This is a genomic window from Marinobacterium iners DSM 11526, from assembly GCF_900107855.1.
GTDB lineage: Bacteria > Pseudomonadota > Gammaproteobacteria > Pseudomonadales > Balneatricaceae > Marinobacterium > Marinobacterium iners.
Window position 1 is genome coordinate 572,532 of the sequence record NZ_FNRJ01000001.1, and the last position, 47,108, is coordinate 619,639.

At 56.2% G+C, this 47,108-nt stretch carries 48 protein-coding genes, 1 rRNA gene, 1 other RNA gene and 2 pseudogenes (1 of these 52 only partly in view); 9 read left to right on the top strand and 43 right to left on the bottom strand.

The window, feature by feature from the left end:
* A protein-coding gene (gene mepK, locus BLV48_RS02755; protein ID WP_091822674.1) for a peptidoglycan L,D-endopeptidase MepK crosses the window boundary here: on the bottom strand, positions 1-70 show its beginning. Its footprint begins 527 nt before the window's first position; only the first 70 of its 597 coding nucleotides appear in the window; the start codon lies at positions 68-70; its stop codon lies off the left edge, out of view.
* An 80-nt stretch (positions 71-150) separates the two neighbouring features.
* Positions 151-1,830, bottom strand: a complete 1,680-nt coding sequence (locus tag BLV48_RS02760; RefSeq protein WP_091822676.1) for a L,D-transpeptidase family protein — start codon at positions 1,828-1,830, stop codon at positions 151-153.
* Positions 1,831-1,968: 138 nt separating this feature from the next.
* Here BLV48_RS02760 and BLV48_RS02765 point away from each other — a divergent pair, with 138 nt between their 5' ends.
* On the top strand, positions 1,969-4,053 hold the full coding sequence (locus tag BLV48_RS02765) for a hypothetical protein (RefSeq protein ID WP_091822679.1): 2,085 nt from the start codon (positions 1,969-1,971) through the stop codon (positions 4,051-4,053).
* A 74-nt stretch (positions 4,054-4,127) separates the two neighbouring features.
* Here BLV48_RS02765 and parE read toward each other — a convergent pair whose 3' ends face one another.
* The 19 genes from parE to ffh all read right to left on the bottom strand — a co-directional run bounded on the left by parE (position 4,128) and on the right by ffh (position 21,986).
* Entirely contained in the window at positions 4,128-6,023 is a 1,896-nt protein-coding gene (parE, locus tag BLV48_RS02770; protein WP_091822682.1) for a DNA topoisomerase IV subunit B, read from the bottom strand.
* Between the two features lie 13 nt (positions 6,024-6,036).
* On the bottom strand, positions 6,037-6,660 hold the full coding sequence (locus BLV48_RS02775) for a YqiA/YcfP family alpha/beta fold hydrolase (protein WP_091822685.1): 624 nt from the start codon (positions 6,658-6,660) through the stop codon (positions 6,037-6,039).
* Positions 6,657-7,433 (bottom strand): metallophosphoesterase, encoded by a 777-nt coding sequence (locus tag BLV48_RS02780; RefSeq protein ID WP_175527551.1) that lies wholly within the window; start codon positions 7,431-7,433, stop codon positions 6,657-6,659. The genes BLV48_RS02775 and BLV48_RS02780 overlap by 4 nt, the downstream gene beginning before the upstream one ends.
* Positions 7,430-7,870, bottom strand: coding sequence for a DUF1249 domain-containing protein (locus BLV48_RS02785; protein WP_091822689.1), 441 nt, complete (start codon positions 7,868-7,870; stop codon positions 7,430-7,432). The genes BLV48_RS02780 and BLV48_RS02785 overlap by 4 nt, the downstream gene beginning before the upstream one ends.
* Positions 7,860-8,492, bottom strand: coding sequence for an NUDIX domain-containing protein (locus tag BLV48_RS02790; protein ID WP_091822692.1), 633 nt, complete (start codon positions 8,490-8,492; stop codon positions 7,860-7,862). Before BLV48_RS02790 ends, BLV48_RS02785 begins: the two co-directional genes overlap by 11 nt.
* 76 nt (positions 8,493-8,568) lie before the next feature.
* Complete coding sequence (locus tag BLV48_RS02795) at positions 8,569-9,441, bottom strand: EAL domain-containing protein (RefSeq protein WP_091822695.1); 873 nt, start codon at positions 9,439-9,441, stop codon at positions 8,569-8,571.
* Between the two features lie 89 nt (positions 9,442-9,530).
* Complete coding sequence (gene nfo, locus BLV48_RS02800; RefSeq protein ID WP_091822698.1) at positions 9,531-10,382, bottom strand: deoxyribonuclease IV; 852 nt, start codon at positions 10,380-10,382, stop codon at positions 9,531-9,533.
* Positions 10,383-10,391: 9 nt separating this feature from the next.
* Entirely contained in the window at positions 10,392-10,571 is a 180-nt protein-coding gene (locus BLV48_RS02805) for a hypothetical protein (RefSeq protein WP_091822701.1), read from the bottom strand.
* A gap of 27 nt (positions 10,572-10,598) precedes the next feature.
* Entirely contained in the window at positions 10,599-12,326 is a 1,728-nt protein-coding gene (gene recJ, locus BLV48_RS02810; RefSeq protein ID WP_091822704.1) for a single-stranded-DNA-specific exonuclease RecJ, read from the bottom strand.
* Between the two features lie 106 nt (positions 12,327-12,432).
* The gene (gene thrC / locus BLV48_RS02815) at positions 12,433-13,827 is read right to left on the bottom strand and encodes a threonine synthase (protein WP_091822707.1); all 1,395 of its coding nucleotides are present in this window, start codon (positions 13,825-13,827) and stop codon (positions 12,433-12,435) included.
* 10 nt (positions 13,828-13,837) lie between these two features.
* Positions 13,838-15,139, bottom strand: coding sequence for a homoserine dehydrogenase (locus BLV48_RS02820; RefSeq protein ID WP_091822709.1), 1,302 nt, complete (start codon positions 15,137-15,139; stop codon positions 13,838-13,840).
* 131 nt (positions 15,140-15,270) lie between these two features.
* Positions 15,271-16,005, bottom strand: coding sequence for a DsbC family protein (locus tag BLV48_RS02825; RefSeq protein ID WP_091822712.1), 735 nt, complete (start codon positions 16,003-16,005; stop codon positions 15,271-15,273).
* A gap of 59 nt (positions 16,006-16,064) precedes the next feature.
* Positions 16,065-16,994: a site-specific tyrosine recombinase XerD gene (gene xerD, locus BLV48_RS02830; RefSeq protein ID WP_091822715.1), complete on the bottom strand. Its 930-nt coding sequence runs from the start codon at positions 16,992-16,994 to the stop codon at positions 16,065-16,067.
* Positions 16,991-18,361, bottom strand: coding sequence for a hypothetical protein (locus BLV48_RS02835; RefSeq protein WP_091822718.1), 1,371 nt, complete (start codon positions 18,359-18,361; stop codon positions 16,991-16,993). Before BLV48_RS02835 ends, xerD begins: the two co-directional genes overlap by 4 nt.
* 138 nt (positions 18,362-18,499) lie before the next feature.
* On the bottom strand, positions 18,500-18,856 hold the full coding sequence (gene rplS / locus BLV48_RS02840; RefSeq protein WP_091822721.1) for a 50S ribosomal protein L19: 357 nt from the start codon (positions 18,854-18,856) through the stop codon (positions 18,500-18,502).
* A gap of 9 nt (positions 18,857-18,865) precedes the next feature.
* Complete coding sequence (trmD, locus tag BLV48_RS02845) at positions 18,866-19,624, bottom strand: tRNA (guanosine(37)-N1)-methyltransferase TrmD (RefSeq protein WP_091822724.1); 759 nt, start codon at positions 19,622-19,624, stop codon at positions 18,866-18,868.
* A 3-nt stretch (positions 19,625-19,627) separates the two neighbouring features.
* Entirely contained in the window at positions 19,628-20,167 is a 540-nt protein-coding gene (gene rimM / locus BLV48_RS02850; RefSeq protein WP_091822727.1) for a ribosome maturation factor RimM, read from the bottom strand.
* 15 nt (positions 20,168-20,182) lie between these two features.
* Positions 20,183-20,434 carry a 30S ribosomal protein S16 gene (rpsP, locus tag BLV48_RS02855; protein ID WP_091822730.1) on the bottom strand — a complete coding sequence of 84 codons (252 nt, stop codon included), beginning with the start codon at positions 20,432-20,434 and terminating at the stop codon, positions 20,183-20,185.
* Positions 20,435-20,603: 169 nt separating this feature from the next.
* Positions 20,604-21,986, bottom strand: coding sequence for a signal recognition particle protein (gene ffh / locus BLV48_RS02860; protein ID WP_091822733.1), 1,383 nt, complete (start codon positions 21,984-21,986; stop codon positions 20,604-20,606).
* Positions 21,987-22,141: 155 nt separating this feature from the next.
* Between ffh and BLV48_RS02865 the strand changes: the two genes are divergently transcribed.
* Positions 22,142-22,939, top strand: a complete 798-nt coding sequence (locus BLV48_RS02865) for a cytochrome C assembly family protein (RefSeq protein ID WP_091822736.1) — start codon at positions 22,142-22,144, stop codon at positions 22,937-22,939.
* A gap of 73 nt (positions 22,940-23,012) precedes the next feature.
* A complete protein-coding gene (locus tag BLV48_RS02870) occupies positions 23,013-24,287 on the top strand; it encodes an HlyC/CorC family transporter (protein WP_091822739.1) in 1,275 nt (424 codons plus the stop codon).
* A gap of 12 nt (positions 24,288-24,299) precedes the next feature.
* Here the strand turns inward: BLV48_RS02870 and BLV48_RS02875 are convergent, their stop codons facing one another.
* Both BLV48_RS02875 and BLV48_RS02880 read right to left on the bottom strand, forming a co-directional pair.
* A complete protein-coding gene (locus BLV48_RS02875) occupies positions 24,300-24,491 on the bottom strand; it encodes a DUF1289 domain-containing protein (RefSeq protein WP_091822743.1) in 192 nt (63 codons plus the stop codon).
* Complete coding sequence (locus BLV48_RS02880) at positions 24,484-25,092, bottom strand: NUDIX hydrolase (RefSeq protein ID WP_091822746.1); 609 nt, start codon at positions 25,090-25,092, stop codon at positions 24,484-24,486. Before BLV48_RS02880 ends, BLV48_RS02875 begins: the two co-directional genes overlap by 8 nt.
* A 124-nt stretch (positions 25,093-25,216) precedes the next feature.
* Between BLV48_RS02880 and BLV48_RS02885 the strand changes: the two genes are divergently transcribed.
* Entirely contained in the window at positions 25,217-25,774 is a 558-nt protein-coding gene (locus BLV48_RS02885) for an NUDIX hydrolase (protein ID WP_091822914.1), read from the top strand.
* Here BLV48_RS02885 and BLV48_RS02890 read toward each other — a convergent pair whose 3' ends face one another.
* The 12 genes from BLV48_RS02890 to grpE form a co-directional block, all read right to left on the bottom strand.
* Positions 25,775-27,595, bottom strand: a complete 1,821-nt coding sequence (locus BLV48_RS02890; RefSeq protein WP_091822748.1) for a V-type ATP synthase subunit A — start codon at positions 27,593-27,595, stop codon at positions 25,775-25,777. It lies immediately after the preceding gene.
* Positions 27,595-28,299 (bottom strand): hypothetical protein, encoded by a 705-nt coding sequence (locus BLV48_RS02895; RefSeq protein WP_091822751.1) that lies wholly within the window; start codon positions 28,297-28,299, stop codon positions 27,595-27,597. The genes BLV48_RS02890 and BLV48_RS02895 overlap by 1 nt, the downstream gene beginning before the upstream one ends.
* Positions 28,299-28,982, bottom strand: coding sequence for an ATPase (locus tag BLV48_RS02900; RefSeq protein WP_091822753.1), 684 nt, complete (start codon positions 28,980-28,982; stop codon positions 28,299-28,301). The genes BLV48_RS02895 and BLV48_RS02900 overlap by 1 nt, the downstream gene beginning before the upstream one ends.
* An 11-nt stretch (positions 28,983-28,993) precedes the next feature.
* Entirely contained in the window at positions 28,994-29,440 is a 447-nt protein-coding gene (locus BLV48_RS02905) for an ATP synthase subunit C (RefSeq protein ID WP_091822756.1), read from the bottom strand.
* Entirely contained in the window at positions 29,428-31,221 is a 1,794-nt protein-coding gene (locus tag BLV48_RS02910) for a V-type ATP synthase subunit I (RefSeq protein ID WP_091822759.1), read from the bottom strand. Before BLV48_RS02910 ends, BLV48_RS02905 begins: the two co-directional genes overlap by 13 nt.
* On the bottom strand, positions 31,218-31,823 hold the full coding sequence (locus BLV48_RS02915) for a V-type ATP synthase subunit D (protein ID WP_091822762.1): 606 nt from the start codon (positions 31,821-31,823) through the stop codon (positions 31,218-31,220). The genes BLV48_RS02910 and BLV48_RS02915 overlap by 4 nt, the downstream gene beginning before the upstream one ends.
* A gap of 7 nt (positions 31,824-31,830) precedes the next feature.
* Entirely contained in the window at positions 31,831-33,189 is a 1,359-nt protein-coding gene (locus tag BLV48_RS02920) for a V-type ATP synthase subunit B (protein ID WP_175527552.1), read from the bottom strand.
* 29 nt (positions 33,190-33,218) lie between these two features.
* On the bottom strand, positions 33,219-33,530 hold the full coding sequence (locus BLV48_RS02925; RefSeq protein ID WP_091822765.1) for a YqfO family protein: 312 nt from the start codon (positions 33,528-33,530) through the stop codon (positions 33,219-33,221).
* Positions 33,531-33,696: 166 nt separating this feature from the next.
* Positions 33,697-34,506 carry a 4-hydroxy-tetrahydrodipicolinate reductase gene (gene dapB, locus BLV48_RS02930; RefSeq protein WP_217632931.1) on the bottom strand — a complete coding sequence of 270 codons (810 nt, stop codon included), beginning with the start codon at positions 34,504-34,506 and terminating at the stop codon, positions 33,697-33,699.
* A 46-nt stretch (positions 34,507-34,552) separates the two neighbouring features.
* Positions 34,553-35,692: a molecular chaperone DnaJ gene (gene dnaJ, locus BLV48_RS02935; protein ID WP_091822928.1), complete on the bottom strand. Its 1,140-nt coding sequence runs from the start codon at positions 35,690-35,692 to the stop codon at positions 34,553-34,555.
* Positions 35,693-35,794: 102 nt separating this feature from the next.
* Entirely contained in the window at positions 35,795-37,714 is a 1,920-nt protein-coding gene (gene dnaK, locus BLV48_RS02940; RefSeq protein ID WP_091822768.1) for a molecular chaperone DnaK, read from the bottom strand.
* 101 nt (positions 37,715-37,815) lie between these two features.
* Positions 37,816-38,406 (bottom strand): nucleotide exchange factor GrpE, encoded by a 591-nt coding sequence (gene grpE, locus BLV48_RS02945; RefSeq protein WP_091822770.1) that lies wholly within the window; start codon positions 38,404-38,406, stop codon positions 37,816-37,818.
* 164 nt (positions 38,407-38,570) lie between these two features.
* Here grpE and recN point away from each other — a divergent pair, with 164 nt between their 5' ends.
* A complete protein-coding gene (recN, locus tag BLV48_RS02950; protein ID WP_091822773.1) occupies positions 38,571-40,238 on the top strand; it encodes a DNA repair protein RecN in 1,668 nt (555 codons plus the stop codon).
* A gap of 20 nt (positions 40,239-40,258) precedes the next feature.
* Here the strand turns inward: recN and fur are convergent, their stop codons facing one another.
* Positions 40,259-40,693: a ferric iron uptake transcriptional regulator gene (gene fur / locus BLV48_RS02955; RefSeq protein ID WP_091822776.1), complete on the bottom strand. Its 435-nt coding sequence runs from the start codon at positions 40,691-40,693 to the stop codon at positions 40,259-40,261.
* 88 nt (positions 40,694-40,781) lie between these two features.
* Here fur and BLV48_RS02960 point away from each other — a divergent pair, with 88 nt between their 5' ends.
* Positions 40,782-41,123, top strand: coding sequence for an outer membrane protein assembly factor BamE (locus tag BLV48_RS02960; RefSeq protein ID WP_091822779.1), 342 nt, complete (start codon positions 40,782-40,784; stop codon positions 41,121-41,123).
* Positions 41,124-41,144: 21 nt separating this feature from the next.
* Here BLV48_RS02960 and BLV48_RS02965 read toward each other — a convergent pair whose 3' ends face one another.
* From BLV48_RS02965 to BLV48_RS02975, 3 genes are read right to left on the bottom strand one after another with little or no spacing between them, the layout of a single operon-like run.
* Positions 41,145-41,468, bottom strand: a complete 324-nt coding sequence (locus BLV48_RS02965; protein ID WP_091822782.1) for an RnfH family protein — start codon at positions 41,466-41,468, stop codon at positions 41,145-41,147.
* On the bottom strand, positions 41,468-41,908 hold the full coding sequence (locus BLV48_RS02970) for a type II toxin-antitoxin system RatA family toxin (protein ID WP_091822785.1): 441 nt from the start codon (positions 41,906-41,908) through the stop codon (positions 41,468-41,470). Before BLV48_RS02970 ends, BLV48_RS02965 begins: the two co-directional genes overlap by 1 nt.
* Before the next feature lie 24 nt (positions 41,909-41,932).
* Positions 41,933-43,297, bottom strand: coding sequence for a sodium-dependent transporter (locus tag BLV48_RS02975; RefSeq protein WP_091822788.1), 1,365 nt, complete (start codon positions 43,295-43,297; stop codon positions 41,933-41,935).
* Positions 43,298-43,458: 161 nt separating this feature from the next.
* On the opposite strand from BLV48_RS02975, the gene smpB reads away from it, so the two are divergent.
* From smpB to BLV48_RS18720, 3 genes are all read left to right on the top strand, one after another.
* Positions 43,459-43,938 carry an SsrA-binding protein SmpB gene (smpB, locus tag BLV48_RS02980; protein WP_091822791.1) on the top strand — a complete coding sequence of 160 codons (480 nt, stop codon included), beginning with the start codon at positions 43,459-43,461 and terminating at the stop codon, positions 43,936-43,938.
* Positions 43,939-43,993: 55 nt separating this feature from the next.
* Positions 43,994-44,351: a transfer-messenger RNA gene (gene ssrA, locus BLV48_RS02985) on the top strand.
* Positions 44,352-44,506: 155 nt separating this feature from the next.
* Complete coding sequence (locus tag BLV48_RS18720; RefSeq protein ID WP_139253872.1) at positions 44,507-44,809, top strand: hypothetical protein; 303 nt, start codon at positions 44,507-44,509, stop codon at positions 44,807-44,809.
* A gap of 9 nt (positions 44,810-44,818) precedes the next feature.
* Here the strand turns inward: BLV48_RS18720 and BLV48_RS02990 are convergent, their stop codons facing one another.
* The 4 genes and pseudogenes from BLV48_RS02990 to rrf form a co-directional block, all read right to left on the bottom strand.
* Complete coding sequence (locus BLV48_RS02990) at positions 44,819-45,634, bottom strand: phage integrase (protein ID WP_422730683.1); 816 nt, start codon at positions 45,632-45,634, stop codon at positions 44,819-44,821.
* Positions 45,635-46,091: 457 nt separating this feature from the next.
* A pseudogene (locus tag BLV48_RS02995) lies at positions 46,092-46,267 on the bottom strand (IS3 family transposase); the annotation flags it as partial.
* 62 nt (positions 46,268-46,329) lie between these two features.
* Positions 46,330-46,765 (bottom strand): annotated as a pseudogene (locus BLV48_RS19310) (transposase family protein); the annotation flags it as partial.
* 77 nt (positions 46,766-46,842) lie between these two features.
* Positions 46,843-46,958, bottom strand: a 5S ribosomal RNA gene (gene rrf, locus BLV48_RS03005).
* Between the last annotated feature and the right edge of the window lie 150 nt (positions 46,959-47,108).

Here is a 47,108-nt window from a genome sequence, read left to right on the forward strand (position 1 = left end):
GACGGCGACGTTGACGACATTCCGGCGCCGTTTCGGCACCCGATCTGATCTGGCGTGGGGTGAACAGCATGCAGAACCTCGGAAAAAATTGACAACTGTATGATTAATAAACAAATCTGGTTGAATTTTACCCAATAGTCCTGCCATTGGCTACTGTTTAAGCACAGTTTGTGCCAGTGCACCCTGTTCAGTCTTCGGATCAAGCACCTCCGGCAGAGGCCCCAATGCCTGCTGCAACTGCCAGTCCAGCCCATACACATCGGGGTGATAGTGTCCCTGCTGTTGCTCATCCATCCAGACGGTCAGATAAACCAGATATACCGGCAGTGGCCGCTCAAGCCTGAGCGTGTGGGTACGGGAGGTGTTCAGCGCCTGCTCCAGAGAGCGTTCACCCAGCAGCCGCTGGGCAAGGTCTTCAATTTCGTCCACTCGAATACAGCCTGAGCTGAACGCCCGCTCGGTGGACTCGAACAGCGTCTGCTGCGGGGTATCGTGCAGGTAAATACTGTAGGGGTTTGACATGCCGAAGCGTATACGCCCCAAGCTGTTCAAGGGGCCGGGGCGCTGCCGCAACAGATACGGGAAATTTCGGCGCGACAGGCTCTCCCAGTCTATCCCTTCAGGGTCAACCGGCTGCCAGCTGCCATCTACCTTTTGCAGTACCTCAATCTGTTGGCGAGCAAAATAGTCGGGATCCTTTCGCTGCTTGGGCAACAGATCCTCAACAGCCAGGCGGAAGGGCACCGTCCAGGGTGGGTGCATGATGAGGTGGTCCACGTCCGACTCGAACGACAGGGTAGGACGGTGCGGACGACCACTGATGATTCGGTATTGCTGTACCGCCCTGTCCTGCTCAACCAGTGTCATTGAGTAGGTCCCGGTTCTGACCAGCAGGTAACGTTCGCCCAGCTCCCTTGGCAGCCAGCGCCAGCGCTGCAGGTTGACCCGTACCTGTTGCAGCTGCTGCTCCGGCGAGCGCTGTAGCGCTGCGCGGGTCGCAGGTCCCAGAATACCGTCGGGTTCCAGTCCCTGCTGCTGCTGGAACGCCCTTACCGCATCCACAACCAGTGGGGTATAAACCTCCTGCGGTTCAAACGAACTCTCTGCCGAATTCAACAACTCCTTGCGAATCAACAGCTCACGCACTCCCACAACCACAGAGTGGCTCGCCCCCGTGCGCAGCAGGCCATTCATGCTCAAGTCCGGCGCCACCCATGTCTCGCGATCAGTCCGCTGTAACAGCTGTGTATAGTGTTCAACCAGGCGTTGATATTCGGCTGACCGGGGCAGTAGTGCCTGCAGGGTTGTCTCCACCTCTTCTGCCGTGGATGCCTGCAGCAACAGGTCGACCGCATCAAGCGTACGTGGCTGGAAACGCCACAACCGATCATGCTCCTCGGCAGAAGGGGTTACGCCGGCCAAATCCCGCGCCAGACGCATGAAACTGTCACTCAACAGAAGGTCATTCAATACCGGTTCGGGGCTCATGGCTGATCCGGTCGAAAACGGCTGCTGCAGCCGCGAATACTGATAATTTGACGGATCAAGCCCATGTTGCAGTGATGCTCGAATCCAGTGCTCCAGCTCTTGCTGCATCACCGTTTTCGCTTCGCCACGCATGTTGCTCCACAGCAGTTGCCCGCCGGAGCGTTCATACAAAGACTGCAGCACCGGCCAATCAAGTCTGTCGGTTGCCGGCAGCTCACCCGCAGCCCCCGCCTGCAGCAGCTGCTGCAAATGTGCTTCAACCGACTCTGCGGCCTGTAACGGCATTGCGATCACACACAACAGCATTAGTGCAGACAGATGTGGACTCACAGCTCGCAGCATCTCAACCTCATCCGGTATTTGCCTTTCATCACTATAGCCTGTTTTCGGTTAGTGATATGCTAATACACCTTTACATACCCCGGCACCCGAGGGTTCTGGCGGTTATTTTCACGCAAGCCGTAATTGAAGGAGTCAAAGATGCAGAAATGGATAGGGGCTGGTGTACTGGTCGTGGTTGCAGGCGGTGGACTGGCCTGGCAGCAGGGCTGGCTGGGCGCCGGAGGAAGCCCGACCGAGATGGCGGCACACGTACCGGCTGATACCGTTATGTACCTTGGCGGTAGTGCCGATCCGGGACTGGTGCAGCTAATGCGCGATACCCCGCTGATGCCGGTCTCACAGAGTGAGCTGAGCGAACTGATTCAGGAGCTGCACAACGCGGGGGAAGACAGTCCCGCCGCCCGCTTTGCGCGCCACCTGCTGGCCGATCTGCTTACCCACTCCACCACCTACGGTACACTGGTGGACCACTACGGCTTTGACTTGGCCAGTCCACAGGCGATCTACATGGACGGCCTGGTACCAGTGATCCGCATAGGGGTAACGGACGAAGCTACCTTCTGGGCACCGTTGGATGAAGCCTCGGCCGCCAGTGGGCTTTCGTCCACTGACACACAACTGGGTGACACTACCGTACGCACTTGGCGGCTCAATCCCGAAGATGATCGCAGCGTGGATCTGGCTATTCGTGTCAAAGACGGCGTTGCCACGATCAGTTTTTTCATCTACAGCGACGACCTGGCCGCCAAACGCCTGCGCATGGCTCTGGATCTGCCTGAGCAATCACTGGCTGACAGCGGCGAACTCCAGGAAATTCAAAAAACATATGGTCTTGACGAGAGCATGACCGCCTTCATCCACCTGGAACGACTGGCCCGTGGCATTCTGGAACCTGGCAGCAACTCGCTGGCACACCAGCTGCATCCGGTCATTCAAGCCTCATCCGGCAAGTCGATCGAGCAGCAGCTGGAAGCAAGCTGTCGCAACGAGCTGGTGGCGCTTATTGCACAGATGCCACGCCTGGTGGCGGGCAATACGGGTCCAACATCCGGCAGCGAATTGAACAGTCGTTCGGTACTGGAATTGAAAAACGGTGCCGTTGTGGAGAACCTGAGCAAGCTCAGAGGCCATATCCCGGCACATAGCCGTGAGGTCGACAACCAGATTCTCGGACTGGGCCTCGGTCTCAACATTGATAACCTGGTCCCTGCCACGACTGCTCTATGGAATCAGTTTACCCAAGCCGACTTCAGCTGCCCTCAGCTTGTCAGCGCTCAACAGCAGATGGCGAATGTCAGCCCAGCAATGATGGGACTGTTTGCCGGCATGGCACAAGGCACATCTGGAGCCGGTTTCTCGCTATATGATCTGCAACTGAGCCCGACCCAACCGATTCCTGAGCAATATGACTTCCTGCTCAGTATCGCCACGGCCAACCCTCAGCCGTTATTGTCCCTGCTCAGCAGCACGCCATTTGGTCGTATGATCAGCATTCCACAGGATGGCAGCCTGAAAGAGCTGGATTTGTCGTTTGTTGCCCCTGGCATGAGCGTCAATGCTGGTATTCAGGGCAACCACATTGTCGTGTTCAAGGGTGAAAAGGCTCAGCAGGCCGTGGATAAGATCGGGGCAGAGTCATTGGACGCCAACGGGCTCAACAGCCTCAGCATCAATTATCCTCGTCTGGCAGATCTGGTGGATCAGATTCCAGCCCCCATCGCTGCACAAATGGATACCGGTACAGAAACCGGCTGTGTTTCTCAGGTGCAACTGTCCGAGCTGCTGCGTGCTCAAGCCGGCAGTATTGGTTACCACTCCGATATCAACGCTCAGGGCTGGGTGACCGATATGGATATGCGCCTGGCAACCGGAAACCGTGACGCCATCGACCCCGTCGGCAACTTTGTAGTGGTCGACAAAACCTTCGAATGTGAAGTGGGTGAAGAGGCTGGTTACGAAGAGATTCGCAAAGATGGTACAGGCCGCTATGTCTATGCCGACACCGACTGCGAGCTCTACCAGAGCAATTACAACTGGAGCATTGAAGGCCGTACAATGAAGATCAACACCATTGATGCACAGAGCCGTGAAAGCTGTGCCCAAGAGTGGGCGCCGGCCGAAGCGACCAACTCACAATGCCTGCTGATTTCGACTGACAATGGCTTCCGTTGCCTGTTCGACGGCGAGCAGGGCAAAACGTTGCTGCACTACATCCCGGAATAACCAGACTTGTGCACCATGCAAAACGCCGGGCAATTGCCCGGCGTTTCTGTTTTGGCTGTCTATTTAGCTCGGGCTTACACCACCTCCGCCAAATTGCCCTTCTGCTCCAACCAACGCTTGCGATCGGGTGAGCGCTTTTTCGCCAGCAGCATGTCCATGATCTCCATGGTGTCGTCACCACTGTCCAGTGTCAGCTGTACCAGTCGGCGCGTATCCGGCGACATGGTGGTCTCACGCAACTGCAGCGGGTTCATCTCGCCCAGCCCCTTGAAGCGCTGTACGCCGATTTTGGCGTTCTTGCGCTCGGCACGGATCCGCTCCACGATACCATCCTTCTCGGCATCATCCAGCGCATAATAGACCTCCTTGCCGAAGTCGATGCGGTACAGTGGTGGCATGGCAACGTAGATATGGCCAGCGGACACCAGCGGACGAAAATGACGCACGAACAGTGCACACAGCAGCGTGGCGATGTGCAGCCCATCGGAATCGGCGTCCGCCAAGATACAGATCTTGTTGTAACGCAGGCCATCCAGCTTGTCAGAGCCGGGGTCGACCCCGATCGCTACCGAAATGTCATGGATCTCCTGTGAGCCCAGCACTTCGGCCGGATCCACTTCCCAGGAATTCAGAATCTTGCCGCGCAACGGCATGATCGCCTGAAACTCACGGCTGCGAGCTTGTTTGGCGGAACCGCCCGCGGAATCACCTTCCACCAGAAACAGCTCGGACTGGCTGGCATCAGCACCGGAACAGTCCGCCAGCTTGCCGGGCAGCGCCGGGCCCTGGGTCACTTTCTTACGCACCACCTTGCGTCCGGCACGCAGCCGGCGCTGTGCGCTGGCAATGACCAATTCAGCCAGTTTCTCACCCTCTTCAACATGACGGTTGAGCCACAGAGAAAAGGCATCCTTGATTGCACCTGAAATGAAGGCCGCAATCTGGCGTGAAGACAGACGTTCCTTGGTCTGACCGGCAAACTGAGGGTCGCGCATCTTGGCCGACAGGATATAGCAGCAGCGGTCCCAGATATCATCCGGGCTCAGCTTAACGCCACGTGGCAGCAGATTGCGGAATTCGCAGAATTCGCGCATCGCTTCCAGCAGGCCGGTACGCATGCCATTGACGTGAGTGCCTCCCTGCGCGGTGGGGATCAGGTTGACATAGCTTTCAGCGGTGACTTCGCCACCATCGGCCAGCCACTGCACCGCCCATTCAACCGCATCCTCTTCCCCCTGCAGACTGCCGCTGAACGGCTCGGTGGGCAGGGTTTCATACACCTGAGTGGTGCCGCGCAGATAGGCGATCAGCCCATCTTCGTAATACCACTCTTCCTGCTCCTTCTTTCCGCCACTGTGGTCGGTAAAGGTCACCTTCAGGCCAGGGCAGAGTACCGCCTTGGCACGCAGGTTATGCTTGAGCCGGGTGACACTGAATTTGGGCGAGTCGAAATACTTGGGATCAGGCAAGAAGCGCAGGCTGGTGCCGGTATTGCGCTTGCCGCAGCTGCCGATCACTTCCAGCTCGGATACCTTGTCGCCATCGGCAAAACCGATGCGGTACACCTGACCGTCGCGCTTGATCTCCACATTGAGCAGCTTGGACAGAGCGTTCACCACCGACACACCAACCCCGTGCAGACCGCCGGAGTAGTTGTAGTTATCGTTGTTGAACTTGCCGCCGGCGTGCAGTTTGCACAAAATCAACTCTACCCCGCTGACGCCCTCTTCCGGATGGATATCCACCGGCATGCCGCGACCGTCGTCAGCCACACTGAGAGAGCCGTCTTCATGCAGGATGACATCGATCTGTTTGGCATGTCCGGCCAGGGCTTCATCGACCGAGTTGTCGATCACTTCCTGTGCCAGATGGTTGGGGCGGTCTGTTTCTGTGTACATACCCGGCCGGCGGCGTACCGGATCCAGGCCACTGAGCACTTCTATCGCATCGGCGTTATATTGCTTCGACATCGGGTGTTCCTGTTCAGGGGGCCGCAATCGGCAGCGCAACAGGCACGGGCAGTTCAACTCTGCCCTCGGCAAATGCCTGTACGGCCGGAATCAGCGCCTCAAAATGTTCAAATCCATGACTGCCGCCCGGCTGCACAAACTGCGCACAAGCGGCATATTTATCCACAGCTTCGCGGTAATCCAGTGTTTCATCACCACTTTGTACCAGCAACAGGTAGCGCGACGGGTCCTGCAACTGCGGGCAATCCAACACCAGCAGCTGCTCCAGATGACGCTCTGTCAGTTGATACTGTTCGCGGGTATAGAGGTTCGTGTTTTGTCCCAGCCACTCTTCCAGCAGCCGATACGGATAGACTGCAGGGTTGACCAGCACCGCTCGCAGCGCCGGATTGTGCTCCACCAGCCAGGTACTGTAATAACCGCCCAGTGAGCTGCCGATCAGCGTGACCGGCCCATTGGCCGCTGCAATCTCGGCTTCCAGCTGCTCAATCGCCTCGGCCGGCCAGTGCGACAGGGCTGGCACTCTCAGCTGAGCTGCGTGTCCCTGCCGCTCAAATGCTGCCTGCAGGCAGCGGGCCTTCCAGGACTGGGGCGAGCTGTTGAAGCCATGCACGTATATAAAAACCGGCGCGTTCATGAGGTTAACTCGTGTGGCAGCTGCAACGAATGGGCATCCACTTGACCGTCAGGATGGAGCCTGTACCAGCGCGCGCCCGGAGTGGCACGCGACGGATCTGTTTCCAGCTCGAACTGTTCACAGCCGGCACGAAACTGTACCACGGTCGAAGGCGCCGACCAGAGTGGACGTCCGGCAAAGCTCAGCAGCTGCAGTTGATGCAGGTGGCCACAGATCACACCACGTACATGAGGAGCGGCATCAACCAGATCAGCCAGCGCCGTCGAATTTCCTAGACGGATCGCATCCTGCCACACACTGCCGGTGGGGGTCGGATTGTGATGCAGTACCAGCAGTGTGGGTCGTTGCGGTGCCTGTGCCAACTGCCGTTGCAGCCAGTCCAGCTCGGACCGGCTCAGACTACCGCTGCCGCGGCCATCAGGTTCCGAGGTGCTGTCGAGCAACAGCAGGGTCCAGTTTCCGCTGTGGATAACTTTATGTCCCAGTTTTCCCGTGTGGTCAGCCAGCTGCATCGCGGCTGTTACATCGTGATTGCCGGGGATCCAGTGCACACAGAGGCTCAGTGGCGCCACAATTTGCAGCAGACGCTCATAGGCATCCGGTCCGCCATGGTGTACCAGATCACCGGTCAGCAGCAGATGGTCGAAGGGGGCAAACTCGGACTGCAGCCACTGTACCAGCCGGATCAGGCACTGATCTGCATCACGACCACGAAACAGCTCACCGGCCATCGGCGGCAGATGACAGTCACTCAGCTGCAACAGCCGAGTCATTCGGCAAACACCTCTTCCAGTAACTGGCCGTGAGCCAGACAGTGGCTGAGCCATTCGTGCAGATAGGTATTGAGCTGTGCCTTTTCATCCGGTTGGTGCATCTGCCGGTTGGGGTAGGGATATACCCCGGACAGCTGCCTCCGACGCATGCAGATCACTTCCGCAATGCGGGCATCGTGGTAGAGCCTCACCACCAGACGCGGGGCATCAAGCCATTCGGATACATTTTCGTACTGATGCGACACCAGTACGGTAGTGGTATAGGTAAAGCGCTCTTCCACCTGCAGCCGTACCAGCGCACGGTGTCCATCATGCACCAGCTGAAACTCGCGTTTGTCGCAGTAATCCAGGTCCGGCAACAGCTTGAGCAAGCGCATGTAGTTGCCCTCGCCCACGGCCTGCTGACGTTTCAGGTTGGGGACATACTTACGCTTCATGACCCACTCCCGACCCTTTCAAACGGTCATGGTTGAGCTGCAGCCACTGCAGCGCAATAATTGCGGCCGCATTGTTGACCACCCGCTGCTGCACCAGCGCAAAGGCTTCAATGGCCGGAATCACATGCACCTTGATGTCTTCACCCTCTTCATCAAGACCGAATACGCCGCCCGATTCGGGAGCATCCACCAATGCGCAGAAAAGCTCGATCCACTCATCGCAGCCACCGGGACTGGGCAGATAACCTGTGATCGGGATCAACTCACCCAGTTCGATGCCAGATTCTTCGATACTTTCACGCCGGGCCACATCTTCCGGCGACTCTCCCGGCTCAACGATGCCGGCCACCAGTTCCAGCAGCCAGGGGGCATCCGTTTTGGTCAGTGCACCGGCACGGAACTGTTCCACCAGAACAACTGCATCACGGGCCGGGTCGTACAGCAGTACACAGACCGCATCACCACGGTCCAGCAGCTCTCGCTGAATACGTACCCGTCCACCCTCAAAACGAGGGTGACTGAGCGTCAACCGATGCAGGCGAAAGAATCCCTGATACAGCGGCTCATCCTGCTCCAGACGGACATCGGTCAGATTGAATGCGGGTTGCCAGACAGGGGCCATTACTCCACCTCAGCTCGCGTTGTTGGGATACGCGACTATACCACCGGCAGACAGCAGACCCCAGCCCTGCCGGGATTCAACCGCGAAGGCGCAGCTTCGGTTGACGCATGCGCTGGAAAAGTTGCAGCGCGGCCTGTCCCGAACGCACATGCAGCGGACGTCGGATCTGATCCGGTCGCAGCAGCGGCTGTGGGCATGTAGAAGGCATGCCCAACAGGAACCCTTGACCCAGGCCTATCCCCATCTGCTGCAGAGCGCGCATCTCTTCATAGCGCTCAATGCCTTCCGCCAGTATTTGGCAGCGCAGATTGCGCCCGATCCGGCCAATTGACTGCACGAACTCACGCTTGACCGGGTCACGATCCAGGTCACTGATGAAATGTTTGTCGATTTTGACGAACTCTGGCTGCAACTCGGACCAGAGGCGCAGACCGGAGTAGCCGGCTCCAAGATCATCAATCGCAATCTGAAAGCCCATGCTGCGGTAGTGTTCCACCGCCGCCCGCGTCAACCCCTGATGGTCGAACGGATGCTGCTCGGACAGCTCGATTACGATCGATTCCAGCGGAATATCCAGCTGATGCAACAAGTCGGCAGTAAAACCATGCTGGTGGTCCGGTGAGCTAAGCAGGGACGCGGTTACGTTCAAAAACAAAAGCCCACCCGGCTTCAATTCAGCAAAGCGGGCCAGCGAGCACTTGCGACAGAGCAGCTCCAGCTGCAGTTGATGGTCATGACGGATAGCGGCCTGAAACAGGCGTGAAGGTGCATACAGTGTGCTGCCGCGGGGGCCACGAATAAGTGCTTCATGACCAATCGCCGTCCCACTGCGCAGGTCCATGATCTGCTGGAATACGGGCTCCAGCAATTCCAGACGCAGAATTTGCTCAAGCTCGGCCCGTTCTGCCGCCAGCAGCGTGGCGGATGGTAAGGGTGGCGGTGTGGACATTGGGCTCCCCGGTCGATCGTAATGATAGCCGGGCAAGCCTATTGCATCTTGATGACACTTGAATGACAGTCTGGATCGCTGCTTCAGACTCAGGACTGGGCAGCAGCCAGTGCTCTCAGCTGCTGAATTTCATCCTCCCAGATTTCCGGCTCGATGGTTTCCAGTACCAGCGGTATACCCTCGAAACGACTGTCACGCATGATGTATTCAAACGGCGCCCAGCCGATCTCCCCCTGCCCCAGACTGTGGTGGCGGTCGATGCGGCTCTCCAGCGTCCCCTTGGAATCGTTCAAGTGCATGCCGCGCAGGTATTCAAAACCGACGATACGTTCGAACTCGGCAAAGGTCTGCTCGCAGGCTTCTGGGGTTCTCAGGTCATACCCGGCAGCGAAGGTGTGACAGGTATCGAGGCAAACACCCACACGGAACTTGTCCTCAACCTGGTCAATGATCGCCGCCAGCTGCTCGAAGCGAAAGCCCAGGTTGGAGCCCTGCCCGGCGGTGTTCTCGATAACCGCTACAACATTCTCGGTCTTGGCCAGCGCCAGGTTGATCGACTCAGCAATGGTCGCCAGACAAGTTGTCTCATCGACTTTTCTGAGATGACTGCCGGGATGGAAGTTCAGCAGTCTCAGCCCCAGCTGCTCACAGCGCTGCATTTCGTCCAGAAAGGCTGCACGGGATTTTTCCAGAGGCTCGGCTTCCGGGTGGCCGAGATTGATCAGATAGCTGTCGTGGGGCAGGATCTGGTCGGCACTGAACCCCAGCCGCTCACAGTTGGCTTTGAACACCTTGATGCTTTTGCTTGTCAGCGGTTTTGCATCCCAGCGGCGCTGGTTCTTGGTGAACAGGGCAAAGGCGTTGGCACCGATTTTGGCCGCATTCAGCGGCGCATTTTCCACCCCGCCGGCTGCGCTGACATGGGCTCCGATGTAGTACATGCTGTCCCCTTACAGTTTGCAGGCGCCGCCAAGGCAGTCGTCAAAGTCCATCGACGCCAGTTCTTCCTTTTCGGCATGCTGCGTCTTGATGCGGCTGAGCAGATCGGCTTCGACGGCATCCTGACTGGCACCGGCGCGGTTGAATACATTCAGCAGGGCAGTCAGTTCTTCCAGAGTCAGTTCGTGCATGGGAGTATCTCCAGTGTGTAAATGGCATTAACAGGGCTGCAGCTGATCCACCATCAGCTGCAGGGTACGCTGACCACGAAACTCGTTCACGTCCAGCCGATATACCAGACGCAGTTTCTGTACCGACTCATTGGGCCAGCGCAGGGTGTCTACATTGAAGGCGATCGCATCCAGTGCCTGAACACCACCTTCGGGCATCACCACCAGTTTGAGGTGACGCTGACCGACGATACGCTGCTGCAGCAGATGGAAGCGGCCCTCAAACAGCGGCTCGGGGAAATGGTGCCCCCAGGGGCCGGCGTTGCGCAGAGCCTCGGCCAGCTCCATGCTGAAGGCGCTTTCCGGCAACTCGCCATCGGTCAGAATGCGCTGGGTCAGATCCTCGGCGTCCAGCTGACGCCTGACCTCGGCATCAAAGGCGTCGCGGAAGGCATCCAGCTGATCTTCCGCTATGGTGAGCCCTGCGGCCATGGCGTGGCCACCGAATTTCTTCAATAGCCCCGGATGCTTGGCTGCCACGGCATCGAGCCCGTCACGGATGTGGAAGCCGTTGATGGAACGGGCCGAGCCCTTGACCTCGCCGGCATCACCGGGGGCAAAGGCGATCACCGGGCGATGAACCCGTTCCTTGATGCGGGAGGCCAGAATGCCGATTACGCCCTGATGCCAGCTCTGATCATACAGGCACAGACCAAAGGGCAGCGCCTGATCATTCAGGCTCAGCTGACCCAGCAACTCCAGTGCTTGCTGCTGCATCTCCTGTTCGATGCCACGCCGCTCACGGTTGAGATCATCCAGCGACCGGGCCATTTCCAGTGCCCGCTCGTAATCATCCTCCAGCAGACACTCGATACCGATCGACATGTCTTCCAGCCGCCCCGCCGCGTTCAGTCGCGGGGCGATGGCAAAGCCCAGATCACCGGCCACCAGTCGTTCACGGTTGCGCCCGGACACTTCGATCAGCGCCAAAAGCCCGGGGCGTGCCTGTCCGGCACGGATACGCTGCAACCCCTGCCAGACCAGCGCCCGGTTGTTGCGCTCCAGCGGTACCACATCCGCTACGGTGCCCAGTGCCACCAGATCCAGCAGGCTGGCCAAATTGGGCGCCTGTGCCTTGAACCATCCGCGTTCATGCAGGGCACGACGCAGCGCGATCAGCACATAGAAAATCACCCCCACTCCACAGGTGGACTTGGCAATGAATTCACAGCCGGGCTGATTGGGATTGACGATGGCACTGGCCTCAGGCAGCTCATTACCCGCCAGATGGTGGTCGGTTACGATCACATCGATGCCAAGGGCGTTGGCCCGAGCCACACCCTCAATGCTCGAAATGCCGTTATCCACCGTAATCAGCAGGCCTGGCTTGTGCACTGCCGCCACATCGACAATTTCGGGGCTCAGGCCGTAGCCATATTCAAACCTGTTGGGCACCAGATAATCGACTTCAGCAGCGCCCAGCATGCGTAACCCCAGCATTGCCACCGCAGTGCTGGTAGCCCCGTCGCAGTCGAAGTCACCCACAATCACGATTGACTGGCGCTGCTCCAGCGCCTGCACCAATCGTTCCACTGCCGCGGCCATACCTTTCATGCGGTTGTCCGGCAGCAGTTCCTGCAAGCGACGGCCCAGCTGTTCAGGATCCTCAATGCCACGCGCGGCATACACGCGCGCCAGCACCGGATGCAGAGCCTTCAGGCCCGGGTGGCTAGGGTCAACCTGCAGGGGACGCTGTTGAATCACCGGTTCAGTCATAGTGCCATATCAACCTCTGTGACATGCGGGAAGTGCACAAACAAAAAGGCCCGCCGTCAATGCAGCGGGCCCCGTGCCTGGCCCGAGCGGACCAGGTATGGCAGGCTCAGCCGCGGTGGGCGTTATCAGCAATATACTGCTGAACCACGGACAGATCGTTAGCCAGCACTTCAAAGCGCTCGTCACGCTCGAACAGATCGGCCATATGGGCCGGCAGCTGAGGCGATTCCAGACCCGCTTTGACGACCGGTTCCGGGAACTTAACCGGATGTGCAGTCGCCAAGGTGATCATCGGCACCGACTTGTCACGCCAGCATTCGCGAGCAGCCTTGACGCCAATCGCGGTATGCGGATCGAGCAGGTAGCCAGTTTCGGCATGCACATCGCGGATCACGTCACAGGTAGTGGCGTCATCAATGGCGTGGCTGTCGAACAGTGCACGCACCTTCTCCCAACGCGCCGGATCCAGCTGCACGGATTCCTTCTTGAAACGTGCCATCAGATCGGCAATTTCGGCACCGTCACGGCCATAGACATCAAACAGCAGGCGCTCGAAGTTGGAGCTGACCATAATATCCATGGAGGGTGACAGGGTGTGCACCAGTTCGCCTTTGGACATGTCATTACCGCTGATCACGCGGTGCAGGATGTCGTTGCGGTTGGTGGCGACCACCAGCTGCTCGATTGGCAGTCCCATCTGCTTGGCCAGATAACCGGCAAAGATATCACCGAAGTTGCCGGTGGGCACCGAGAAGGAGACCGGACGGTGCGGGCCGCCAACAGCCAGTGAAGCCGAGAAATAGTAGACGATCTGGGCCATGATGCGGGCCCAGTTGATCGAGTTAACAGCACCCAACTTGAGGCCATTGAGGAAGCCCTGATCGGCAAAGCTATCCTTCACCATCTCCTGACAGTCATCAAAGTTGCCTTCCAGCGCGATGTTGAACACGTTGTCGGCCTTGATGGTGGTCATTTGACGGCGCTGCACTTCCGATACACGGTTATATGGATGCAGGATAAAGATATCCAGATGTTTCGAGTGACGGCAGCCTTCGATGGCGGCAGAACCGGTATCACCGGAGGTGGCGCCCATGATGACCAGACGCTCGCCGCGCTCGGCCAGCACATGGTCCATCAAGCGGCCCAGCAGCTGCAGGGCGAAGTCCTTGAATGCCAGAGTCGGACCATGAAACAGCTCCAGCACCCACTCATTGGTGCCCAGCTCTTTCAGTGGTGCCACGGCACTGTGGTTGAAACCGGCATAGGTCTCGTCGATCATCCGCTTCAGATCGGCACCCGTGATGCAGTCATCCACAAACGGCTTGATCACCTTGAAGGCCAGTTCGGCATAGGACAAACCGGCCCAGGAGGCGATCTCGTCACGGCTGAAAGTCGGCAGGGTTTCCGGCACATACAGGCCGCCGTCACTGGCAAGACCTGCCAGCAGCACATCCGCAAATTTCAGTTTCGGCGCCTGGCCGCGGGTAGAAATGTAATTCATTGCTCGTTCCTCAATCAGCCAGCAGCTCAACACGGATGCGGATGATCTCACCGAGGATATCCGGCAACGCTTCGATCTCGCGAATCGCCTCATTCATCATCCGTTCTTCCACCCGCTGGGTCAGCATGATCACCGGCACCTGTGCTTCAGTGGTCTGTTTCTGGATGATCGCTTCGATATTGATCCCCTTCTCACCCAGAATACGGGTTACATGGGCCAACACGCCGGGGCGCTCCACGGCCTGCAGACGCAGGTAGTAGGCACTGGTAGTTTCCTCCACCGGAAGAATGGGCGCATCGGACAGCTCGGAGGGCTGGAACGCCAAGTGTGGCACGCGGTTGTCACGGTCAGCGGTCAGGGTACGCACAACATCGACGATATCGGCTACAACCGCAGATGCGGTCGCTTCCGCGCCAGCACCCGGACCATAGTAAAGGGTCTGGCCGACTGCATCGCCGTCCACCAGAATCGCGTTCATGACACCGTTCACATTGGCCAGCAGCACATCACGCGGAATCAGCGTCGGGTGGACACGCAGTTCTATGCCCTTGTCGGTGCGACGGGTAATACCCAAATGCTTGACACGATAGCCAAGCTCTTCGGCGTATTGCACATCCTGAGGGGTGATTTTGCTGATGCCTTCGGTAAAGGCCTTGTTGAACTGCAACGGCACACCAAACGCCAGTGATGACAGAATCGTGAGCTTGTGCGCTGCATCGATCCCTTCGACATCGAAGGTAGGATCGGCTTCAGCATAACCCAGCGCCTGTGCTTCCTGCAGCACGTCAGCAAAGGCCCGACCCTTTTCACGCATCTCGGTCATGATGTAGTTGCCGGTGCCGTTAATAATGCCCGCCAGCCAGTTGATCTGGTTAGCGGCCAGCCCTTCACGAATCGCCTTGATGATCGGAATACCGCCGGCAACGGATGCTTCGAACGCCACCATCACGTTCTGTTCCTGCGCGGCTTCAAATATCTCGTTACCGTGCACCGCAATCAGTGCCTTGTTGGCTGTCACGACATGTTTGCCGTTCTCGATGGCGGTCATCACCAGCTCGCGTGCCGTTTCATAGCCACCGATCAATTCAACCACGATGTCGATCTCGGGGTTGGTGGCCACTTCAAACACATCAGTAGTCAGCTGCATGCCAGAGGTGTCACAGGCTGGATTCTCGCTGCGTGTACCGATCTGCTCAATGATGATTTTCCGACCGGCACGCCGGGAAATCTCCTCAGCATTTCGAATCAATACATTGAATGTACCGCCACCAACGGTACCCAGACCACAGATCCCTACTTTTACAGGTTTCAAGCCAACACCTCACAGATTGTTCGGTCAGATCAGACAGCCGCCAGCTGGCGGTTAAAAAATGGGCTCCATTATAGCGAAAAGGCGGGCCATGCACTATGCACGCCCGCCTCGGTATGCCCGGTTTGACCCAATCAGTTCAGTTCCAGCATCTGCTGCAGACGTGCGGCAGGCACATAGCCGGGCAGCAGTGTGCCATCTTCCAGTACCAGAGCAGGAGTGCCCGTGACACCAACTTTCTGGCCCAGTTCATACTGTGCCTGCACCGGGTTGTCGCACTCCTGCTGGCTGATTGAATCACCGGCCTTGACTTCATCCATGCGCTCACGACGCTCCTGTTCGTTGCCACACCAGATCGATTCCATTCGGGAGAAAGTCTTGGACTGGGGGCCGCCACGTGGGAAGGCAAGATAGTTCACCTGCACCCCCATGCGATTCAGTGCCGGCACCTCGTCATGGAGCTTGCGGCAGTAAGGGCAATCTACATCCGTGAATACGTTGACAGTCGCCTTGATCTCACCTGCCGGCCTGTAGACCACCATATCGGCCTCTTCAACGCCCTGCATTGCAAGTTGACGGGCTTCGTTGCGTTTCTGTTCAGTCAGATTGACCAGCCCCTGCTCTGTATCCACCCGATACAGCTGCCCTGCCAAAAGGTGCGTGCCCTCACCGTCGGCGTACAGGGTTTCACCGCTGCTCAGCACCACCTCATACAGCCCGGCCATGGGTGCTGGCTCCACGCTTTGCACCTTAAGCCGACTGTCCACACTGTTGAGCTGCTGACGGATTTTTTCGGCAGCTTCATCAGCTGCCCAGACCGAGCCCGTGAGTACCAGCATCAGGGCGGAAGTCAGTGTTGTTGATCGCATGTAAACCTCTATTTTCAGGTGAACCGTTTCAGGTAGAACACGAATTCGTTAATTGGTTCCTATCCACGTGGATGATGTGTCTGGTGCAGCTGCTGCAGGCGATGGCTGGCCACATGGGTATAGATTTGGGTTGTGGACAGATCACTATGGCCCAGCAGCATCTGTACAACGCGCAAATCTGCGCCATGATTGAGCAGGTGGGTAGCAAAGGCATGGCGCAGCACATGTGGTGAAAGCGGTTTGTCGATCCCGCTTTCAATGGCATAGCGGCGCACCCGGTACCAGAAGGTTTGTCGGGTCATGGCCTGACCGCGACGACTGACAAACAGGGTTTCTTCCCGCGGGTTGTCGGTCAACAGCGGTCGAGCCTGGTCCAGATAACGCCCCACCCAGTGAAGCGCTTCATCACCGACCGGTACCAGCCGCTCCTTGTCACCCTTGCCAACCACTCGAATAACGCCAAGCCGACTGTTGATCTGCTCCAGCTGCAGTGATATCAACTCGGTCACACGCAGGCCGGTCGCATACAGCAGTTCCAGCATGGTTCGATCCCTGAGACCCAGCGGCTCACTCACATCCGGAGCAGCCAGTAGAGATTCCACATCCTGTTCGGTCAGGGTTTTGGGCAATGGCCGCCCCATACGCGGATTGTCCAGATTCAGTGTCGGATCCTCGACAATGCGCGCCTCGCGCAACTGGTAACGGTAGAACCCACGTAAACAGGAAAGCAGGCGAGAGGTTGAACTGCTGCGCAGCTGCTGTTGCAGGCGCCAGTTCAGATACTGCTGCAAACTGTTTCGACCCGCCTGCAGCAGGTGCTCACCACGGCTGCTCAACCAGTGCGCATACTGGCGCAGATCGCGCCGATATGAGGCGATCGAGTTATCACTCAACCCCTTTTCCAGCCACAGACTGTCGAGCCACAGATCAATCTGTTGTTCATCCTCTGCGGCAACGGTTACTGCGGTACAACGACGATCTGCACTCAACGCCAGACCTCAGCCTGCTGAATGCGGTCGTTTTCCAGAGGGTACTCGGCGACACCCTGCTTCAATCTCTGTATGACTCTGACACCCTGCCCGTCAGCATGTACCAGCTGACCTTCCACATCGTTGCCGAAGTAGGTGAAAATGCGTACAGGAGAGCCCAGATAGGCTGGCAGTTCTGCCAATGGCGTTGGCTGATATCGTTTTATCACCGGCCGTTTCCGCACCCGTTGTCCTGGAGCTGAACCAGACGCTGCTGCCTGCAGGGCCTCTACGCCGCCCGATAATTCCGCTTCAGCCTCCGCGACGGCTGCGTCTTCTTCAGGCTCAGCACCAGACTCGATACGACCGGGGTTATCGGCCATAGCCAGCCCCGTCATCAATTCAGGCCAGTTGATGCCATCAAGCGCCAGCGGCTTACCATTGATGCTGAACTGCAGATTGAGTGACTGCAACACCGTCATCGGATCCTGCATCATCAGTTCGGCAGCACCAACACCACCCACCGGACGCAGACTTAAAGCCATGTCAGCGTCTGGCTGCTGCAGGTCAAAATAGGCCGTCAACAGGCTGTCGGGCAGTTCAACCCCACTGGCATTCAGCCATTGAACGAAAAGCTGCCGGTGCTGCTGCCGATACTCGTCAGGTTTTATACCCGACTCAGCAGCGCAAAAACGATCACGCCGCTGATTATAGCCTTGATCCGCATAGCTGAACGAGAGTGTTTCAAGGCGCGCATTGCCGCTGGCCATCATCGGATTCTGCAACTGGCTTGGATCAGCACTAATGGCCATTTCCATGCGCGTTTCAGCCAGGTCTTGTATATCCACGAACAGGTCAAGATGCACCTTGCGCGCCTGGTTGTCGCCTCGATAGTCCAGGTTGATATCCATCAGCATTTCGCTGAATCCCATCCGTTTCATGGTATTGATATCAAACTGACGTACATTGCCACACCCCAATGCATTAGGGCTGACATAGAGCGGATTGGATTCAAGCATCAGGTCGGACTGCTGCTGAGCCATACGGAACAGCTCCGAGTCCAGCCCCTGTCTCATCCGCTTCAAACTGACGTTAAGCTGTTCGGGCGGAGCATCACCACCAAAGAGAAAGAAAAGAGGGTTACCTGCACGGATACGCACTGCATCGATACTGACAGGTGCATGCATCTGACGGGGCGATATCACCAGATTATTGACGCCAACAGTGCCATCCGGGTGAGCATAGACGGACCCATAGCTAACTTCAGCAAAAGGTGCCATCTGCTGCGACAATTCATCGGCTTTGCTTTTGACCTGATACCAATAGAAGCCATACGAGGCCGCTGCGATCAGTATCAGAACCACCACTCCCGTTCCCAGCTTGCGCATGGCGACACTCCTGCACCCATTCAGTTTCCGTTCAGAGAAGAATTCTAGGACCTGACCATACAAATGGCGAGCATCCAGATCAACAAAAAAGGCAGCCACAATGGCTGCCTTTTTCTGGATCGTTGGGTGAGGCGTACCTCAGCCCAGCTTTTCCTTGATGCGTGCAGACTTGCCGCTACGCTCACGCAGGTAGTACAGCTTGGCCTGACGTACGTCACCGCGACGCTTCACTTCGATCTGTTCAACAGTCGGGCTGAAGGTCTGGAAAGTACGCTCAACGCCCACACCGTGGGAGATCTTGCGCACGGTGAAAGCGGAGTTCAGGCCGCGGTTACGCTTGCCCAGCACTACACCTTCAAACGCCTGCAGACGGCTACGAGTGCCTTCTACTACGCGTACCTGTACCACTACGGTATCACCCGGTGCAAATGCCGGGATCTCTTTGCTCATCTGTTCAGCTTCAATCTGCTGAATAATCAGGCTCTTGTTGCTCATCGCTCGCTCCTAAGTATTTCTACCGCTGGCCTCCTGGGCCTCGCGGACATATTCGCTTAACAACGTCTGCTGCTCGGGGTTCAGATCAATCTTTTGCAGCAGATCCGGACGCCGTTCCCAGGTCCTTCCCAGCTGCTGCTTCAGTCGCCAGCGCCGAATCTCGGCATGGTTGCCGCTGAGCAACACTGCGGGCACCTGCTGCCCCGCCAGTTCTTCGGGCCGGGTGTAGTGGGGACAGTCAAGCAGACCCTCAAAGAAGGAATCCTCGGTTGCAGAGTCCTGATGACCGAGTACACCCGGTATCATTCTTGCCACTGCATCCACCATCACCATGGCCGGCAGCTCGCCGCCACTGAGGACAAAGTCGCCCAGTGACCACTCTTCGTCAATTTCGCTCTGCAACAGACGCTCATCAATGCCTTCATAGCGTCCGGCCACCAGAATCAACTTTTCCGCTGCTGCCAGCTCACACACACCCGCCTGATCAAGGCGGCGCCCCTGGGGTGACAGATAGATCACCCGAGCGCCCTCACCGGCGGTTTCTTTTGCAGCCAGAATCGCATCACGCAACGGCTGCACTTTCATCAGCATGCCAGGGCCACCGCCATACGGGCGATCATCCACTGTGCGATGCCGATCATGGGTGAAGTCGCGGGGATTCCAGCACTCCACCTGCAGCAGGCCGTTACGAACCGCCCGTCCGGTGATGCCATAGCGGGTAACCGCCTCGAACATCTCCGGGAACAGGCTGACGATCCCGAACCACATCACTCAGAAATCCGGATCCCAATCGACCCGCATCAATCCTGAATCAAGATCAACCTCTTTCACCACCTGATCAGGCAGCCAGGGAATCAAGCGCTGTTCGCGATCAATACTCTCGGCCGTACCCTTCACCACCAGCACGTCATTCGCACCGGTTTCCATCAGGTGACTCACCCGTCCCAGCAATACGCCGGATTCGGTGTAAACCAACAGGTTTTCCAGCTGGCTCCAGTAATACTCACCGGCCTCCAGATCAGGCAACTCAGTCTGGGGCACCATAATCTCGCGCCCATGCCAGAGCTTTGCCTCTTCCGGAGTATTCACACCGGCCAATTTGGCGATCAGGCCTTTCCCATGGCGTTTGCCAGCTTCCAGCCTGACAGGCACTTTCTGCCCGCCTGACTCAACCAGCCATGAGTTGTAGTTCAGTATGTTTTCCATGGGCTCGGTATAGGAATGAATCTTGATCCAGCCCTTGATCCCATAAGGTGCAGTGAAGCGTCCCAGTACAACCAGGCCTTCCTGTTTTTCACTATTTACTGACACGGCCCGAATCCGACCTTACTCTGCTGCCTTGCGTGCTTCTTTGAGCAGCTGAGCAACACGCTCAGAAGCCTGAGCACCCTTGCCAACCCAGTACTCAACACGTTCCAGGTTAACGCGCAGACGCTCTTCCTGACCACGTGCAACCGGGTTGAAGAAACCGACCCGCTCGATAAAGCGGCCATCACGCGCATTGCGCGAATCGGCTACAGTGATGTGATAAAACGGACGCTTTTTAGCGCCACCACGAGACAAACGAATAGTGACCATGCGCTGGACCCCTTTATTTCGCTGGATGGGTTTTAGGATCGCCCATCATTCTTGTTTCTTCGCTTCCCCGGCCAAACTGCCCAGATAAACGAAGGCCAAACTAAACAGGGCGGTGATTTTACGTGAAACCACCGCCCGTTGAAAGCAAAAAGATCAGTTTTTAATCAGCTCAGAAGCGCGGAAAGCCGCCGCCTCCGCCCATGCCTGGGGGCATCATGCCTTTCATGCCACGTGCCAGCTTGGCCATCCCAGACTTGGAACCGAATTTTTTCATCATTTTCGCCATCTGCTTGTGCTGTTTAAGCAGACGGTTCACATCCTGAACCTGTGTGCCTGAACCCTGGGCGATACGACGCTTGCGTGACCCCGACACAATATCAGGATGACGACGCTCATGCGGTGTCATGGAGTTAATGATAGAAACCATCTGCAACACACCCTTTTCGGCCTGTGCAGCCTGCGCAGCCTGTGCCATCTGCCCCATGCCCGGCAGCTTTTCCAGCATCGACATCATGCCGCCCATGCTCTGCATCTGCTGGATCTGCTCCTTGAAGTCCTCAAGATCAAAGCCCTTGCCCTTGGTGATCTTCTTGGCAAATTTTTCGGCCTTTTCCTTGTCGATCTTGTGCTCGGCTTCCTCGATCAGCGACAGTACGTCACCCATGCCGAGAATGCGTGAGGCAACACGATCCGGGTGAAACGGCTCAAGCGCATCGGTCTTTTCGCCAATCCCCAGGAACTTGATCGGCTTGCCGGTGACATGACGCACAGACAGAGCGGCACCACCACGGGCATCACCATCGGTTTTGGTGAGAATCACACCGGTCAGCGGCAACACTTCATTGAAAGAACGCGCTGTATTGGCCGCGTCCTGACCTGTCATCGAGTCCACGACAAACAGAGTTTCGACCGGATTAACGGCGGCATGCAGACGCTTGATCTCCTGCATCATGTCTTCATCGACATGGAGACGACCCGCAGTATCGAGAATCAGAACATCGAACGCCTTGACGCGAGCGTGCTGAATCGCCTGTTCAGCAATAAAGATTGGATCCTGGTCAGCACTGGAGGGGAAGAACTCGACACCCACTTCACCGGCCAGTGTTTCCAGCTGACGAATCGCAGCCGGACGGTATACGTCTGCAGACACCACCAGCACTTTCTTTTTCTTGCGTTCCTTGAGAAAGCGCGCCAACTTGGCCACCGAGGTGGTTTTACCCGCACCTTGCAGACCCGCCATCATCAGCACAGCTGGAGGCGTTGCCGCAAGATCCAGTTCCGCGTTGGCTTCACCCATGACGCGGACCAGTTCCTCATTAACGATCTTGACGAAGACCTGCCCAGGACTCAGGCTCTTGCTGACTTCCTGACCTACAGCGCGTTCCTTCACGCTGTTGATGAAATCTTTCACCACAGGCAGGGCGACATCCGCCTCGAGCAATGCCATGCGCACTTCACGCAACGTGCCCTTGATGTTGTCTTCAGTCAGCTTTGCCTGACCGGTTACACTGCGCAGTGTCTGTGTAAGCCGTTCTGTCAGATTATCAAACATCGCATACCTCTATCTGCCGGCGACCGCACTCCCGGCAGCCACCTTTTTAAAACGCTTTGGCGACATATTATACAGGACCCCCCGCCCAGGCGGCACCTTATATTTCCTCCTCTGCGCATTTGTGCCACACTTGGCGGTCTTTAGGGAGGATATGGATGCTGATCACCACGACACTCGTTGCTGTACTCTGCTATGCGATTGCCACGGTACTGCAGTGTCGTCGGCTGTCGTCCACGGCCCATGAACAGCTCCGCACCCCCATTCGCATCCTGGGCCTTGCCGGTTTTCTGCTGCAGGGCTATGCCGTGTATCTGGAGTTGCACCACCCGAATGGCATCGACCTCAGTTTCTTCCCGGTCGGCTCTCTCATCGCCTGGGTCGTGGCAGGACTGGTACTTATCAGCAGCCTCAGACACCGGCTCGATAACCTGTTCGTAGGTGTGTTTCCTCTGGCCGCCATCACGGCACTGCTGACAGCAGTCACACCCGAAGCCAATATACACAAACCTTACGCCGGCGGTTTGCTGGCGCACATCCTGCTGTCACTGCTGGCCTATAGCCTTTTCACCATCGCTACCGTACAGGCCCTGATGCTGTCGCGTCAGGAACGCGCCCTGAAGCAACACCATACCCGCGGATTGGTTGCTTCGCTGCCACCGCTGCAAATCATGGAGCGCTTACTGTTTGAGAGCCTCTGGGCCGGTTTCCTGCTGCTGACCGCCGCCCTGATCAGCGGCTTCCTGTTTGTTGACAACCTGTTTGCCCAGCACTTGGTCCACAAGACTCTGTTTTCGCTGATCGCCTGGAGTGTATATGCCCTTCTGCTGGCGGGGCGACACTTCCTGGGCTGGCGCAGCCAAACTGCTGTACGCTGGACGCTGGGTGGCTTCGTATTGCTGATGTTGGGCTTTTTTGGCTCCAAACTGGTATTGGAGATGCTACTCAAGATGTAGCCCGCTCGCTTGACAGCCCCTGTGGCTGACCAGAAAATGAACGCCCAAATCCGCAAACAAAGGTTCCTGTCCCTTGGACGACGCGTCGATAAGCACACTTACTGCCATTCTGGTTCTGCTGATCTTCTGTTCAGCATTTTTCTCCAGCTCCGAGACCGGGATGATGTCCCTCAACCGCTACCGACTGCGCCATTTGGTCAAGAGCGGTCATCGCGGAGCACGCAGGGCCAATAGTCTGCTGGAACGACCGGACCGGCTGATTGGCCTGATTCTAATCGGCAACAACTTCGTCAACATTCTCGCTTCCGCCATTGCCACCGTGATTGCCGTCCGCCTCTGGGGGGACGCCGGCATTGCCATCGCCACCGCTGGACTGACGCTGGTGATACTCATTTTCGCTGAAGTATCACCCAAAACCATGGCCGCTCTGCACCCGGAAAGAATCGCTTTTCCCGCCTCCTATATTCTGAAGCCGCTGCTGAAGCTGGCTTACCCGCTGGTTTGGGTCATTAACGGGATTACCAATGGTTTCCTGCGTCTATTTGGCGTCAACGTCAATGATGCCGGCAACGAACACCTGAGTACCGAGGAGCTGCGGACCATCGTGCACGAAGCCGGTTCCCTGCTGCCCCACCGCAACCAGTCAATGCTGCTGGGCGTGCTGGAGCTGAACGAAGTGACCGTCAACGACATCATGATTCCGCGCAACGAAGTGGAAGGAATCGACCTGGATCTGGAGATGGATCAGATTCTGGAGCTGTTGTCCAAAACCGGGCACACGCGTCTTCCGGTTTATCGCGGCGACATCAACAACATTGTCGGCATCCTGCACATGCGCAATCTCGCCCAGCTTATTCAGCAGGGCAATCTGACCAAGCCGGCCATCATGCAGGTTGTGCATGAAGCCTACTTTGTTCCAGAAAGCACACCCCTCCAGACTCAGCTGCTCAACTTCCAGCGCCACAGCCGCCGCATCGGTGTCGTGGTGGACGAATACGGGGATGTTGAAGGGATCGTGACACTGGAAGATATTCTGGAAGAGATCGTGGGAGAGATGTCCAATGACCATGATGACCTGAACCAGGAGATACACCCACAGGAAGACGGCAGCTTTTTTATCGATGGCAGCGCCTACATCCGTGAAGTCAACAAGGCTCTACACTGGAGCCTGCCGACCGACGGCCCCAAGACACTGAATGGCTTGATCACGGAAATTCTGGAGTCGATTCCGGACGCCAACGTCTGCCTGGAGGTATCTGGCTATCGAATGGAAACCCTGCAGATCTGTGACAACTTGGTCAAAACCGTGCGCATTACCAAGACAGCCAAGGCCCTGGAAAGCTTCTAAACTCTGGCGAGATCACAGCATCTCGCCCTGTTCCCGCTGCCGAATCAGCGCCCAGACCGCCCGCTTCTCGTCATTATTCATGCTCCCCCAGCGGCTGATCTCCTCGCCGCTGCGGTGGCAGGCAATGCAAATATCACCCTCACCCAGTGCGCACACACTGACACAGGGGCTCGGCACCGGTTTTTCATCGGCATATTTATTCATGCTCGGTCTCGCGGTGTTCGGGGCGGGGCCGCATCGGAATGTCGGCATCAAAGCCCACATTAAGCAGCTCCGCCAGAATATAGGCTGTCAGCCCCCATATCACCTCACCCTGCCAGTGCCAAGCGGGTACGTAGCGCACTTTGCCGGCAAAGTCGATCTGATCAAGGCGTCGGTTGGCCGGGTCAAGCAGATAGCTGAGTGGTACCCGATGGATGCTGTCAATCTCGCCGGGATTGGGTTCCAGCGGCAGGCACGATGGAATCACTCCCACCCAGGGGGTCACCTGCAACAGATGTTTCGAGACAACTTGCCCCAGTGAGCCGATCACTTCAACCTGTCCCAGCGGCAGGGCAATTTCTTCTTCAGCCTCGCGCAGCGCGGTTGCCAGCAAATCAGGGTCTTCAGGATCTCGCTTGCCACCAGGAAACGCCATCTCTCCACTGTGAGTAGAAAGGTAGGGCGAACGCAGGGTTACAATCACTTCCGGGTCGGCGCTATCCGTGAGCGCCAGCAGCACTCCGGCTTCACGCCCAGCCGTACGCAGCCGCCAGGGGCGATGTCGTTGCAAGCGATGACGCAGTTGGTGAAGCGGGTCAGACATGAAACGATCCATTTGTGGACGGGATCACTATAATACCCTGCACGACAGGCATCAGCGACCCTGCTTGCACCCCGCCATTGCGGGACGTTACCCTGCCAACTCTGAACCGGAACAGGCACCGCCAATGAACTTCTGCAGCCACTGCGGCGAACGCGTTAGCTTGAGAGTACCCGAAGGCGACAACCGACCAAGACACGTATGCGAAAGCTGCGGTCGTATTCATTACCAAAACCCGCGCATCATCGCCGGCTGCCTGCCGGTGTACGGCGACCAGGTGCTGCTGTGTCGCCGCGCCATCGAGCCACGCTATGGCTACTGGACGCTGCCGGCCGGGTTTATGGAAAACGGCGAGTCCACCGAGCAGGCTGCCCTGCGGGAAACGCTGGAAGAGGCCCAGGCCAGGGTGCAGCTTAAGCAGCTTTACACGCTGACATCCATTATCCATGTCAATCAGGTGCAGCTGATTTATCTGGCAGAACTGGAGCGCCCCGAATTCGGCATCAGTAACGAGACGCTGGAAAGCCGCCTGTTCAGTGAAGATGAAATCCCCTGGGACCAGCTGGCTTTTACCACCATTCGGAACGCCCTGCGCTTTTACTTTGCGGACCGGCGCGAGAACCATTTCCCGTTGCGCCATATTGAGATGGAGCCCGGTACCGACAGCCTGCCGCTCAAACCCTGATTAGTCTGCCGCCGAAAGGCCGACCATCTCGATCTCCTGCAGGAATCGAGTGTAGTCGGGGCTGTCCTGGCGGCTGTAGTTCAAGTTGCGGAACAGACCACTGAGGCGGACAAAGTGCTCACGCACCTGCTCCTTTTCCTCCAGCTTCAGCGGGTGGTCCAGACAGCGCACCAGTAATCCGAACAACTCCTGCTGACGACTGAGCGAGGTGGAAGCATCGACGTCGTCGAAGGCATCCTGTTGCAGATACACCTGGTCCAGACACTGAGCCTTCTGGAAAGTCAGATAATCGTCCAGGGTTACCCCTTCCTCACCGGTTACCTGCATCATCTGTTGAACCTGTTCGCCGTCACGGATCAGCTCAATCATGCGCTTGACCTGCCCGACCCAGCCGTCGGATAGCTCGCGCGTAAACCAGTCTTCCAACTGATCCAGATAGCGTGACCAGGAGATCAGCGGATCCACCGCTGGGTAGGCGCGCTTGTAAGCGCGCTCGGCACTGAGGCCGAGAAAGGTTTTCACCGTACGCAGGGTGGACTGGGTCACCGGCTCTTCAAAGTTACCGCCAGCGGGCGATACGGTGCCTATCAGGGTCAGGCTACCGGTACTGCCGTCGTTGGTCTGCACCATACCCGCCCTTTCGTAAAGCGCTCTCACGGCCGAGTCAAGATAGGCAGGAAAAGCCTCTTCACCGGGAATCTCTTCAAGACGGCCTGATGTTTCACGCATAGCCTGTGCCCAGCGCGAGGTTGAGTCCGCAATGACCAGTACGTTATAGCCCATCTGACGGTAGTATTCGCTGATGGTAATACCGGTATAGATGGATGCTTCGCGGGCAGCCACCGGCATGGACGAGGTGTTGCAGATAATAACGGTACGGTCCATCAGCGTACCGCCACGCGGGTCGGGCAGGTTGGGAAATTCGGTAATGGTTTCCACCACCTCACCGGCGCGCTCGCCGCAGGCCACGATCACCACGATATCGACGTTGGAGTAGCGCGAAATCAGTCCCTGCAATACCGTCTTGCCGGCACCGAAGGGGCCGGGGATGCAGGCAGTACCACCCAGTGCCACCGGAAAAAAGGTGTCGATCAGGCGAATGCTGGTCAGCATGGGCTGTTGTGGAAACAGCCGCTGGTTGTAGCCTTCGCGCAACAGATCACGGTTAACCGGTACACGCACCGGCCAGCGCTGTTGCATGCTGACTTCACGCTCCTGACTATTAGCCAGCCGCAGCCGAACCACCGGGGTCGCAACACTGAAGCTGCCCTCCTGCACCCAGCTGACCTCTGCTTCGCCGCGCAAATTGAACGGCACCATAATCTTGTGGCTGAACTTGCCTTCAGGCACACGTCCCAACAGATCACCGGCCTTGACGCGGGTACCCACTTTAACCACTGGCTGGAACGACCATTTCTGATTCTGATCGATACCGTCAACGGCCAGGCCACGCGGCAGAAAAAAGCCGTGCTGGCCGGCGATCAGTTCCAGCGGATTCTGCAAGCCGTCATAAACCTGCCCCAGCAGGCCCGGCCCCAGCGCTACGGAGAGCATCTGTCCGGTTTGCTCAACCGCATCACCGATGGCCACACCACGCGTGGTCTCAAACACCTGCACATCAGCTTCGCCATGGCGCACCCGAAGCACTTCGGCCTGCAGCTTTTCCGTACGGCCAGCCTCACTCCGCTGCGGACAGATCAGTACCACTTCGTTTTTGGTCAGAGGGTAAAACTCACCCTCTGCATCACGCAGCATGCGGATACTGACAATATCATCATGCACGCCGGTCACACGTGCGGTCACGGTATTCGCTGAACTCATTATCCTGCCTCTGTCACTGAGTGGAGAGTCTCGTCCTGTTTGAATCCTGCCAACGCGCTGGTTACCAGCCGGCTGAACTGCTCCTGCGCCTGCTCACCCTGCCAGCGCAGCCGGTATTCGGCAATCGACCAGCGCAGGCGGTAGGCGGCCACGGCGGTAAAACTGAAGGGGTTACACTGCTCAAGCTCACGCAGCTGCTGCCAGAACCAGACCAGCAACTGCTGCTCCAGCTCAGCACTTTGACCCTTTTTAAGCATACTCTGGGCTTCAACCAACCATGGAAAACGCCCGCCAAGGGAAAAGTCGGACTCCTGCCAGTGGCGCCGTATCAGCCACACCAGATCACCGAAGCCCTGAAACCCATTACCCTCCGACTGCCCCGCCAGCCGATAGCGCTGAGCGGCAATCAGGGTACGCCAGACCAGGTGCTGTTCCAGCAACTGCTTCAGCGCGTGGTCCTGAATCTGTGCCAGTTCCTGCTGCCAGTGCTGGACTTCATCCCGATCAGACAACTCTTCATCACCATCACGCTCACGCTGAAACAGACGCAGCGCCAGTGCCAGCTGCCGCTGATCCGCTGCCTCGAGCATGCCCAGCCGCTTTTCCAACTGCAGAATCGAGATCGGCAGCTCCTTGAGCTGATCCATGCGTGCCGGCAAGGCCGGCAGTGCAGGAATGAGCGTGTAGTAGGAAGACGAGGACACTAGCGGATCACCCCTTCCAGTATCGCTCTGAAGCGTGGCTGCAGGTGACGCAGCAGCAATTCTGCCAGCGCACGGTCGCTCAGGTCGATCTCGGTAGCCTCGCCATTGGTCCGAATCCTGATCCCCTTGCCATCATGGGTATCCAGTACTATCCCCTCGCGTAGCAACACACTGAGCTGCTCCTGCACGTACTGGCTTAGCTGGCTGGCTCTGTAGGCCTGAGGATGGCGCCGCAGCTCTTCCAGACCAATGAAATCAGCCGGCAACAGCAAGTCAATTTTTTCCATACTGGCCAGATCAGCATCACCACAGGCCTGCAGTACCACTTCACGGATCAGTTCACGCATGAACGCATGGCTGTCCAGCTCCTCGCTGATCAGCAGTTTCACCCGGTCGGCAAAGGTCCGCGACAACATCTCACGCACCTGCAGATTCATGTCGCGAGCGGCCATTTTCAGTGCGTCTTCGCCGGCACGTTTCATGCGTTCGGCCTCGTCATGCGCTTTGCGCTTGAGTTCATCCGCTTCCTGATGCGCCTGCTGCAACAACCAGTCGGCTCGGTGCTCCGCCTCCTCTATCAGCTCGGCTGCACGTTGCTGGCCCTGCTCGACCCCCTGCTCTCGCAGGCGCGAGATCAGTTCTTCAACACCGGACGCTGCATGGCCCTTAACCTGCTCGGTCATGGTCTACCTCCTCAGGCCGGAATGCCGGCGCTGATCACCAGAGCAAAAATGAAGGCAAACACGGCAAAGCCTTCCACTATGGCGGCTGGCGCAATCGACATACCGAATATTTCCGGCTTGATTTTGGAAACGTTGATCGCGCTGGCACAGCACTGCCCCTGCCGGACCGCACTGAACAGCAGCGCCAGACCCGCCAGAATGCCAACGGCAAACAGACCCGGCGCATTGTCGATATTCACCTCACGGTTAAGCGAGAACATCACCACGATGCCATAAATGGTCTGTGACGATGGCATAGCGGCAATGCCGACGTACCGCCCATGTCCGGTTTCCGTTTCCAGCAGCGCGCCGCAGGCAGCCTGCCCCGCCAGTGCACAGCCAATGATGCTGCCAATAGCACCCAATGCCATGGGGCCATACAGCCCCGCCCATCCCAGTGCCAGTATCAGGTTGTCCAAGGGTTCACCTCCCGCTTGGTGAAAGGTTGAAATGCGTAGCCTTCATCCGCAAGGCTCCAGTTGTAGAACTCGATCAAATTCAACCGCAGCCCGTGAATCACACCACTGACAACGGCCAGTACAAAATTGAGCAGGTGCCCCAGCAGCAGGATCAACACCTCCAGCAGCAGCCCCATGCCGGGGACGGCAGCCGCAACGTCGCTGGCGAGCTGGTTGAAGGTGATGGCCAGCGAAGCGCTGGCCAGCCCAAGTGCAAATAGACGCAGATAGCTGAGTACATCACCGAACATTTTTGACAGTCCGGTCAAGGCCATCAGGCCATCAATCAGCCGCCACATCCAGTTCTTCGCCCCCTGCCATGGACGATGGCTGGAGCAGAGCAGAATCGCCAGCACGCCCGCGGCCAGCATGGCCCATTCAATATCGACCTGCTGCCTTAGCCAGGCGCTAACACCGGCCAGAATCAGTACAATCCAGCCCAGCGGGGCCAACATGACAGTGCTGCCTCGACTGCGCCAAGCCGTAATCAGGTTTGCCAAGACCAGGTGCCCGGCTCCCATGATCACTGATATTTTCATCATGCTGTCGAAATCATTCATATCAAACAGCTTCAAACCCTCCAGCTGTTCAGGCGGAGCGGCACCAAAGTAGCTGCCCACCAGCGCACCCCAGGCAGCTGAAAACAGAGTGAGCGTTACCCCGAGCGCCCGCAGACGGCGACCGGTGGCACTTTCGCCCATGCGGCGCCAATAAAATCCAAGCACCGCTGCCAACAGAAGCGCATAGCCGGCATCCGAGATGATCAGGGCAAAGAAGATGGCAAACGAGAAAAAGATCACCCGCGATGGATCCCAACTGCGGTAACCCGGCATCTGGTAGAAACGGACAATATCCTCGCCGCCGGAGATGCGATCAGGGTTCTGTAACAGCGTGGGTGGCAGATCGTTTTCGGCAGGTGCTTCAACCACCAGCGCCAGCCCCTGTCGGCGGGCAAAGCTTTCCAGTGCGTCCTGCTGCTGCGCCGGGAACCAACCCTGCAGCGCAAACACCTCTTCAGTATCCAGCGTCTGCCGACTGACCTCTTCACGCTCGGCCTCATCTTCATTGCCGGCAAGTGAACGTTGCAGCAGATACAACCAACGGGTAAATGCCTCGCGCTCGGCGTCCAGAGCTTCCAGCTCAATTTCAAGGTCTTCCAGTTGGGCATCAAGCTGCTCAAGCGGGACCGAGCCGGTGTGAGTCCGAGGTACCGGCATCTGGTTACTGCGGGGCTCTTCTCGAGAGATGACAGCCACATAGGAGTTGCGGTTGTCACGGTGCACGACAGCCCAGGGCAGCTCATTGCCTTCCAGCTCATGCATACGGTAATTGGGCACCAGATAGAACCAGAGCAGCTGGCCATACAGGCCCTGCTCGCCGGGGAGATTAAAGCTGCCCCAGGGTTCCAGATCCTTGATACGCTTGCGCAAAAAGTCGCGCTGCTCGTTCAATTCCAGTCGTTTTTTGCGATTTTTCAGGACACCCTCAAGTACCTGTCGCAGGCTGAAATGGCGCTCCGTGGTCACTTGCTTGCGCTTCTGCGGACAACTGAGCAGATACCGAATAGCCTGCTGCAGCTGTTCGGGGTGTACACCATCGAGTAACGCCACCTCACGTTCCTGCGATTCATGGCGCAGCGGAATAACATGCACAAGCCCCAGCGCCTGCAGCTGGTCCAGCACCTGAGCCTTGTCCTCGGTTAACCCGATCAAGGTCGCCTTTTGCAGCGTTACAATACTCATCGCAGTGCCACCCTGGCCCGTTTCCCCTTGGCAATCTTGGCCCGCACGACCCCGGCACGCTCGACATCCGAAAGGGCGATGCGGATACGGCGGATATTAGACTCGGTACGGGGAATCAGGACCTTATCAAACAGGTTAAGGCGCTGTGTCGTTTTTTGCAGCGCCTCTTCAAGACGCTCAAGCCGTACCCGCTCAACCTGCTGCAGCACTTTCAGCTCAAGCATCTGGCCCATCAAATCCACTGCACGGTCGACCCACTGCGGCATTGCCAGTCGTGAGTACTGCGCTCTGTCCAGCTCAACACGCGCCACGCGAGGCAATTCAATGCCCACCAGATTATCCAGCTGGTGCTCAACCCGTTGAATCCTGATCAGGCTGTTCAGGTCGAGCCGCGTCTGGGCCAGCATGGGAATTTGCTCAGCTACACTGGCGTTGATCTGATGCTCATCCTGCTGCAGCTGCTCCAGTACACGGCGAGACTTCATCCGCGCCGCCAATATCTGTTTGCGCTTGAGATCCAGTGCCGGAACGAACTGGCGGAAGGATTTCAACCGCTGGTTTTCATGGTTGAGCGTGCTCTTGTTGAGCGCCAGCTTTGCCATAACCGATTCAGCCTGCCTGCTGCTGTGGGAAATACTTGTCGATCAGCTGTTGCTTCATCAGCAGCTCTTCCGGCTTGAAGCATTCAGCCAGGGTCTGCCAGCACTGGTCCAACGCCTGCTCCAGCGGCATGGAGACACTGATGTCCATGAAGCGATCGCGGAACAAGTCACCAAATTTCAACAGCCGCTCGTCATACTCGGTCAGATCAAAGGACATCGCCTGCTTTTGCTGCGCATCACGCGCTTCGGCATAAAAGCGAACCATGGTATTCATGATCTGACCGTGATCTTCGCGGGTCACCTTGCCGATCACGTGTTGCTTCAGACGCGACAGCGAGCCGAAGGGATCGAGCACACCGTTGTGCAGATAAAACTGTCCCTCGGTGATATAGCCTGTGTTGTCAGGCACTGGATGGGTCACATCATCACCCGGCATGGTGGTCACCGACAGGATAGTCACCGAGCCTGCGCCCTTGTAGTCGCAGGCCTTCTCGTAACGACGCGCCAGCTGGGAATAGAGGTCACCGATATAACCTCGGTTGGAGGGCACGTGTTCCATGGATATGCCCACTTCTTTCAGCGCATCGGCATAAGCGGTCATGTCGGTGAGCAACACCAGCACCCGCTTGCCCTCTTCCACGGCAAAACGCTCAGCCACCGCCAGCGCCATATCCGGTACCAGCAGGCCTTCTACGGTGGGGTCGGAGCCCAGGTGCACGAACATCACGGTGCGCGCGCTAACACCGGCCTCTTCGAAAGCGCGGCGGAAAAAGTAATAGTCATCGAAGATCAGGCCGATACCACCAAAGACCACCACATCCGCATCGGCGTTAGCACCGATCTGCGCCAGCAGGCGGTTGTATGGCTCACCGGCCACCGAGAAGATGGGGATTTTCTGGCTTTCGACCAAGCAGTTGAACACATCGATCATCGGCACATCGGTGCGGATCATACGTGACGCCAAAATGCGCCGGGCCGGGTTGACGGTGGGGCCATCGATTTCGATACGGGTTTCTTCGGACAGACTGGGACCGCCGTCAATGGCGCGTCCGGAACCGGAAAAGGCGCGTCCCATGATGTTCGGCGAAAAAGTCACCTGCATCGGATGACCTAGGAAACGAACCCCGGCCTTGGTGGACAAACCTTTTGTGCCGGAAAATACCTGCAGTGAGACACTGTCGCGATCCAGCTGAATCACCTGCGCCATGTACGGAGGCTGATCGGGGTCGAGGATATTTTCGATCAACGCCAGATCTCCATAACCGATGGCGGCAACCTCGCCCTCTTCAGGCTCAGGCACGTGGACTTTGACGATATCACCCACGATCTCAAGAATGCGCGAGTAGCGAACCAACAATTGTGTCACACCGACTTCCTTCTCATTTGCCATCACACTCAGAATGCGGCCAGCGGGTAGACCTCGTAGGCGACTTCCTCATAGGGGTGCGCTTGCTTCAGGGCTGCCACAGCCGACTCTATCAGCTCATCACTGCAGACCATTTCTACCTTCCATTCAGTTACTCGTTCCAGCTGATGCTGCCGGCCCAAGTGGGGATTGGAGCCATCAAGCGGACGAAACTGCCCCGTACCAAGAGATTGCCAACAACACTGATCATAATCGCCGATATGGCCAACGCCAACTGCAAACAAAGCCTGCTTAACCGCTTCACAGTTGGCTTCAGGGACGAAAAAACAGAGTTTGTACATGCTGTCTCCCTGCCAAGTGCCTTCATTGATCTACACCATAGCGCCAACTGTGCAGCCGCAGCAAGCATCGAAATCAGGATGCCAGCTCAAGGTGACACAAACATTGCGCGCAGGCATAAAAAAGCCCGCTACTGGAGCGGGCAGAGGGAACAACAACGTGTTGGGTTCAGTGCAGGCCCAGTACGTCCTGCATGTCATACAGTCCGGTTTGCTTATCGCCCAACCAGCCTGCGGCACGGACTGCGCCCTTGGCAAAGGTCATGCGACTGGAGGCCTTGTGCGTGATCTCAATACGTTCGCCTTCGGTCGCGAACAGCACTGTGTGATCACCGACAACATCTCCGGCCCGAATGGTTTCAAAGCCGATCTCTTTTGCAGGACGAGCACCGGTTTGCCCTTGACGACCATATACGGCACAGTTCTTCAGATCACGTCCGAGCGCATCAGCAACGACTTCTCCCATCCGCAGAGCGGTACCGGACGGCGCATCAACCTTATGTCGATGGTGCGCTTCGATCACTTCAATATCGTAGCCACCGTCATCACCCAGTGCCTTGGCAGCAATCTCAAGCAGCTTAAAGCAAAGGTTTACTCCCACACTCATGTTGGGAGCGAATACCAGCGCCGTTTTTTCCGCAGCCTGTTTCAGCTCTTCTTTCTGACTCTCATTCAGGCCGGTAGTTCCGATCACCATTTTTTTGCCGTTAGCAGCACAGAACGCCAGATTCTGCAGGGTGACTTCCGGCGTGGTAAAGTCGATCAACAGGTCAAAATCGGATGCCACATCGTCCAGACTGCCAGCCAATTTGACATCCAGCCTGCCCACTCCCGCCAGTTCGCCGGCATCAGCACCAATAAGTGAGCTGCCAGGCTCAACGATGGCAGCACTGAGACTGACGTCATCAGCCTGTTGCAGTGCTTCAATAATGGTTTTTCCCATACGGCCGGCTGCGCCGGTCACCGCTACTCTGATCATGCACCTGCCCCGCTGGTCTGTATCCATTTACCTGATTGTGTGATGATCAGGTCATATCTTCAAAGAACTTTTTAACCGAGTCGAAGAAACCGTGTTTCTTCGGGCTGTGCTTGCTGTTGCCTTCTTCGGTGGCATCCGCAAATTCTCGCAGCAGCTCTTTCTGGCGACTGTTCAGATTAACCGGTGTTTCGACGATAACCTTCACCATCAAATCACCTACGCTGCCGCCTCGAACCGGGGTCACACCCTTGCCACGCAGGCGGAACAGCTTGCCGGTCTGGGTTTCGGTCGGGATCTTCAGTTTGACGCGGCCATCCAGTGTCGGCACATCAAGCTCACCACCCAGCGCCGCATCCACAAAGCTGATCGGCACTTCACAGTAAAGGTGCTTGCCATCACGCTGGAAAATCGCGTGTTCACGCACATGTACCTGTACATAAAGATCCCCCGCCGGACCACCATGCGAGCCAGCCTCACCTTCACCGGCCAGTCGAATGCGATCACCTGTATCAACACCGGCCGGAATCTTGACCTGCAGCGTCTTGGTTTTTTCCACCCGGCCCTGACCGTGGCAGCTGTCGCAGGGGTCGGAAATGACCTTACCCTCACCACGGCAGGTTGGGCAGGTCTGTTGTACAGAGAAGAAACCCTGCTGCATCCGCACCTGCCCCACGCCACCACAGGTAGAACAAGTCTTGGCACTGGTGCCTGGCTTGGCGCCACTGCCATCACAGGTTTCGCAGCTGACATAGGTGGGGATCTGCAGCGTTTTCTCACACCCGCGTACCGCTTCTTCAAGGGTCAAATCGAGGTTGTAGCGCAAATCGGCGCCACGCTGTACGCTGGAGCGGCGGCGCCCACCACCGCTTCCACCGAAGATGTCGCCAAAAACATCACCGAAAATATCGGAGAAGTTACCTTCAAAGCCACCACCTCCGAAGCCACCCATACCACCCTGGCCATCCACGCCCGCGTGACCGAACTGATCGTAAGCCGCTTTTTTCTGGGCATCCGACAGCACTTCGTAGGCTTCGCTGATCTCCTTGAACTTGTCTTCAGCTTCCTTGTCGCCCGGGTTGCGGTCGGGGTGGTATTTCATCGCCAGCCGACGATAGGCTTTTTTGATATCGCGATCGGAGGAGTCGCGCGATACGCCCAAAAGTTCGTAGTAATCCTGTTTTGCCATGATCCGAATCTGACCCGTCAGGTTTGACTCCAAAGAGCCGGACATGACAACGCGGGCAGAAGCCCGCGTTGTCACACTGCAACGATCGACACTCGCGAACGCTTACTTCTTGTCGTCGTCTTTGACTTCTTCAAACTCGGCGTCAACGACATCGTCCGCGGCATCCTTTTCACCCGCTTCGCCACCGGCCTGTTCAGCCTGAGCCGCATCGGCGTACATTTTCTGAGCCACCACTGACAGCGCTTCGGTCAAAGTTTCAGTCTTGCTCTCGATGGCTTCCTTGTCTGTGCCCTTGAGCGCTTCTTCCAGATCCTTGATAGCCGATTCGATCTTCTCTTTTTCATCCGCAGTCGCTTTGTCACCGGCATCTTTCAGGGTCTTGTGTGCGGTGTGGATCATCGCATCACCCTGGTTACGCGCGGTGGTCAGCTCCTCGAACTTCTTGTCCTCTTCGGCATGCGCTTCGGCGTCACGCACCATCTGTTCGATCTCATCATCATTCAAGCCGGAAGAGGCCTTGATTACGATGGACTGTTCCTTGCCAGTAGCCTTGTCCTTGGCGGACACGTTCAGAATACCGTTGGCATCGATATCGAAGGTCACTTCGATCTGCGGCATGCCACGAGGTGCCGGCGGGATATCGGCCAAATCAAAACGACCAAGCGACTTGTTCTGGCTCGCCTGTTTGCGCTCGCCCTGTACCACGTGAATGGTCACAGCCGTCTGGTTGTCGTCTGCTGTCGAGAACACCTGCGACTTTTTGGTCGGGATAGTGGTGTTCTTTTCAATCAGGGAGGTCGCAACACCACCCATGGTTTCAATACCCAGAGTCAGCGGAGTGACGTCCAGCAGCAGTACGTCTTTCACATCACCGGACAACACCGCACCCTGAATGGCAGCACCGATGGCAACCGCTTCATCCGGGTTAACGTCCTTGCGCGGCTCCTTGCCGAAGAACTCAGCCACTTTCTTCTGTACCAGCGGCATGCGGCTCTGACCGCCGACCAGGATCACCTCGTCAATCTCGGACACAGACAGGCCAGAGTCTTTTACCGCAACACGGCAAGGCTCGATGGAACGTTCGACCAGCTCTTCAACCAGTGACTCCAGCTTGGAGCGTGTCAGTTTCACGTTCAGGTGCTTCGGACCGGTCGCATCAGCCGTGATGTACGGCAGGTTAACGTCAGTCTGCTGTGCGGAAGACAATTCAACCTTCGCTTTCTCACCAGCTTCCTTCAGACGCTGCAGCGCCAGCGGGTCGTTGTGCAGGTCGATTCCGCTTTCTTTCTTGAACTCATCCGCCAGGTAGTTGATAACCGCCAAGTCGAAATCTTCACCTCCGAGGAAGGTGTCACCGTTGGTTGCCAACACTTCAAACTGGTGCTCGCCATCCACATCGGCAATCTCGATGATGGAAATATCAAACGTACCACCACCGAGGTCGTATACGGCAACGGTCTTGTCGCCCTTGGACTTGTCCATGCCATAAGCCAGCGCAGCCGCTGTCGGCTCGTTGATGATGCGCTTCACTTCCAGACCGGCAATTCGGCCTGCGTCTTTGGTGGCCTGGCGCTGAGAGTCATTGAAGTAGGCCGGTACGGTGATCACTGCTTCAGTGACCGGCTCGCCGAGATAGTCTTCAGCGGTCTTCTTCATCTTTTTCAGCACTTCAGCCGATACCTGCGGCGGAGCCATCTTTTTGCCTTTTACATCAACCCAGGCATCACCGTTGTCGGCCGCGATGATTTTGTAAGGCACCATCTTGATGTCTTTCTGAACCACCTTGTCATCATAGCGGCGGCCAATCAGACGCTTGATGGCATACAGTGTGTTGTCCGGGTTGGTAACGGACTGGCGCTTGGCCGGCTGGCCAACCAGTGTTTCGCCGTCATTGGTATAGGCGATAATGGACGGAGTGGTGCGATCACCTTCCGCGTTTTCAATCACTTTGGTCTTGTCGCCGTCAAGGATCGCCACGCAAGAGTTGGTGGTGCCCAAGTCGATACCGATAATTCTACCCATGTCTTACTCCGATCTTTCTGTGACCCGTATTGGGTCAAAAACTGTTCAATTAGCCGTTGTGCATCTATATGGGTACGGCAGCGCGTTTTTCAACTCCGGCTTCAGCCTTTTGCTACCATCACCATGGCAGGACGTACCAGACGGCCATTCAGCAGGTAACCCTTCTGTACCACTGTGACGACCGTGTTAGGCTCAACACCTTCTGCCGGCACCATGGACATCGCCTGGTGGTGCTCCGGATTAAATACTTCACCCTGCGGATTCAGTTGCTCCACATTGAATTTTTCCAGACTGGAGAGGAACAGCCCCAGTGTCATCTCGACACCTTCACGAATCGCCTTGACCTTCTCCTCATCGCCTTGACTGGCTTCAATTGCACGCTCAAGACTATCCACCACCGGCAGCAACTCTGTCGCAAATTTTTCCAGACCAAACTTGTGTGCCTTTTCCACATCCTGCTCGGCACGGCGGCGAATGTTCTGAATTTCGGCCTGCGCACGCGGTTTGAGCTCAACCAGTTCCTTTTTCAAAGCGTCAACCTCAGCGCGGGATTCTTCCAGCTGCTGGATCAGGCTGACTTCCGTCTCTTCGGCAGCACCTGGCTCTACAACTTCACCTTCGGCGACCAGCACTTCAGGTTCGTTTTGAACCGGCTCGACGGCTTCATTCTGATTCTGCTGCTTTTTCGACATCAGGTCTCTCCAACTGACACTTGAGTATTGGCGTTGATGGCATCTATATGGGGCTCTCTCAGATGGATTCAACCGGCAGCAAGATTTTTTTCAGCTGGGGATTGCAGGTATCGATCAAATGGCTTATACAGTAAACACTGTATAAATAACCATGTGTGATTATCATGCTGACCCAACTGACCATTCGCAACTTCGCCATCGTGAGCGACCTTGAAGTCGAGCTGAATCGAGGGATGACCGTCATCAGCGGCGAAACCGGCGCCGGCAAGTCAATCATGCTGGACGCCCTCGGACTCTGCCTGGGTGATCGAGCTGACAGTGACAGTGTCAACAGCGGCTCAGAGCGCGCCGAGCTCACGGCCAGCTTTGATATCCGCACAATCCCACAGGCCAGGCTGTGGCTCAGCGAACACGACCTAGAGGGTGACCCTCAGGAATGCCATTTACGCCGTGTCATCACACGTGAAGGCCGCAGTCGAAGCTACATCAATGGTCGCCCCACCCCTCTGGCATTGCTGCGCGAACTCGGCCAGTACCTGGTCGACATTCATGGCCAGCACGAGCATCAACGGCTGTTGAAAAAGGATCATCACCGGGTGCTGCTGGACGAATTCGGAAACCATACCGAGCTGACTGAAGAAGCACGCCGCCTGTACCACAAATGGCGCCGCCAGCATGCCGAGCTTGAGCAACTTACCCAAGTATCGGACGAGCGCAATGCACGCATTCAACTATTGAGCTACCAGGTCGAAGAGCTGGAGCAACTTGCGCTGACGCAGGGAGAACTGGAGCAACTGGAGCATGAGCAGCAACTGCTGGAAAATGCCGGTAGCCTGTTAAGCACAGGTCAGCAATTGCTCAATATCAGCCATGAGGATGATAGTCTCAACTGCCAGTCCATGTTGCATCACTGCCTTCAGCTGCTGCATCAGCTGGGCACGGAAGATTCGCGTCTGCAACAGGCCAATGAAATGTTTAACAGCGCACTGATACAGGTGGAAGAAGCCGGTCGCGAGGTCCGTCATTTTTTGGAAGCAGTAGAAATCAACCCCGAACGCCAGCAGGAGGTGGAAGAACGCCTGACGGCCATCTACGATGTAGCGCGCAAACACCGCTTATTGCCTGAGCAGCTTATTGAGTTCCAGCAATCTCTACAGCAGGAGCTGATGGGCCTGACCCGATCCGACAACGAAATTGAATTACTGGCCGACGAAGTAGAATCGGCCTGGCAGAGCTACCTCAAAACCGCCGCTGAGCTCAGCCTTGCACGGCAACAACAGGCCGAGCACTTGGACCGCTTAGTGGACGCCCAGCTGCATGCCCTTGGCATGCCTGCCGCCCGTTTCAGTGCGTGTCTGACGCCACTGGATACTGAGCGCTACAGTGCTAGCGGCCTTGAAGAGGTCGAGTTCCTGATTAGCACCAACGAGGGCCAGCCAGCCCGTGCACTGGCAAAAGTTGCATCAGGTGGTGAACTGTCCCGAATCAGCCTGGCGATACAGGTGGTTACGGCACAGACATCCAGCACCCCAACACTGGTATTTGATGAAGTCGATGTAGGTATCGGTGGCGCCATTGCTGAAGTGGTCGGTCGGATGCTGCGTGAACTGGGTGAACGGGTGCAGGTTTTGTGTGTAACACACCAACCCCAAGTGGCGGCACAAGGGCATCAGCACCTGTTTGTAAGCAAAAAGGGACAGAAAGGTACATCCCAGACCCGGGTATCAAGGTTGAGCGAGGCCCAAAGGGTAGAAGAAGTTGCCCGCATGCTGGGCGGTGTCGATATTACGCGGACGTCAATGGAGCATGCACGAGAAATGCTGTCAGCCTGAGCGGCTGACAGCAAGGCTGCCTACTTCTTGTCCTCTTCTTCACAACCGCCCTTGCAGACACCGTAAAGATAAAGCGTACGGTCAGTAATGGTAAAGCCAAGCTGGTCCGCAACCTTGTCGAGGATTTCGGATACCTTGGGCTCAGTAAACTCGCGTACTCGGCCACACTTTACACAGACCACATGGTCGTGATGCTCGTCGCGCGCCAATTCGAAGACAGAATGCCCACCTTCAAAGTGATGACGCGACACCAGACCGGCTGCTTCGAACTGAGTCAGAACACGATATACCGTTGCCAAGCCGACATCTTCGCCAAGCTCCATCAGCAGCTTGTATATATCTTCCGCACTGAAGTGGTCACCTTCGCCGGCACGTTCGAGAATTTGATAAATTTTGACCCGCGGCAGAGTCACCTTCAGTCCGGCTTTCCGCAGTTCCTGATTTTCCAGTGCCATATTAGGTCTCAATCACTATGCTGTTCGGGATTTGCAATGTTAGACTCCATTATCTTTGTTTAGGCATGAAAACGGAAGCCATTTACTGATGCGAAAGGTTCTTCTCAGCACAACACTTGCCCTGATGATCGCCGGCTGCTCCGAGTTCCCAGGCGTTTACAAGATCGATATCCCTCAGGGTAACGTGGTTACTCAGGAGATGGTCAACCAGCTGCGCCCCGGCATGACGCACTCTCAGGTGCGCTATGTCATGGGTACACCGCTGATCAGCGACACCTTCAGCGAGGGACGCTGGGACTACCTGTACAGCATCAAGGAGGGGGATGGCCAGCGTTACCAAGAGCGGATCAGCGTTTTCTTTGAAGATGGCAAGCTGACTCGCCTTAGCGGCGACTTTCGTCCCGGGGTAGCGCAGGATCAGTCTCGCTAGTCGGTTATACGATGCGGGGAATCACTCCCCGCCCCCCTGTTTCGTTTGCTCTGATGCCTTTTCCGCTTTCATTTTAGCAGCTCGACGAGCACGGACTTCCTTGGGGTCCGCAATTAACGGCCGGTATATTTCAACCCGATCACCATCCTTCAACACTGTCGTCGCAGGGTCCTTTATCGCCTTGCCGAAGATTCCCATCGACGCGGTCGCAGGGTCAACACCGGAAAACAGCTCAGCAATTCCAGAGCGAACAACAGCCTGATAGGCCGTACATTCCTCATCTACCTGCAGTGCAATGATTTTCTGCTCGTAAGGTAACGCATAGGCTACTTCGACACTAATCATTACGCCTCCTGACCCAATACTGTATCGGCACGCATCACAAACGCATCGACCAATGTCGTCGCCACCGAGTTAAACACCTTGGACATGGCAAGCCCGGCGAGCTTGCCCTTGAATTCAAAATCCATCTGCAACTCTACTTTCGAAGCGTCCTCACTCAGGGGGGTGAAGGTCCATTTACCCCTGAAAGACGAGAACGGACCCTCAACCAAAGTAATCTCCATTAAGTCTGGGCGCTGCAGGAAATTTCTCGTGGTAAAGCTGTACTTCAGCCCGCTCTTTGCAAGATGCAGAGTAGCAACCAGCTCCTGAGAAGACTCAGAAACAACATCGGTTGACGCACACCAAGGCAAAAATGCCGGATAGTTACGCACATCATTTACAAGATCGAACATTTGCTCAGCTGAATGCAGCACCAAAGCGCTGCGGTTTACCTGTGTCATAGCATCCTCATGGTGATCACCGACTCAGGCCAGCTTGTCGTACAGGTTGACCACAAAAATCACTGCAACCCCAACCGGGGCGATGAACCGAATGGTGAACTGCCATGCACTGTAAGCACCAGAGCTGCCCAATGCCAGTTCGTCGCGAGTCATCTTCTGTGTCAAAACCCAACCCGCGTAGACTGCTATCAGCAACCCACTCAACGGCAGCATGATATTGGCAGTAATAAAATCCAGGAAATCAAAGATACCCATGCTGAATATCTTGATATCCGCCCAATGATTGAACGACAGCAGTGATGCAATCCCCATCAGCCAGATGATAAAGCCAAGCAAAGCGGCTGCGTGAAGACGCTTGAATCCAAAACGCTCCACAACCCAGGCTGTTGCCGGTTCCAGCAGGGAGATGGCCGAGGTCCATGCTGCAACACCTACCAAGAGAAAGAACAGAAAGCCAAAGACCTGCCCTCCCGGCATTTGACCAAACGCAACCGGAAGGGTGATGAACATCAGCCCGGGACCTGCCCCTGGGTCCAGTTGGTTGGCAAACACAATTGGGAAGATAGCCAAGCCTGCAACCAGCGCAACCACCGTATCCAGTACCCCTATTGTCAGGACTGTGGCGCCAATTGAATCCTTTTTACCCATATAGGAACCATAGGCCATAATTGCCCCCATACCCAGCGACAGGGTAAAGAAGGAATGTCCCAGAGCCACCAGTACCGCATCCCATGTCAGTGCATCAGGGTTAAAGCTGAACAGGAATGACCAGCCTTCGGCGAAGCTGCCACTGTTGAGTGAGTATCCAAGAAGCACCAATAGCAAAAGAAAGAGGGCGGGCATCATGATCTTGGTTGCCCGCTCCAGCCCCTTGTTTACACCACCTGCTACAACCACGACCACCATCAATACAAAGACAGTGTGCCAAATCAGCATCTGATCCGGGCTTGCCAGCAGCGACTCGAATTTCTTACCGGCAAGGTCGCTGCCTATATCAACAAACTGCCCCGTACCCATACCTGCGATGTAGTGCAGAACCCAGCCAGCCACCACCGAGTAAAAAGAGAAAATGATGTACCCGGCCAGCACACCCAGCCAGCCAATCAAGCCCCAGCGAGGATCCCTGCCAGCTTCCACAGCGGTTTCGCGCACTGCGTTGATCGGGCTTTGCCTGGCACGACGGCCGACCAGAATTTCACCCATCATGATCGGTATGCCAACCAGAAGAATACAAACCAGATAGACCAGCACAAACGCGCCGCCACCATTTTCCCCCGTGATATAGGGAAACTTCCAGATGTTACCCAGGCCAACTGCAGATCCTGTTGCTGCCAGAATGAAAATCCAACGGTTCGCCCATGAACCGTGCATAGACTGCTTTGACTGCATAGTGCTCTCAGGTTAAAAATTTTATGAACCGCAATTGTTCATATTTCGGACAAGGGTGACAACCTTTTGCTGCATCTCTACACTCAAACACGAGATTAATTACTCTGGGACAGCTATATCACCCGCTTTCAATGCGGACAGTCGCTCTATATAATCGCGCCATGGCAAAAAAGAAGAAGTCCCCCGGCGGAAACACCATCTGCCTGAACAAGCGTGCCAAGCACGAATACACCATCGAAACCCGATTCGAGGCCGGTGTGTCTCTCAGCGGCTGGGAGGTGAAAAGCTTGCGCGAAGGCCGTGGCCAACTGGTCGATTCATACGTTGTCTTCAAAAATGATGAAGCTTGGCTTGTAGGCGCACACATCACACCCCTGATCTCAGCCTCAACACACTTTGTCACCGAGCCCAGGCGTGATAGAAAGCTTCTGCTGCATCGACGCGAGATTGAAAAGCTGACTACCGCCGTCGAGGCCAAAGGCTACACCTGTGTAGCATTGGCTCTTTACTGGAAGAACGGCATGGTCAAGTGTGAAATTGCGCTTGTGAAGGGAAAGAAACTGCACGACAAACGCGCTGACGAGAAAGAAAAAGACTGGAATCGACAGAAACATCGCGAAATGTCTGTTGCAGCCCGTTGAACCTTTTCACTTTCTTCCGGTCTACAATGCCGGTACAATGACTCGTTACATATCTGGGGGTGACTTGGCTTCGACGCTGATTACGAACCCTTGGGTGCATGCCGAGAACGTGATGATTCTCGTTAATCCCTCATCACACAGTTATAGTTGCAAACGACGATAACTACGCTCTAGCCGCTTAAGTCGGCTAGCGCCGCACTCTAAGGTGTCTGTAACTCAGAGGTTCGCGGTGTCATACGAGACAGAATCGCCTGGATGCTTTGCTCTAAGCTGAACGGTTAAAACTAAAAGAGCTCGCCCATAGCACCCTGGCTCTCGGGTCGCGACGGGTTAATTGAATAGAGATGCCTAAGCATGTAGATCTTGAGGCAGAGGATTGGCGGACGCGGGTTCGAAACCCGCCACCTCCACCAAATTGCAAAAGCTAAAAGCCTGTTTTTACAGGCTTTTTTCGTTTCTGGGCTTCACAAAACCCCTGAAGTGTCGAAAAAGTGTCGAACTGAACGCTAGACCAAGCCTCAAGTAGGATCTACTCTGAATTTCCCCAATGATCTTGCAGGCACTTAACATGACAGCATTTACAAAAGAGAAATTCTATGACGAATCTAACAATCCCAAGGGTGAGTACCTACCCTCGCATTGTTTTCTTTGCGGAGAACCGATTTTTGGTAATAAGTCTCTAGATACTGGAGGTTCAGTTATCTGGGCAGGTGTAGGAGGCCCTATTTCATTACATCAAGGCTGCGCCGAAATTTTAGGACTTCATCTCATTCAAGATGCCAGGAGCCTTGCATCAATGACCGGCGTAAGAAGAAACATAAGCCCAGGAGATCCCACGGATATTAATTGTATTTGGTATGTTCAGAAATAACTCGAGACTCTATGCGAAATACTGAACCAAGCTGGGCCCTAGACGGCAAGCCTCAGTCAGATGATCTTGAGACAAGTGTGCATACCGCATTGTGACTGTTACGGCGGAGTGTCCGAGGATCTTCTGAAGTGTCAGGATATTGCCACCGTTCATCATGAAGTGACTGGCGAACGTATGTCGTAGCACATGAGCTGCCTGGCCCTTGGGTAGCTCTATCGTGGTCTTTTCCAATGCCCTGCGGAATGCACCGATTGAACTGGTGAAAGGTCCGTACGTTTTCCAATGCTGTAGTAGCCGTTGTTCCATTTCCTGAGAGATGGGCACAGTTCTAACCTTTCCGTTTTTGGTGTTACTAAAGGTCACTGCCCTATTCCGTACAGATGACGGTTTAAGGTTTTCGGCCTCTGACCAACGGGCACCCGTTGCCAGACACACCAGTACAATCAGCTCCAGGTGAGGGTTCGCCCCTGCCGATCGGGAGCGGATAACGTCGAGCAACTCCTGTATCTGATCCTGTGTTAACCAGGATAATTCTATCTGCTGCAGCTTGAGAGGTTTCACCTTGGCCAAAGGGTTTTCGTATTTCACCTGGTCCAGTGCATAGAGTTCGTTATACACCGCACGGATATACGTCAGCTCATTGTTCAGTGTCTTATCGGTAATCCCTGATTCAGAACGATTGCGACGGTCTTTCATGTACGCTGTCGGTGTCAGCTTGATTGCTGCCGGGTCCTTGAGGCGAGCCGCCATATTCATAAGCGCAGTCTTCCTGCGCACACCATCGCGCAGGGTGTGTTCATGAAAACCATACCAAAGCGTATTCAATTAGCTCAGTTTTGTAGCTTTCCTTGGTCAAGTCCGACCACTACAGGCATCAAAGTGCGTGCCCCCACAAACCTTGAGCGTAGGGGAAGAGGTATGTGGGCTACGCCGCTTTGAATACGGGGTAGCCCTTTCAGAAAAGCACCCCATGTTTTGACATAGATCATTATTTAAATGTCTGCACGGACAATATAAGAGTTTTTCCTATATACCCGCTCATATCACACCCCTATTATGCCCCTGAGGTTCACAAGGTGTGACCAAGACGACAGGAGTTCGTACCTCATCGCCTGCTTCGGGACTGAAGCAGCGACTGACAGGGAAGTCAGTGACAGGGCCCGCCGCAGGGAGAGCGCCGGGCCCTTTCTTTTGCCCGACGCGCTTACCGTTCCGGCTGTTGTTTGTAGCGGGGCCCGCTAAACCGGACACCACCTCATTCGTTTGATGCCAGTTCCACACGCTACTCCCAGGTAGATTTCATTTTCAATCCCAGATATGGGTGGCTGCGATTATCGTCCTCGATCCATTTCGGCAACCTGGTCATAACAGTCGCAGCACCAGGAAGAACCTTCAGATACACATAGTCCAGTTTAAACGCCTCACGAAGGCCTAGTACATGCCATTACTTTGAGGGCTTCAAACGGGTGAGACACTCGCCTCTGACTGAACGAAGCGGTACTCCCCCCCCGACATTTAATCTAGTCGGCTTCCAATGATATCGTTGGTTGCTGAGTCTGTTTTCTGCTTTCAGAAGGCAGATGCAAACTCCAGCGGAGTTTGGTAGCCCAGTGATGAATGCTGGTCTTGGTTCATTGTAATCAACTCGCCACTCACTGATTAGCTTTCAGGCATGTGCCAGTTCCCCGAACCAATGCTCGTTCAAGCATTCATCCCTGAATTTGCCATTGAAGCTCTCGATATACCCGTTTTGCACCAGCTTTCCAGGCTATATAAGCTTCAGTTTCACCTTATTCTCATAGACCCATTGCTCCAGTGCTTTGCCAGTAAATTCAGGTCTCGGGCCCGTTCTGACAGCGGTCGGATAGCCTCTGAAGCCGCTATAGCATCGAGCGACCGACAGACCTGCTCGCCTAATGCACCCAGTGCAACCGGGCTATCCAGGCACTCTCTCGTAAGTCTGGCGCCTGCCTGTGCTTCGCCCCAATGCAAAAACCCCGGCCTCAACGAGACCGGGGTTTCTGGTATTAAGTGCCTGGCGATGACCTACTCTCACATGGGGAAGCCCCACACTACCATCGGCGATGACGCGTTTCACTGCTGAGTTCGGTATGGGATCAGGTGGTTCCACGTCTCTATGGTCGCCAGGCGAAACTGGTACAAACCGGATCTGATTGAGCCTCGTGCTTATATGTCACGTTGCTCTGATTGTCTGTGTTGTTGCTACAAGCGTTCAATCGGTGCTCTTTCGAGCCGATAATCGTGTTTTGACTGTTTCCAGTCGAACCATTCATTTCAA

What these genes read in the sequence shown, in the direction of transcription:
- BLV48_RS02760 (WP_091822676.1), bottom strand. Translation starts at nt 1,830, where the DNA reads ATGCTGCGAGCTGTGAGTCCACATCTGTCTGCACTAATGCTGTTGTGT.
- BLV48_RS02765 (WP_091822679.1), top strand. Translation starts at nt 1,969, where the DNA reads ATGCAGAAATGGATAGGGGCTGGTGTACTGGTCGTGGTTGCAGGCGGT.
- parE (WP_091822682.1), bottom strand. Translation starts at nt 6,023, where the DNA reads ATGTCGAAGCAATATAACGCCGATGCGATAGAAGTGCTCAGTGGCCTG.
- BLV48_RS02775 (WP_091822685.1), bottom strand. Translation starts at nt 6,660, where the DNA reads ATGAACGCGCCGGTTTTTATATACGTGCATGGCTTCAACAGCTCGCCC.
- BLV48_RS02780 (WP_175527551.1), bottom strand. Translation starts at nt 7,433, where the DNA reads ATGACTCGGCTGTTGCAGCTGAGTGACTGTCATCTGCCGCCGATGGCC.
- BLV48_RS02785 (WP_091822689.1), bottom strand. Translation starts at nt 7,870, where the DNA reads ATGAAGCGTAAGTATGTCCCCAACCTGAAACGTCAGCAGGCCGTGGGC.
- BLV48_RS02790 (WP_091822692.1), bottom strand. Translation starts at nt 8,492, where the DNA reads ATGGCCCCTGTCTGGCAACCCGCATTCAATCTGACCGATGTCCGTCTG.
- BLV48_RS02795 (WP_091822695.1), bottom strand. Translation starts at nt 9,441, where the DNA reads ATGTCCACACCGCCACCCTTACCATCCGCCACGCTGCTGGCGGCAGAA.
- nfo (WP_091822698.1), bottom strand. Translation starts at nt 10,382, where the DNA reads ATGTACTACATCGGAGCCCATGTCAGCGCAGCCGGCGGGGTGGAAAAT.
- BLV48_RS02805 (WP_091822701.1), bottom strand. Translation starts at nt 10,571, where the DNA reads ATGCACGAACTGACTCTGGAAGAACTGACTGCCCTGCTGAATGTATTC.
- recJ (WP_091822704.1), bottom strand. Translation starts at nt 12,326, where the DNA reads ATGACTGAACCGGTGATTCAACAGCGTCCCCTGCAGGTTGACCCTAGC.
- thrC (WP_091822707.1), bottom strand. Translation starts at nt 13,827, where the DNA reads ATGAATTACATTTCTACCCGCGGCCAGGCGCCGAAACTGAAATTTGCG.
- BLV48_RS02825 (WP_091822712.1), bottom strand. Translation starts at nt 16,005, where the DNA reads ATGCGATCAACAACACTGACTTCCGCCCTGATGCTGGTACTCACGGGC.
- BLV48_RS02835 (WP_091822718.1), bottom strand. Translation starts at nt 18,361, where the DNA reads ATGCGCAAGCTGGGAACGGGAGTGGTGGTTCTGATACTGATCGCAGCG.
- rplS (WP_091822721.1), bottom strand. Translation starts at nt 18,856, where the DNA reads ATGAGCAACAAGAGCCTGATTATTCAGCAGATTGAAGCTGAACAGATG.
- trmD (WP_091822724.1), bottom strand. Translation starts at nt 19,624, where the DNA reads ATGTGGTTCGGGATCGTCAGCCTGTTCCCGGAGATGTTCGAGGCGGTT.
- rpsP (WP_091822730.1), bottom strand. Translation starts at nt 20,434, where the DNA reads ATGGTCACTATTCGTTTGTCTCGTGGTGGCGCTAAAAAGCGTCCGTTT.
- ffh (WP_091822733.1), bottom strand. Translation starts at nt 21,986, where the DNA reads ATGTTTGATAATCTGACAGAACGGCTTACACAGACACTGCGCAGTGTA.
- BLV48_RS02865 (WP_091822736.1), top strand. Translation starts at nt 22,142, where the DNA reads ATGCTGATCACCACGACACTCGTTGCTGTACTCTGCTATGCGATTGCC.
- BLV48_RS02875 (WP_091822743.1), bottom strand. Translation starts at nt 24,491, where the DNA reads ATGAATAAATATGCCGATGAAAAACCGGTGCCGAGCCCCTGTGTCAGT.
- BLV48_RS02880 (WP_091822746.1), bottom strand. Translation starts at nt 25,092, where the DNA reads ATGTCTGACCCGCTTCACCAACTGCGTCATCGCTTGCAACGACATCGC.
- BLV48_RS02885 (WP_091822914.1), top strand. Translation starts at nt 25,217, where the DNA reads ATGAACTTCTGCAGCCACTGCGGCGAACGCGTTAGCTTGAGAGTACCC.
- BLV48_RS02890 (WP_091822748.1), bottom strand. Translation starts at nt 27,595, where the DNA reads ATGAGTTCAGCGAATACCGTGACCGCACGTGTGACCGGCGTGCATGAT.
- BLV48_RS02900 (WP_091822753.1), bottom strand. Translation starts at nt 28,982, where the DNA reads ATGACCGAGCAGGTTAAGGGCCATGCAGCGTCCGGTGTTGAAGAACTG.
- BLV48_RS02910 (WP_091822759.1), bottom strand. Translation starts at nt 31,221, where the DNA reads ATGAGTATTGTAACGCTGCAAAAGGCGACCTTGATCGGGTTAACCGAG.
- BLV48_RS02915 (WP_091822762.1), bottom strand. Translation starts at nt 31,823, where the DNA reads ATGGCAAAGCTGGCGCTCAACAAGAGCACGCTCAACCATGAAAACCAG.
- BLV48_RS02925 (WP_091822765.1), bottom strand. Translation starts at nt 33,530, where the DNA reads ATGTACAAACTCTGTTTTTTCGTCCCTGAAGCCAACTGTGAAGCGGTT.
- dapB (WP_217632931.1), bottom strand. Translation starts at nt 34,506, where the DNA reads ATGATCAGAGTAGCGGTGACCGGCGCAGCCGGCCGTATGGGAAAAACC.
- dnaJ (WP_091822928.1), bottom strand. Translation starts at nt 35,692, where the DNA reads ATGGCAAAACAGGATTACTACGAACTTTTGGGCGTATCGCGCGACTCC.
- dnaK (WP_091822768.1), bottom strand. Translation starts at nt 37,714, where the DNA reads ATGGGTAGAATTATCGGTATCGACTTGGGCACCACCAACTCTTGCGTG.
- grpE (WP_091822770.1), bottom strand. Translation starts at nt 38,406, where the DNA reads ATGTCGAAAAAGCAGCAGAATCAGAATGAAGCCGTCGAGCCGGTTCAA.
- recN (WP_091822773.1), top strand. Translation starts at nt 38,571, where the DNA reads ATGCTGACCCAACTGACCATTCGCAACTTCGCCATCGTGAGCGACCTT.
- fur (WP_091822776.1), bottom strand. Translation starts at nt 40,693, where the DNA reads ATGGCACTGGAAAATCAGGAACTGCGGAAAGCCGGACTGAAGGTGACT.
- BLV48_RS02960 (WP_091822779.1), top strand. Translation starts at nt 40,782, where the DNA reads ATGCGAAAGGTTCTTCTCAGCACAACACTTGCCCTGATGATCGCCGGC.
- BLV48_RS02965 (WP_091822782.1), bottom strand. Translation starts at nt 41,468, where the DNA reads ATGATTAGTGTCGAAGTAGCCTATGCGTTACCTTACGAGCAGAAAATC.
- BLV48_RS02970 (WP_091822785.1), bottom strand. Translation starts at nt 41,908, where the DNA reads ATGACACAGGTAAACCGCAGCGCTTTGGTGCTGCATTCAGCTGAGCAA.
- BLV48_RS02975 (WP_091822788.1), bottom strand. Translation starts at nt 43,297, where the DNA reads ATGCAGTCAAAGCAGTCTATGCACGGTTCATGGGCGAACCGTTGGATT.
- smpB (WP_091822791.1), top strand. Translation starts at nt 43,459, where the DNA reads ATGGCAAAAAAGAAGAAGTCCCCCGGCGGAAACACCATCTGCCTGAAC.
- BLV48_RS18720 (WP_139253872.1), top strand. Translation starts at nt 44,507, where the DNA reads ATGACAGCATTTACAAAAGAGAAATTCTATGACGAATCTAACAATCCC.